We start from the raw sequence: 55,617 nt of genomic DNA on the forward strand, positions 1-55,617 counted from the left end.
GACCGTGAGCGGCCTGCGCGACGGCCACCTGCAGCAAGAGACTTATGCCCGCAAGATCTACAGCCAGGTGCTGGGCGGCCGCTTGCGCAGCGCCATCCAGGTGACGACCGCGAGCAGCCTGTGCGCCATGCTCGACCTGCTGGCCGAAGGCCGGCTGCCGCAGCAGGGTTTCGTGCGGCAGGAGGATCTGCGGCTCGACGACTTCCTCGCCAACCGCCACGGCCGCGTCTACGCCAACGAGACCGTGGCGCGCGCCGCCTGAGCGTTGACAGGCCCGGCCAGCAGCGCTTCGAACGCGGCGCTCGCGACCGGCCGGCTGAAGAGATAGCCCTGGTAGACGCTGCAGCCCTTCTCGTGCAGCACCTGCCGCTGCTCGGCGGTCTCGACGCCCTCGGCGATGAGCGCGATGCCCAGGTTGTGCCCGAGCGAGATCAGCGCCTGCACGATGGCCGCCTCTTTCGGCGACTGCAGCATGTTGGCCACGAACGACTGGTCGATCTTCAGCTGGTCGAGCGGCAGGCGGCGCAGGTAGCTGAGCGAGGAAAAGCCGGTGCCGAAGTCGTCGAGCGAGAAGCCGATGCCACGCGCCTTGAGCGCCGTCATCTTCGCGATGATGTCTTCCACGTCGTGCGCCAGCATGCTCTCGGTCAGCTCGAGCTTGAGGCCGGCGGGGTCGGCGCCCGACTGCGCCACGCAGGCCAGCACCCGCGCCACGAAATCGGTTTGCGCGAACTGCGCCGCACTCACGTTGACGGCCACCACCAGGCCGGCCGTGTCGGGCCGCCGCTGCCAGAGGGCCAGCTGCTGGCAGGCGGTCTTCAACACCCAGTCGCCCATCGGCAGCATCAGGCCGGTGCGTTCGGCCACCGGCACGAACTCACCCGGCGGCACCATGCCGCGCTGCGGGTGCTGCCAGCGCACCAGCGCCTCGGCGCCGACGATGCGGCCGTCGGCCGTGACCTGCGGCTGGTAGTGCAGCAGCAGCTCGCCGCGCACCAGCGCATCGCGCAGCTCGCCCTCCAGGCGGCTGCGCTCGGCCGCGTCGTTCTGGATCACGTGCAGCACGAGCAGCACGGCGAGCATCGCCACGCCGTGGTTGACCCACACGCCGCTCGCCCGCACGCTCTCGGGCAGCGCATACGGCGACGCCCAGCCCACGGGCGTGCTCGCAAACACCACATAGGTGGCCAGGCACAGCAGCGGCACGCCATGCCGCAACCACGCCGGCTCGTCGCGCATCAAGAGGCACGCCACCACGCCGAGCGCGATGAGGAAGGCATGCGCCGAACGTGGGATGGCCTGCGTGGGGATGTCGAGCAGCGCAGCGTTCACGCAGAGCACCACGTACATCGTCGCGATCAGCAGGTACGACGCCAGGCGCGCGTGCCCGCGCCAAGTGATGACCGCAATGGCGATGGCCAGCCCCGCGGTCACGACATCGAAGCCGACGACGAACCAGTCCCCGCGCAAGGCAAAGAAGGTCCCCCAGCCGACACAGGTGGCCAGCGCGACGCCGCTGCCCAGCAGCAGCATGCGCTTCACGCGGCGCCGGTGCAGGGCGACGCTGGCGGAGGACGGTGATCGGGGGGCGGGCGAACTCACGGGAACGAAGCAAAACAAGCGGCACGCCGCCGACTGATTTCGGCAGCAATCGGCCGCGGCTTGAACCCCGTTTCCAAGTGCGTTTCGTTCCACTGTGCAGGCGGTGCGCGAAAGGCCCGCTGACGATAATCCGAGGCAGCACTTTTCCACTTTTTCACCGGGAGTTCCACATGACCCAAGCCTTCATTTGCGACTACGCGCGCACCGCCTTCGGCCGCTACGGCGGCGCACTGTCGTCCGTGCGCACCGACGACCTCGGCGCCATTCCCTTGAAGGCGCTGATGGAGCGCAACGCGAAGGTCGACTGGGCCGCCGTGGCCGACGTGATCTACGGCTGCGCCAACCAGGCGGGCGAAGACAACCGTAACGTGGCGCGCATGTCGTCGCTGCTGGCCGGCCTGCCGCTGGAGCTGCCCGGCGCCACGATCAACCGCCTCTGCGGCTCGGGCATGGATGCGGTGGGCACCGCCGCGCGCGCCATCAAGTCGGGCGAAGCGCAGCTGATGCTGGCCGGCGGCGTGGAAAGCATGAGCCGCGCGCCCTTCGTGATGCCCAAGGCCGAGAGCGCCTTCTCGCGCAGCAACGCGGTCTACGACACCACCATCGGCTGGCGCTTCGTCAACAAGCTGATGAAAGAGAAGTACGGCGTCGACTCCATGCCCGAGACCGCCGAAAACGTGGCCACCGACTACAAGATCGAGCGTGAAGCGCAAGACCGCATGGCGCTCGCCTCGCAGCTGAAGGCCGTGGCCGCGCAGAAGAGCGGCTTCTTCGACGGCGAGATCGTGCCGGTCACGATCCCGCAGAAGAAGGGCGATGCGATCGTGGTGAAGCAGGACGAGCACCCGCGCGAGACCTCGATCGAAGCGCTCGCCAAGCTCAAGGGCGTGGTGCGCCCCGATGGCAGCGTGACCGCCGGCAACGCCTCGGGCGTGAACGACGGCGCGGTCGCCCTGCTGCTCGCCAACGACGCCGCCGCCGGCAAGTACGGCCTCACGCCGCGCGCCCGCATCGTCGGCATGGCCACCGCCGGCGTCGCGCCGCGCATCATGGGCATCGGCCCGGCCCCGGCCACGCGCAAGGTGCTCGCGCTCACCGGCCTGAAGCTCGACCAGATGGACGTGATCGAGCTCAACGAAGCCTTCGCCGCACAAGGCCTCGCCGTGCTGCGCGACCTGGGCCTGAAGGACGACGACCCCCGCGTCAACCCGAATGGCGGCGCGATCGCACTCGGCCACCCGCTGGGCGCCAGCGGCGCGCGCCTGGTCGGCACTGCGGTCAACCAGCTGCACAAGACCGGCGGCCGCTATGCGCTGTGCACCATGTGCATCGGCGTCGGCCAGGGCATCGCCTTGATCGTGGAACGCGTCTGAACGCGTTGCGTCGATCGCATCTGAGGATCGACGCGCGCTACTCGATCTCGACCTGGCGGCGGGAGCCTCCGAGTTCGCGGTAGCGCTTGTACGACTCGTCGATGATCTGGCCGCAGTCCACTTCGTTGGCAACGGCCTGGCGCAGGGTCTGCGGCTGCACGTAGCCCGACCCGGCCGCGATCTTCTCCTCGCGCCGCCGCACCGCCTGCGACTCGGCGATCACCCGCTTGCAGCGTGCGATGGTGAACTCCAGCGCTTCGAGTCGCTGGCGCCGGTCGCGCACCGCGGCCTCGGCCTGCAGGCGGCGCAGGCGCTCCTCGAGCATCGTGCGCGCCCTCGGCACCAGCCGATCGGGGTCGCCCTGCACCGAGTAGCGCACGATGAAGTCTTCCAGCAGCGAGGTCGGCGACTCGACCGACAGCAGCGCAAACGCCGCGAGGTACTGGCGCCGCGCCTGCTCGCGGGCCGCGGCCTCGGCCTGCTTCTCGCGCTCGTCGAGCAAGGCCAGCGCGCGCGGCACCAGGCCGTCGGGGTCGTCGCGGCGGTAGCGGCGGATGAAGGCTTCAACCTCGCCGGTGCCGCGGCTCGCGGCGAGCGCATCGAAGGCGGCGCGGTAGTCCTTCAGAGCCTGCTCGCGAGCCAGCGCGTCACGCACCGCGCGCTTCTCGGCTTCCAGCGCTTCCTGCTCGCGCTGGCGGGCGAACTGCTGCTCCACGTAGGCGAAGGCCTTCGCCTCGGTCAGCGCCTCCTGCAGCATCTCGCGGTCAAGGCGCCGCCAGTCGGGCCGGCCGCGCTGCGGCGGGAAGAACGGCGACGAACAGGGGTGCCGGCCCTGGAAGTTGAGCTTGCCGCTGCACTGGTATTCCGACAGCCCGAGCACACCGGGGAAGGCGATGTAGAGCGTGCGGCTCTCGCGGTCGAAGCGCAGCTCCTCCACGCAATCGGGCCCGGCGTCGTCGACCGGGCTGACGGCCCAGCCGCCGCGGCGGGGCTTCACGAGGCATAGCGCGAGCGCATCGGGGCCGTAGCCTTCGATCTGGTGGGAGATGCGCCAGGGCGCCGGCTCGGCCGCCGTGGCCGCAAACGAAAGACAAGCCGCCACTGCCACCGCGCAGGCCATCACCGTGTTCTTCATGTCGCATCCTCCCGCACCCATCCCGGGTGCGCCGTGATGCTAGGGCCTGTTCACACTAAATCAACTGCCGCTGGATCTCGCCCGCGATGCCCGCGAGCGGCACCACGCGCTCGGCGCCGCCCTTCTTGATCGCTTCCTTGGGCATGCCGAAGACCACGCAGCTCTCTTCGTCCTGCGCCAGCGTGCGCGCGCCCTGGTTTCGCATCTCCAGCAGGCCGGCCGCGCCGTCGTCGCCCATGCCGGTCATGATGACGCCCAGCGCATTCGCGCCCGCGCTCTTGGCGACCGAGCGGAACAGCACGTCGACCGAGGGCCGGTGGCGGTTCACGAGCGGCCCGTCGACCACCTCCACGTGGTACTGCGCGCCGCTGCGCTTGAGCAGCATGTGGCGCCCGCCCGGCGCGATGAGCGCCCGGCCGGGCACCACGCGGTCGTTGTGCTCGGCCTCCTTCACCGTGATCTGGCACAGCGTGTCGAGCCGCGCCGCAAACGCCGCGGTGAACTTCTCGGGCATGTGCTGCACGATCACGATGCCGGGCGAGACACGCGGCAGCGCGGTCAGCACCTCTTCCAGCGCCTGCGTGCCGCCGGTCGAGGTGCCGAGCGCCACCACGCGCTCGGTGGTCGTGGTCATGGCCCGCGTGGCCGCCGGCAGGATGGCATCGGCCGTGTGCTTGGCCGGCGCCACCACCGGCGCCGCTGCGCTGCCCGGTGCGAGGCGTCGCACGTTGGCGCGGGCGGCGGCGCGCACCGTCGCGACGAGCTCGTCCGACGCATCCTGCAAGAACTGCTTGAGCCCGAGCTTGGGCTTGGTGACGATCGCCACCGCGCCGGCCGACATGGCTTCGAGCGTGGTCTTCGCACCCTTCTCGGTGAGCGTGGAGCAGATCACCACCGGCGTGGGCCGCTGCGACATGATCATGCGCAGGAAGGTGATGCCGTCCATGCGCGGCATCTCCACGTCGAGCACGATCACGTCGGGCCAGGTGGTCTTCAGGCGCTCGATGGCAAGCACCGGGTCGGAGACGGCGGCGATGACCTCGATGTCGGGCGCCGCCTGCAAGAGGCCGGTCACGACCTGGCGCACGACCGCCGAGTCGTCGACCACCATCACGCGGATCGGGTTGTCGCCGGCCTTCGTCATCGTGGCTCCAGGGGCATGGGGCCGGTGGGCAACGCTGCCTGGCGCACCCACACGTTGCCGGTGGCCACCTCGAACACGATCGTCCGGTGGCCCACGCCGAAGAGGTTTTCGCTCGCCACCGCGATGCCCTGGCCGCGCAGCATCTCGCGCGCCGCCTCGCCGTTGCGCCGGCCCACGTGCAGCGGGCCGAGGTGGGCCTGGTCGGGGAACATGTTGCCGCCGCCGAAGATCTTGGCTTCGCAGTCGGCCGGCGCCACACCGTAGCGCGCGAGGCCCGCGATCATGAGCGTCAGCGCTTCGTCGCCATAGCGCGCATCGAGCGGGCCGTGCGCGGCGTGGCCGCGCGCCGCCAGCAGGAAGTGCGACATCGCCCCCACCCGGAAGCGCGCATGCCACAGCACGATCGAGACACACGAGCCGAGCAGCGTGCGCATGCGCATGCCGGCATCACCCACGGCGACCTCGCCCGGCCTGAGCACACGCTCGACGACGGCTGACGGGGCTGAGCTGCTCATGGCGTCGCGGGCCGCCGCGCCGGGCCGCCCCAAGCAAGGCCCGACCCTCCCGGAGGGTCGATCGACGTACACGGCGATCGGGGTGTGGTCATCACGGCTTGCGGTAGATCGAAGGCGCCACCGGCTGCACCGCGTTGCTGATGTCGTTCAGGCTCTCGGAGTGGCCGATCAGGAAGTAGCCGCCGGGCTTCAACTGCGCCACGATGCGCGCCACCACCTGCCGCTTGGTCTCGGCATTGAAATAGATCATCACGTTGCGCAGGAAGACCACGTCGAACGGCTGCGTGTGCGGCAGCGGCTCGTTGAGGTTGATCTGGCGGAACTGCACCTTCTGCCGCAGGGAGCGCTCGACGAGCAGCGTGCCGTCCTGCTCGCCCACGCCGCGCAGGCAGAAGCGCTTGAGGTAGCTCGGCGGGATGTGCCGCGTGCGCTCCAGCGGGTAGTGGCCGAGGCGCGAGCGCTCCAACACGCGGGTGCTGATGTCGGAACCGATCAGTTCCCAGCCGCTGTCGCCAATGACATCGGCCAGCACCATCGCGATGCTGTAGGGCTCTTCGCCGCTGGAGCAGGCGGCACTCCACACCCGCATCGGCGCGCCGCGGCCGCCGTGCGCCTGCGCCAGCGCGCGCAGCAGCTCGAAGTGCTTGGGCTCGCGGAAGAAGTAGGTCTCGTTGGTGGTGAGCAGGTCCACCGCCATCTGCACTTCGCCGGCATCGCCGCTCTTGAGCAGCTTGAAGTAGTCGGAGAAGCTCTGCAGCTGGCGGGCCTGCAGGCGCTTGGCCAGGCGCCCGCTCACCAGCGCCTTCTTGCCTGGCGAGAGGCTGATGCCCGCCGCATCGAAGATGAAGCGCTGGAAGTGGCCGAACTCGGTGTCGGTGATGACGTGCATGGCGCAGGGCTGGCGGTCGTGCCGGCGGGTCAGTAGCGGGTGAACTGCGTTTCGTCGGGCGGCGTGAGGCTGAAGCCGTTGGCCTTGCCATTGGCGCTGCCGTTCGTGCTGCCGTTCTTGCGCTCGGCCGTGCGCGCCGGCGCCGGGCGGGCCGCACCCTTCGGCCGCGGCTGCGGCCGGGTCGGCGCCGTGCGCGGCGTGGCGGGCTCGCTGCTGCCCAGGCGGAAGAACGACATGGTCTGCTGCAGCTGCTCGGCCTGGCCGCTCATCTCCTCGGCGGTGGCGGCCAGCTCCTCGGAGCTGCTGGCGTTTTGCTGCGTGGTCTGGTTGAGCTGGCTCACGGCCGAGTTGATCTGGGCCACGCCCGAGCTCTGCTCTTCCGACGCCGCGGTGATCTCCTGCACCAGGTCGCTCGTCTTCTTGATGTTGGGCACCATCTGGTCGAGCAGGCGGCCGGCCTTTTCGGCCAGCTCCACGCTGGAACCCGCGACCGAGCCGATCTCCTGCGCCGCCACCTGGCTGCGCTCGGCGAGCTTGCGCACCTCGGCGGCCACCACCGCGAAGCCCTTGCCGTGCTCGCCGGCCCGGGCCGCTTCGATGGCGGCATTCAGCGCCAAGAGGTTCGTCTGGTAGGCGATGTCGTCGATGATGCTGATCTTCTGCGCGATCTGCTTCATCGCGCTCACGGTGGCCTTCACCGCCTCGCCCCCTTCGGCGGCCTCGGCCGCGGCCTTGGTGGCCATGCCGTCGGTGACCTTGGCGTTGTCGGTGTTCTGCGAGATCGAGGCCGTCATCTGCTCGATCGACGCGCTGGTCTGTTCCACGCCCGCCGCCTGCTCGCTCGACGCCTGCGACAGCGACTGCGCGGTGGCGCTCACCTCTTCGGCAGCCCCGGCCAGCGCTTCGGCGCCGCCGTTCACCTCGCCCACCACCTCGGAGAGTTTGTCGACCATCGCGTTCACGTAGCGCTGCAGGTCGGCAAAGGTGCCCTGGTACTCGCCCTCCACCTGGCGCGTGAGGTCGCCCTCGGCCATCGCACCCATCAGCTCGACCACGTCGCGCACGCTGCGCAGGTTGCTGCGGGCCTGCTCGATGATCTGGTTGATGAAGGCCTTCTTGCCGGGCAGTTGCGGCATCGGGGCTTCGAAGTTGCCGCGACCGAACTCCGACACCACACCCATCGCGAGCTTCTTCACGCCGATGTGCGCGTTGACCATGTCGTTTACGCCCATCGCCATGGTGCGGAAGTCGCCGTCGAAGCGCTGCACGTCGATCACCACGTCGATGTCGCCCTTCTCGTGCTCGCTCGACATGCGGTTCATCTCGGCGATCAGCCCCTTCAGGTTGCCGCGCACCTTCTCGATGGTGTCGTTGATGAACGCCTTCTTGCCCGGAAGCGGTGCCATCGGCGCCTCGAAGTTGCCACGCCCGAACTCCGCGATCACGCCCATCGCGAGCTTCTTCACCGCGATGTGCGCGGCCACCATCTCGTTGACGCCACGTGCCATCACGCGGAAGTCGCCATCGAAGCGCTGGGTGTCGATCACCACGTCGATGTCGCCCTTCTCGTGCTCGCTCGACATGTGGTTCATCTCGGCGATCAGCCCCTTCAGGTTGCCGCGCACCTTCTCGATGGTGTCGTTGATGAAGGCCTTCTTGCCGGGCAGCGGCGCGAGCGGCGCCTCGAAATTGCCTTTGCCGAACTCGGCCACCACGCCCATCGCGAGCTTCTTCACCGCGATGTGCGCGTTGACGAGGTCGTTCACGCCCACGGCCATCTCGCGCAGCTCGCCGGCATGGCGATGCGGTTCGATCACCACGTCGATGTCGCCACGCGCATGCTCGGCCTGCATGCGCAGCAGGTCTTCACGCAAGGCCTGCACGCTGCGCAGCAGCTTGTTGATCGACTCCGCGCCAGAGCGCAGCGGCGCCGGCAGGGCATGTGCATCGAGACGCTTCGACAGGTCACCGTCGGCCGCGGCCGCCAGCACCTGGTTGAAGCGTGCGTCGAGCAACTCGGCGTAGGCCGCTTCCTCCTCGCGGAGGCGGCCCTGGGTCTTGATCTGCAACATGGTTTTCTCTCCCTACCGTACTGCTGTACTGCTGTACTGCTAACTGCTGAACTGCTGAACCACCCTCAGAACTTGGCGAAATGGGCTTCGTCGACTTCGGCCATCGCGAGCGCGCTGGCGCCCTTGGGCTCGCGGCTGCGCACCGGCGCCTTCACGCGGCGCTGCGCGGGAGCCGCCACCGGCGCGGCCAGCGGCCGGGCCGCAACCCGCACCGCACCCGACGACACCTTGAAGAACGACATCGTCTGCTGCAGCTGCTCGGCCTGGCCGCTCATCTCTTCGGCGGTGGCGGCCAGCTCCTCGGAGCTGCTGGCGTTGTGCTGCGTGGTCTGGCTCAGCTGGCCGACCGCCGCGTTGATCTGCGAGACACCCGACGACTGCTCTTCCGAGGCGGCGGTGATCTCCTGCACCAGGTCGCTCGTCTTCTTGATGTTGGGCACCATCTGGTCGAGCAGGCGGCCGGCCTTCTCGGCCAGTTCCACGCTGGAGCTGGCCACGTCGCCGATCTCCTGCGCGGCGACCTGGCTGCGCTCGGCGAGCTTGCGCACTTCGGCCGCCACCACCGCGAAGCCCTTGCCGTGCTCGCCCGCCCGTGCCGCTTCGATCGCGGCGTTGAGCGCCAGGAGGTTCGTCTGGTAGGCGATGTCGTCGATGATCCCGATCTTCTGCGCGATCTGCTTCATCGCGACCACCGTCGACTTCACCGCCTCGCCGCCCTCGGCCGCTTCGGCCGCGGCCTTGGTGGCCATGCCGTCGGTGACCTTGGCGTTGTCGGTGTTCTGCGAGATCGAGGCCGTCATCTGCTCGATCGACGCGCTCGTCTCTTCCACCCCCGCCGCCTGCTCGCTGCTGGCTTGCGACAGCGACTGCGCGGTGGCGCTCACCTCTTCCGACGCCCCGGCCAGCGACTCGGCGCTGCTGTTGACTTCCTGCACCACCTGCGAGAGCTTGCCCACGGTGTTGTTGACGAACTCCTTCATCTGGCCGAAGGCGCCGTCATAGTCCTTGTCGATGGTCTGCGTGAGGTCGCCTTCCGACATCGCGCCCATCACGCGCACCACGTCGTCGATGCTCTGGCCGGTGGTCGTCACCAGCTGGTTCAGGCCTTCGCCCATTTCCTTCTGGAAACCTTCCAGGCCGTTCAGGTCGACGCGCGCATCGAAGTTGCCGCGGTTGGCGGCCTCGACCACCTGGCGCTGGCCGGAGATCACCTGCTGCAGGCGCCCCACCATCTGCTTGACGGCGAAGAGCATGCTGCTGTCGTCGCTGGCACGCGTCTCCACCTGCACCGAGAGGTCGCCGTGGGCGACCTGCGTGAGCAGCCGGGCCGCGTAGTCGGGCTCGCCGCCGAGCTGGCGGGTGATGAGGCGCGTGACGAAGAGGCCGAGGCCGATGGCCAGCAGCACCGAGACCACCACCACCGTGGTGGTGATGAGCTTGGCCTGCGCGAGGGTCGCCGCACCTTGTTCGTTCGAGGCCTTGGCCTGCGCGCCGAGCTCCTCGACCACGCGGTCCATGATCTTTTCCATGTCGTCGGTGGCCTTGCGGGCCGCACCGTTGGACAGCTCCACGCCCTCGTCGATCTTGCCGGCCGCGGCGAGCGCGGCCACCTTGTCCATGTAGCCGAGGTAGACGGGCAGCTGCGCATCCAGCTCCTTCTGCAGCGCAGCTTCCTTGGCGCTGAGCGTGGTGGCGCGGTACTCCTGGATGGACTTGTTGAACTTGTCCAGGTGGCTCTTGGCCCGGTCGGTGGTGGACTTCATGTCTTCCACCTTCTTCATCGACAGCAGGCGCACATAGGCCCGCGCATGCGCCGACAGGCGCATCTGCGCCTCGCCGATCTGCTGCAGGCACACCACGTTGTTGTCGTAGGTGTAGCCCAGCATGTCACCCAGCACGCTCATGCGGGTGAGGCCGTACACGCCCACCGCCGCGGTCAGCACCGAGCAGACGAGGAAGGTGATCGACAGCTTGTGTGCCAGTTTGAGACGAGAGAACCAGTTCATTTGTGCACTCACTTGAAGGTGTTGGAGTTGGAGCGACCGCCCACCGAAACCCGGTTCAGTCGTTGGGGGTGCCGAGGGCACCGGACATGGCGCTGAGGTCGTTCAACGACAGCACGCGGTCCACGTCGAGCAGGATCACGAACTTGCCGCGCACCTTGCCCATGCCTTGGATGAAGTCGGTGCGGATGCCCGCGCCGAAGCTCGGGGCCGGCTCGATGGCCGAGGCCTCGATGTCGAGCACTTCGCTCACCGCGTCGACCACGACGCCGATCACCTGGCGCTCGCCTTGCGCAGCCACTTCCACGATCACGATGCAGGTGCGCTTGGTCACTTCGCCCGTCTTGCGCCCGAAGCGCGCCTGCAGGTCGACCACCGGCACCACCGCGCCGCGCAGGTTGATCACGCCGCGCACGCAGGCCGGCATCATCGGCACCTCGGTCAGCTCGTGGTACTCGATGATTTCCTTGATCGCGAGGATGCCGATGGCATAGGCCTCGCCTCCGAGCACGAAGGTCAGGTACTGGCCCGCCTCGGCGGCCTTGCGGGCCGCGGCGGCCACCGCCTGGGCTTCGACTTCCACCATTGCATTCATGGTCTGGCTCTCCTTAGAACTTCGCGAATTGGGATTCATCGACCGCCACGGCGGCCATGCCGAGGCCGCCGAGCGCGAGGCCGCGGTCCGAGGCGGACCGGGTCTCACGCGAGGGGCGCGTGGGCTTGCGGCGGGCAGGCGGGGTGGGCGCAGACGCGGCCGGCACCCCGTGGCCGGCGAGCTTGAAGAAGGCCATGGTCTGCTGCAGCTGCTCGGCCTGGCTGCTCATCTCTTCGGCGGTGGCCGAGAGTTCTTCGGAGCTGCTGGCGTTTTGCTGCGTGGTCTGGCTCAGCTGGCCGACCGCTGAATTGATCTGGGCGACACCGGAGCTCTGCTCTTCCGAGGCGGCGGTGATCTCCTGCACCAGGTCGCTCGTCTTCTTGATGTTGGGCACCATCTGGTCGAGCAGGCGGCCGGCCTTCTCGGCCAGCTCCACGCTCGACCCGGCCACGTCGCCGATCTCCTGGGCGGCGACCTGGCTGCGCTCGGCCAGCTTGCGCACTTCGGCCGCCACCACCGCAAAGCCCTTGCCGTGCTCGCCGGCACGGGCCGCCTCGATCGCGGCGTTGAGCGCCAGGAGGTTCGTCTGGTAGGCGATGTCGTCGATGATCCCGATCTTCTGGGCGATCTGCTTCATCGCGCTCACCGTCGCCTTCACCGCTTCGCCGCCTTCGCTGGCTTCGGCCGAGGCCTTGGTGGCCATGCCGTCGGTGACCTTGGCGTTGTCGGTGTTCTGCGAGATCGAGGCCGTCATCTGCTCGATGGAGGCGCTCGTCTCTTCCACCCCCGCCGCCTGCTCGCTGCTCGCTTGCGACAGCGATTGCGCGGTGGCGCTCACCTCTTCGGCGGCCCCTGCCAGCGCCTCGGCGCTGCTCTTGACTTCATTCACCACGCCCGAGAGCTTGGCGATCATGTTCTGCATCGCGTTGAGGAGCTGGCCGGTCTCGTCGCGGCTGGTCGACTCGACCGTGACCGACAGGTCGCCTTCGGCCAGGCGGTTGGCCGCATCGACCGCGCGGGCCAGCGGGCGGCTCACGCTGCGGCTGATGGCCCAGCCGAGCACGATGCCCAGCAGCACACCGCCGCCGATCGCGGCCAGCATCAGCTGGCGGCTGCTGCGGTACAGGGCCTCGGTTTCTTCCGACGCCTTCTTGGCGCGCGCCTGCTTCTGCGACACCAGCTCGTCGAGCATCTCGTCGAGCCGGTTGGCCTTCTCGCGCACCACCTCCAGCGACTGGCTCAGCGCTTCGTCGCGGTCGGCCAGCTTGCGCGTGGCGGCCATCGAGAGCGCACGCTGCATCTCGCGCTCGTACTCGGCCGAGAGCGTCGAGAAGGCGGCGAAGATCTCCTTCGCACGGTCGGTGACGAAGAGCGGCTTGGCCTTCTCGATCTGCTCCTTCATCGAGACGGTGTTCTTGTTGATCGACTCGAGGTGCTTGTCACGCTCGGCCTGGCTCGTGGCCAGCAGGTAGTTGGCGCGCGCACGGCCGATGTAGATCAGCTTGACGTTGGCTTCCTGGATGTACGACAGGCCCATCAGCTCGCGGCTGTACATGTCTTCGGCCATGTCGTTCATGCGGCCGGTGTTGTTGATGCCGATGGCACCCACCACGGCGCTGATGCTGGCCACGAGCACGAAGCCCGCAATCAGCCGCACGCCGATCTTGAGGTTGGAAAACATCTTGGAACTCCCTGGGGTTGCGAATGACGCTCAGTCGGCAGACGCTGCCGTGATCTGGGCCGATGCGCTGGCACGTGCAGGGGGCGAAGCGTGCTGGGCCAGCGCCGGCACGTCGAGGATGAGGGCCACGTCACCGCTGCCGAGGATGGAAGAGCCGCTGATGCCGCGCACCTGGCCGAACATCTTGGAGAGCGGCTTGATGACGGTCTGCGCTTCGCCGAGCAGGGTGTCGACCACCAGGCCGAACTTCAGGCCGGCGTGCTTGACGACCACGATGTTGGGCCGGGCACTCCGCGGGCCCCCCACGCCGAAGAACTCGCGCATGCGGATGAAGGGCAGCACCTGGCCGCGCAGGTCCACGTAGTCGTGCTGGCCGCCGTCGTCCTTGAACTCCACGCACTCCTCGACCACGTCGAGCGGCACCACGAACACCGCGCGCCCCACACCGATCTGGAAGCCGTTGATGATGGCCAGCGTGAGCGGCAGCCGCACGGTGACGGTGGTGCCTTGGCCCAGCTCGCTGCCGATGCTCACGCTGCCGCGCAGCGCGGTGATGTTGCGCTTGACCACGTCCATGCCGACGCCGCGGCCGGAGAGGTTGGTCACCTTCTCGGCGGTGGAGAAGCCCGGTTCGAACACGAGGTCGTAGATCTCGGCATCGCTCAAGGTCTTGCCGGCCTCCACCAGGCCGCGCTCCACCGCCTTGGCGAGGATGCGGTCGCGGTTGAGGCCACCGCCGTCGTCGCTGACTTCGATCACGATGCTGCCGGAGTCGTGGTACGCGTTGAGCTTGACGGTGCCGCGCGCCGGCTTGCCGCGCTGGGCGCGCAGCTCGGGCGATTCGATGCCGTGGTCCATCGAGTTGCGCACGAGATGCGTGAGCGGGTCGCCGATCTTCTCGACCACCGTCTTGTCGAGTTCGGTGTCTTCACCGCTCACGAGAAGCTGGATGTCCTTGCCCAGCTCGCGCGAGACGTCGTGCACCACGCGCTGGAAGCGGCTGAAGGTGCCGCCGATCTTCACCATGCGCAGCTGCAGCGCGCTGTCGCGCACTTCTTCCACCAGGTTGCCGAGCACCGAGTGGGCTTCCTGCAGCTCCACATTGCGCGTGGCGCGGGCGATCAGGTTGGCGCCGGCCGAGGCGATGATGAGTTCGCCCACGAGGTTGATCAGGCGGTCGAGCTTGTCGGCATCGATGCGGATCGACTGGCCTTCCTGGGCCTTGCTGTCGCGGGCGCGCTTCTGCTTGTCGAGCGCGGCCTCCACCACGGTGGCGGGGGCGCTGCCCTGCTGCACCAGCATGTCGCCCAGCAGCGGCGTGGCGGCCGTGGGCTCCAGCACGGCGGCAGCGGTGCGCGCGTCGGCCTGGCGTTGCAGCGCCGCTTCGAGTTCGTGTGCGGTCACGGTGCCGGCATTGACCAGCATCTCACCCAGGCGCACGCCCTCGTCGGGCATCTGCTTGAGCACCGCGATGTATTCCTCGATGCGGCTGCGCGGCGGCACGATGAGGAGCTTGCAGTCGTCGAGCACGAAGTCGAAGACGCTCTCGATCGTGGCCTTGTCGGCCTTGCTGCGCAGCGCGATCTCGAAGCCGAGGTAGCAGGACTCGGGGTCCATCTCGTCGGCCGCGGGCAGCGCTTCGGGCAGCGTCACGATGCCGACGATGGTGCCGAGCGTGCCCAGGTAGCGCAGGAAGGACAGCGGGTCCATGCCGTTGCGCAGCACGTCGGGGCCGAAGCGCAGCGAGATGTGCCAGGCGTCGTCGCCTTCGGCCTGCGCGGGCGCGAGGCGCTCGACCGGCACTTCAACCTCGGCCACTTCATGCCGGGGCGCGAGGTAGGTGCGCAGCTGCACGAGCAGCGGCTCGCCGCGGGCGATGAGGGCGGCGTCGGCATTCACGGGGTCGGCCTCGGCTGCATCGACGAGCGAGCGCAGGTGGTCGGCGCACGCCAGCAGCAGCGAGACCAGCGCCTCGCCGATCTCGACGCGCCCGTCGCGCACTTCGTCGAGCACGCTCTCGGCCACGTGGGTGAAGGCCACCAGCGGGTCGAGCCCGAAGAGGCCGGCCGAGCCCTTGATGGTGTGGGCCGCGCGGAAGATCGCGTTGACGGTCTCGGCGGGGTCCTCGCTCTGGTGCAGGCCCAGCAGCGCGGCCTCCATGTCGTCGAGCAGCTCCCGGCTCTCTGCAAAGAAGGTCTGCAGAGCGTCGTTCATGTCCATGTGGTGTTCTCCCTGGGGAATCTCAGGCCGCGACGACCAGCGGGTCGCCGAAGTGGGCGGCCAGGTCGAGCAGCTGCAGCACGTCGACGACGACGGCGCTGTGGCGCACGAGGCGCAGCTCGTGGCCACGCTCGGCGGCCACGCGCTTGGCGAGCAGCAGGAGCTGCACGCCGGCGGTGTCGAACTCGGCGACACCGGACAGGTCGATCTCGAGCACCGGCGAGGCCTCGACGGCCTGCAAGATCACAGGCTTCAACTCGGCGGCGCGGTAGATGCTGAACTCGCCGTCGATGCGCAGCGTCTGCGCGGCGGCGGCGGCTGCCTTTTTTCTCGATGCCATGTGGCCCCCGGGTGGATCAGGGGAGCACGAGCTTCTGCACCACGTCCAGCAGCTGGTCGGGGCGGAAGGGCTTGACGATCCAGGCCTTGGCGCCAGCCGCCTGGCCTTCGCGCTTCTTGGCCTCTTGCGACTCGGTGGTCAGCATCACGATGGGGGTGAACTTGTAGGCCGGCATGGCCTTCACGGCTTTCACCATGCTGATGCCGTCCATGTTGGGCATGTTCACGTCGCTGATGATGAGGTGCACCTTCTGGCCGGTGAGCTTGGCGAGCGCGTCCTTGCCGTCGCTGCCCTCGATCACGTCATAGCCCTTTTGTTTGAGCGCAATGCTCACGACCTGCCGCACCGAGGCGGAGTCGTCGACGATCAGGATGCTCTTGCCCATGTTTGAAATGGCCTCCGCTGGATGTCCGATGGTTCAGAAAAAGGTGATCTCTTCGTTCTTGGGCGCGCCGGCCGAGCCGCCACCGCCGTGGGTGCTGCGCTCTTCGGCCATCGCATAGGTCTTCTCGAGTTCGGCCAGGAGGCCGGGCACGTCGAGCGGCACCAGGCGGCCTTCGCGTTCGTAGGTCTCGCTGCCCTGCGCGAGGTGCTCGGGCAGCATGTCGATGTTCTGGCGCACGTGCGTCATGACCTGGCTCACGCGGTCCTGGAACTGCAGCTGCACCAGGGCCTCGCACACGTCGGCCTGGATGCCCAGGCTCTCGCGCTTGAGCACGTCGGCCGATTCGGCGAGCGCTTCGGTCACGCCGCGAAAGCCGTCGAGCACGCTGTTGATCGAGGACTCGCAGCCGCTGATCGAGGCGGCTTCGCGCGAGGCCGAGGCTTCGGCGCTTTCGCGCGCCTGGGCGATGGCGTCGGCCACGACCGACACCTTCTCGGCCATGCGCCGGCCCGTCTCGCCCGACTCGGCCGAGAGCTTGCGCACCTCTTGCGCCAGCACCGAGAAGCTGCGGCCGGACTCACCCGCATGCGCGGCCTCGATGGCGGCGTTGATGGCGAGCAGGTTGGTCTGTGCGGCGATCTTGGCCACGTCGGTGGCCATCTGGCGCAGCTCTTCGATGAATCGGCTCAGGCCCTGCACGTCGCCGCGCATGGCGTTGTTGCTTTCGGTGGCCTGGCGCAGCGAGGCGAGCACGGCCTGGAGCTCCTGCTGGCTGCTCGCGAACATGGCGGCCATGCCGCCGGAATCGTGGTCGGCACCGGCGGCGCTGTCAGACGCCTTCATCGCGTGGTCGAGCCGGTCGACGATGCCGGCGAACCGCTCGCTCAACGACGAGATCGCGGTTTCCATCTGCAGGCGCGAGGTTTCGATGTGGCCGCTCCAGACCGGCATGAGCTGGCGGCCGAGCTGGCCGCTGCCTGCCAGATAGCGCTCGGTGTCGAGGCGGGCCTGCCGCGCGCGGGCGGCGTGGTGGTGGTCGAGCCAGGCCCCGGCGCCCAGCAGGGCCACCGCGGCCACCCAGGGCCAGGCGCCCGCGCCGAAGGCGAGGCCGGCCGCGGCACCCGCCAGGCCCAGGAGCCGGCCCGACCAAGCGGCGCAGAAGGCCCGCAGGGTGGCGCCGAAAGGCCGCCGGCCAGGCGTGTCGAGCCGTCGGGCCGGTTCGGCCGCGAGTTCGGTGGAGGTCATGGAGACGGTCGTCATGGTGAAGGGCTATCGACATCATCGAGACGCGCCTTGAACCGTGATCGACGGAAGAAACGCCTCTTTGGAGCCCTTTCTGTTGCGACTGTGTAAGGGAGTGTGTGCTCGCCAAGAGGGCGTCGATGCAGCGCAGCAAGTCGGTTGATAAAAGCTATCAAATGCACAAATTGAACGCCCGGCCATTTGTGACCGGAAATGGGGCCGCGGCATGGTCAGACCCGATGGCAGCGCCGGGCCGGATCCCTAGACTGGCCGCCTCCCGACCGCGCAGCCGTCCCCTTTTTTCAACTTCCCCACGCCATGCAGACCTGGCACCTCGCGCCGCCCAGTGGCGCCCGTCACGACGTGCAGACGAGCCTCGCCGGCCTGATCGGCACGGTGGGCAGCGACGCGTTCGCGCAGACGGCGCTCGGGCATGTGAACCGCGCGCTGCACGCCGGCTCGTGGGCGGTCTACCGGGTGTGGAAAGACAAGGCGCCGGTGCTGCACCTGTCGTCGGCGCACGGCCTGCGCGACACCACGCGCGACTGCTTCGCGGCCTACCTCGACGGCCTGTACCGCCGCGACCGCACCTTCGACATCGCCCAGGCCGGCACCACCCTACTGCGCCTCAGCGCGCACGACATCCCCAACCCCGACCACCGCGAGGCGATCTACAAGCGCCACGGCGTGAGCGAGCGCCTGTCGATCGCCGAGCCGCAGCCCGATGGCGGCGTGCTGGCGGTCAACCTCTACCACCACGAGCACCAGGGCGCGTTTGCCGACGGCGAGCTGCAGAACTTCGAGCAGCTGGCGGTGGGCCTGCTCGCCACCGTGCGCCGCCACCTCGAGCTCACCGAAGCGGCCACGCCGCCGCGGCCCGATGCGCTGCAACTGCGGGCCGCCCTGCAGCGCCGCCACCCCGAGATGCCCGCGCGCGAGCTCGACGTGTGCGCGCGGCTGCTGCAGGGCCTGAGCTACGACGGCATCGCCGCCGACCTGGGCCTCTCGGTGGCCACGGTGAAGACCTACCGCCGCCGCGCCTTCGAGCGCATGGGGCTGCACTTCAAGAGTGAGCTGTTTGCGGCGTTCGTGGGCTCGGTCTGACCCTTACAGGCGCTGCAACACCCGCCCCAGCGCCTGCACCGCCGCGTCGACCTGCTCACGCTCGATGACGAGCGGCGGCGCTAAGCGCACGACGGTGTGGTGCGTGTCCTTGGTCAGCACGCCTTCGTGCATGAGCGCCTCGCACACCTGGCGCGCCGAGGCGAAGGCCGGGTCGATCTCCACGCCCACCAGCAGGCCACGCCCCCGCACCTCGGTGATGGCCGGGTGGGCGAGGGCACGCAGCTGCGCCATCAGGTAAGCCCCCTGCTCGGCGGCGCGTTGCGCGAGCTGCTCCTTCTCCAATAACAACAAGGCGGCGTGGCCCACGGCCGCGGCCAGCGGGTTGCCGCCGAAGGTGCTGCCGTGGTCGCCGGGGGTGAACTGCGCCATCACGTCGTCGCGCGCGAGGAAGGCGCTCACCGGCAGCAGGCCGCCGCCCAGCGCCTTGCCGAGCGTGAGCCCGTCGGGCTTCACGCCTTCGTGGTCGCAGGCGAGCAGCGCGCCGGTGCGGCCGAGGCCGGTCTGCACCTCGTCGCAGATCATGAGCACCTTGTGGCGGGTGCAGATCTCGCGCACCGCGGCCAGGTAGCCGGGGGGCGGCACGACGATGCCCGCCTCGCCCTGGATGGGCTCGACGAGGAAGGCCGCGGTGTGCGGCGTGATCGCCGCCTCGAGCGCGTGCGCGTCGCCGAAGGGCACGCTCGCGAAGCCCGGGGCGAAGGGGCCGAAGCCGTCGCGGTACTGCGCTTCGCTGGAGAAGCCGACGATGGTGGTGGTGCGCCCGGCGAAGTTGCCCTCGGCCACCAGGATCTGCGCCTGCCCCTCGGGCACGCGCTTCACCTTGTAGGCCCATTTGCGCGCCGCCTTGATCGCCGTCTCGACCGCTTCGGCGCCGCTGTTCATCGGCAGCGCCCGGGCCATGCCGGTCATGCGGCACAGCTGCTGCAGGAAGGGGCCGAGCTGGTCGGTGTGGAAGGCCCGGCTCGTGACCGCGAGGCGGCCGGCCTGCTCGGTGAGCGCGTGCACCAGCGCCGGGTGGCTGTGGCCGAAGCTCACCGCCGAGTAGGCCGACATCATGTCGAGGTAGCGCCGGCCGGTGTCGTCGAACAGGTAGGCCCCGGCGCCGCGTGTGAGCACGATGGGCAGCGGGTGGTAGTTGTGCGCGCCGTAGGTGGCTTCGAGGTGCAGCGGCGAAGGCGGCGCGGGCTGGGCGTGGCGCAGGGCGGCGGCGCGGGCGGCGGTGGTCATGGCGGGCTCCGGTGGGCGACCGCCCCACTCTAGGCAGCGCGGCGCGAAATGTGCATGCCACTTCTTGCGCCCAGTCGGGATGAAGCGCACGATTCGTTCACCTCATCGGAGATCGGCATGCCGCAAGCCCCCATCGACAAGCTCGACCGCAAGATTCTCACGGCCTTGCAGGCCGATGGCCGCGCCAGCAACGTGGAGCTGGCCGCGCAGGTGCACCTCTCGGCGCCCCAATGCTTTCGCCGCGTCAGAGCGCTCGAGGAGCGCGGCGTGCTGCGCGGCTACCGGGCGATGGTGCAACCCGAGGCGCTGGGCCTGGGCGTGATGGCCTACGTGAGCCTCAACATCGACGGCGGCCAGTTCGGCCGCGTGCGCGAGATCGAGGCCGACATCCGAAGCTTTCCGCAGATCCTCGAATGCCACACGATCTCGGGCGACAGTGACTACTTGCTCAAGGTGGTGGCGCGAGACCTCAAGAGCCTGAGCCAGTTCCTCACCGACCAGCTGATGCAGGTGCCCGGTGTGGACGACGTGCGCTCGATGATCTGCCTGGAAGAGGTGAAGGCGCCCTCGCCGCTGCCGGTCGATTTGTAGCCCAGATCGTCCATTAATCGCACAACTGCGGCGATTGGCAATGGTATTGGTGATGATCAATAACTATATTGGGAGAGCCCTTCCACGACGCCCAACCGCCCATGAATGCGTTTGCCCTCTCCGACCTCGAGCCCGACGACGCCCCCGCTGCCCAGGCCGACACCGCGGCCGGCCCGCACAAGCGTGACCTGATCGCCGGCCTGGAGAAGGGCCTGGCCGTGATCGAGGCCTTCGACCAGGACCGCCCGCGCCTGACCATCAGCGAGGTCGCCACCCGTTGCGGCCTGACCCGCGCCGCCGCCCGCCGCTACCTGATCACGCTCGAACACCTGGGCTACGTGACGAGCGACCGCCGCATGTATTCGTTGAGCCCCAAGGTGCTGCGCCTGGGCCAGAGCTACATGCACTCGGCGCGGCTGCCGCGCATCGTGGCGCCCGAGCTGCACAAGCTCGCCTACACGCTCAAGGAAGCCTCGTCGGCCGGCGTGCTCGACGGCAACGACGTGATCTGCATCGCCGCCACCGAAGCCGGCCGGCTGGTCTCGTCGACCCTGCAGCCGGGCACCCGCGTGCCGGCCTACTGCACCGCCAACGGCCGTGTGCTGCTGAGCGCGATGCCACAGCCCGAGGTGGAAGCCTGGCTCGCCCGCCAGAGCTTCGAGGCCCGCACGCCGCACACGCTGATCGACCGCGACAAGCTCGCCGCCGAGATCGCGCAGATCCGCCTGCGTGGCCACGCCGCCGTCGACCAGGAATTCGAACTCGGCCTGCGCACGATCTCGGTGCCGCTGAAGAACTACCGCGGCGAAGTGCTCGCCGCCATCAACGTGAGCGCCCAGGCCTCGCGCATGAGCATGGAGCAGCTGGTCGGCGAATGCCTGCCGGCCCTGCTGCAAGCGCAAGCCCGCCTGCGCAGCACGCTCTAAACACAAGGAGACAGCGCATGAGAGTCCAGGTCGCCATCATCGGAGCAGGCCCATCAGGCTTGTTGTTAGGTGCCAAGCTGCACCAGGCCGGCATCGATGCCATCGTCATCGAACAACGCAGCGCCGACTACGTGCTCGGCCGCATCCGCGCCGGGGTGCTGGAGCAGGGCTGCGTCGACATGATGGACAGCCTGGGCCTGGGCGAGCGCATGCATGCCGAAGGCCTGGTGCACGGCGGCTTCAACCTCGGCTACCGCAACACCCACCACCGCATCGACCTGCACGCGCTCACCGGCAAGAACGTGATGGTCTACGGCCAGACCGAAGTCACGCGCGACCTGATGGACGCCCGCGCCGCCTGGGGCGCGAAGACGGTGTACGAGGCCGAGAACGTGCGCATCCACGGCTTCGACGGCAACACGCCGTCGGTCACGTACACCAAAGACGGCAAGACACACGAGGTGCAGTGCGACTACATCGCCGGCTGCGACGGCTTCCACGGCGTGAGCCGCGCAAGCGTGCCGGCGCAGAGCATCCAGCACTACGAGCGTGTCTACCCCTTCGGCTGGCTGGGCGTGCTGGCCGACGTGCCGCCGGTCGCGCACGAGCTCATCTATTCCAACCACGAGCGTGGTTTCGCGCTGTGCAGCATGCGCTCGAAGACGCGCAGCCGCTACTACATCCAGTGCTCGCTCGACGACAAGGTCGAGAACTGGAGCGACCAGGCCTTCTGGGACGAGCTGCGCAAGCGCCTCGACCCCGAGGCCGCCGCCAGCATGGTCACCGGCCCGTCGATCGAGAAGAGCATCGCGCCGCTGCGCAGCTTCGTCGCCGAGCCGATGCGTTTCGGCCGGCTCTTCCTCGTGGGCGACGCGGCGCACATCGTGCCGCCCACCGGCGCCAAGGGCCTGAACCTCGCCGCGAGCGACGTGCACTACCTCGCCCACGGCCTCATCGAGCACTACCACGAGAAAAGCGTGGCGGGCCTCGACGCCTACTCCGGCCGCGCGCTGCGCCGCGTGTGGAAGGCGGTGCGCTTCTCGTGGTGGTTCACCGCGCTGATGCACAAGTTCCCGGCTGCCGCGGGCGACACCGGCGCCATCAGCCAGAAGATCCAGGAAGCCGAGATCGACTACCTGCTGGGCTCGCAGGCGGCGATGACCTCGCTCGCCGAAAACTACGTGGGCCTGCCCTACGAGGTGTGACCGGGCGTTGACAGAGAAGGCCCCCCGAAGGGGGTGGGCCCGAGTGCGACTTCCTGCCGCGCGTTAACGCGGCGCTCCCATCGTTTGCAGTTGGTAACGCCTTCTGTACGCGGGGCTCAGGCAGCATGCCGGCTCACAAGGGAGAAACAACATGACGCACGCACACCCGGGCCGTTCGGCCCTGCGAAGCCTGAGCCTGTCGATCGCGGCCACGGCCCTGCTCGCCGCCTGCGGGGCCGGCACCGACTCGGTCCACAACGAAGCCGCACCCCCGGCCGCCCCCTCGCCCGCCCCCGCCCCCGCGCCGGCACCCGCCCCGGCGCCCAGCCCGGCCCCCGCGCCCGCCCCGGGCACCGCGGTGACCTACTACTTCTCGGACTGCCAGACGGGCGCGGCCAGCACCTGCGTGCCCGGCAACAACGCCAACCCCGGCACCAGCCCGAGCGCCCCCAAACGCACGCTCGCCGGCCTCAACCTCGACACCCTGCCCGCCGGAAGCCAGCTCCTCTTCGCCCGCGGCGGTGCTTGGACCGGCTTCAACGTGCAGGTGCACAACCTCAACGTCACCGCCGCCGCACCGCTGGTGTTCGACAGCTACACGCCCGCCTGGGGCGGCACGGCGCGGCCGTGGCTCGTGGCCGGCGGCGCGTCCTACGCCTTTCAGACCAGCCACTACAACCGCACCGAAGACAGCGGCGGCTACGTGTTCCGCAACCTCAAGCTCGACGGCAACGGCCAGCCAGGTTGGGGCATCCACCTGCGCAACCTGTCGCACGACATCCTGATCGAGAACCTCGAGATCACCGGCTTCGAGATCGGCCTGCACTTCCAGAACGAAAGCCCCATCGGCAACGTGATGGTGCGCAACAACCACATCCACCACAACGGGTCGATGGGCATGCTCGGCTCCTCGGTCAACCTCACCTTCGAGGGCAACACCTTCGAGGCCAACAACTTCTCGGGCAGCGCCTTCAACCACGCCATCTACTTGGGCGGCCACGGCACCAACGGTGTGATCCGCAACAACACCTTCGTGCGCAACTCGGTGTGCACCCGCGCGCCGTGTGCCGACAGCAGCCCGGTCGACGCCACGCTCTGCCGCGGCGGCAACGTGACGGTCCACGGCCAGTGGGACGGCCTCCTGATCGAAGGCAACACCATCGAGCAGACCGCCGGCACCGGCAGTTGCTACGGTTTCTCGATCACTCCCGGCTACACCTCGGCCGAGTTTTTCCGGCGCGTGGTGGTGCGCGGCAACACGGTGGTGAACGTCGGCTGCGGCATCTGCGTCGGCGCGGCCAACGCCCCGCTCATCGAGAACAACCGGCTCTTCAACACGCAGAACCGGCCCGTGACCCCAACCGTGCTCGGGGCACATGTGGACAGCGCCGGCAGCGGTGGCGACGACGTCGACAACGGCGGCATCGTGCGCAACAACATCCTGTGCAACACCTATTCCGGCCAGAGCACCCAGTTCCTCCTGGCCATCAACGCGGGCAGCTACACCAGCACCGGCAACTCCATCCGCTCCGGCGCCGACGCCAGCACCGGGCCCTGCGCGCGCTGAAGCCGCGCGCTCAGGCCTTCGCGACAGCCAGCCAGCGATCCAGCTGCTCGGGCGCGGCGAGCAGTGCTTCGCTGCGGTCGCGGTGCACCACCTGGCCGCGGTCGAGCACGACGGCGCTGTGCGTGATCGGCAGGATCATGCGCGGGTTCTGCTCCACGATGATGGCCGACATGCCTTCGTCTCGCACCACGCGGGCGATGCTGCGCAGCAGCTCTTCCACGATGATGGGGGCGAGGCCTTCCAGCGGCTCGTCGAGCAGCAGCAGCTTGGGGTTGAGCACCAGCGCGCGGGCCACGGCAAGCATCTGCTGCTCGCCACCCGAGAGCTGGTTGCCCATGTTCGACTTGCGCTCTGCGAGGCGCGGGAACATCTCGTAGGCGCGCGCCACCGTCCACGGGCCGGGCCGCGCGACGGCGGTCAGGTTCTCGTGCACGGTGAGCGACTTGAAGATGTTGCGCTCCTGCGGCACCCAGCCGATGCCGGCACCGGCGCGCAGGTGGGCCGGCAGGCTCGTGATGTCTTGCGCGGCGAGCGAGATGCGGCCGGCGTGGCGGCGTGTCACGCCCACGAGCGTGTTCATGAGGGTCGTCTTGCCGGTGCCGTTGCGGCCGAGCAGTGCCAACGACTGGCCGGCCTCCAGCGTGAGGTCGACGCCCTGCACCACCACCGCTTCGCCGTAGCCCGACTTCAGGCCTTCGACCTTGAGCAGCTCAGCCATGACCTTCTCCGAGGTAGACGGCCTTCACGCGCGGGTCGGTGGAGATGCTGGCCACGTCGCCTTCGGCGAAGAGCGTGCCGTTGACGAGCACGGTCACGGTGCGGGCGAAGTTGAAGACGAGGTCCATGTCGTGTTCGATCAGGAGGATGGTCACCTCCGGCGGCAGCGCGTTGATGGTGTCGAAGATCTCCTGGCGCTCGCCCTCGGGCACGCCGGCCACCGGCTCGTCGAGCAGCAGCACGCGCGGCTCGCTCGCAATCGCGGTGGCGATCTCCAGCAGGCGGCGCTTGCCGTAGGCCAGCACGCTGACCTTCTGGTCCATCACGTCATCAAGGCGGAACTGCTTCAGCAGCACCGCGCAGCGCTCGGCCACACGCGGGTCGCGGCCGAGCGGCTTCCACCAGTGGTGGCTGATGCCGAGCTGCGCGCTCACGGTGAGCGCGAGCGACTGCAGCGGCGTCAGCTCATTCCACAGCTGGTTGATCTGGAAGGTGCGCACGATGCCGCGGCGCACGCGCTGGTGCGGGGCGAGCTGGGTGATGTCCTGCCCGTCGAGCGAGATGCGGCCGGAGGTGGGCTCGGTCACGCCGGTGAGCAGGTTCACGAGCGTGGTCTTGCCGGCGCCGTTGGGGCCGATCAAGGCGTGGCGTGCGCCTTTCTCGACCTTGATCGAGACGTCGTTGGTCGGCGTGATGCCGCCGTAGCGCTTCAGCAGGTTGTGGGTCTCCAGCACGATGTGGCTCATGCCTGGCCTCCGCGTTTGAACCACGTCCACGGGCGGATCAGGCGCTCGCGGCCGACCAGCATCAGCACCACGAGGAAGAGCCCCAGCCAGAAGGTCCAGTACTGCGGCGTCCACGCGGAGACGAGGTCGTGCAGCAGCTTGAAGATGATGGCGCCGAAGATGCCGCCGTAGAGGTACGCGGTGCCGCCGATCACGAGCACCAGCACGAGGTCGGCGCTGCGGTGGAACTCGAAGCCGTCGAGCGAGGCGAAGCCGGAGGTCTGCGCCATCAGCGCACCCGCCGCGCCGGCCACGGCCGCGCCCAGCGTGTAGACCGCCACCAGCCGCAGGTGCACCGACAGGCCGATGCTCTGCGTGCGCAGTCGGTTGTCGCGCAGCGCCTTGAGCGAATAGCCGAAGGGCGAATGCACGATGCGGCGCGTGATCAGCACGCACACCGCGAGCACCGCCAGGCTGTAGGCATACGCCGTCTTGCCGAAGAGGTCGAACTCGAAGGTGCCGAGCAGCTTGCCCATCACCACGCCTTGCAGGCCGTCGGCACCGCCGGTCAGCCAGTCGAGCTTGTTGGCGAGTTCATAGAGCACGGCCGCCACGCCGAGCGTGATCATGAGCCGCGTGAGGTCGGAGCCGCGCATGATGAGCACGCTGCACAGCGCCCCCAGCACCGCCGTGCCGGCCACGGCCACCGCCAGGCCCACCAGCGGGTCGGGCATCACGTGCTTGGCGAAGAGCGCAGCCGTGTAGGCGCCGAAGCCGAAGAAGGCCGCATGGCCGAGCGACACGATGCCGGCGTAACCGAGGATGAGGTCGAGCGAGAGCGCAAAGAGCGCGAGGATCGCGATCTCGTTGAGCAGCAACGCGTGGCGGCCCGAGAGGAAGACCGAGGCGATGGCCACCACCGCGAGCGCGATCTCCCACCAGCGCCAGCCCAAAGCGGCGCGCAGCGAGGCCTGCACTTTCTCCAAGGAGGTGCCTGCGCTCATTTCGAACCCCTCTGGCCGAAGAGGCCCTGCGGACGCCAGGTGAGGATGGCGATCATCAGCGCGTAGACGATGAAGGCGCCGAGCTTGGGCGCGTAGTACTTGCCAAACACGTCGGCGATGCCGAGCAGCAGCGCGGCGAGCAGCGGGCCGGTGATGGTGGTGGTGCCACCGACCGACACCACGATCAGGAAATACACCATGAACTTGAGCGGGAAGATCGGCTCCAGGCCCAGCACTTCCGCGCCGAGCGCGCCGCCGAGCCCGGCCAGGCCCGAGCCCACCGCGAAGGTGAGCAGGAAGACCTGGTTGACATTGATGCCGAGGCCGCGCGCGACACGCGGGTCATCGACCGCCGCGCGCAGGCGGCTGCCGAAACGCGTGCGGCTCAGGATCATCTGCAGCGCCACGGTCAACAGCCCGCACACGATGATGATGAAGAGGCGGTACTTGCCGATGCCGACATCGGCGAGGTCGAAGCGGCCCTGCAGCCACTCAGGCACCGAGATCATCTGCTGCTGCGAGCCGATGATGTAGTCGACCCCCGCCACCGCCATGAAGACGAGGCCGATGGAAAACAGCACCTGGTCGAGGTGCGGCCGGTTGTACATCGGCCGGTACAGCGTGCGCTCGAAGGCGGCGCCGAGCAGGGCGGTGAAGAGGAAGGCCAGGGGCAGCGTGGCCAGGAAGGGCACGCCCAGCTTGTTCATCAGCAGCACGGTGGTGTAGCCACCGGCCATCGCGAACGCACCGTGCGCAAGGTTGATGAAGTTCATCAGGCCCATCGTGACCGCGAGGCCGACGGACAGGACGAACAGCAGCATGCCGTAGGCGATGCCGTCGAAGAGGAGGGTCAGCATAGAAGAGGAGCGGTGAACGAAGCGGTGCGCGACGGAGCGCCGGGCCGCCCCAAGCCCGGCGCGCTCCCCCTCGGGGGGATGGCGCCGAAGGCGTCAGGGGGCCGTCATTTCGCGCCCAGCTTGCCCGGGTCCTTCACGGCCTTCTGCACGTCGAACTCCTGGTTCCACAGTTGGCCGCCCACACGCTCGACCTTGCGGATGTAGATGTCGTGCACCACGTCGCGCGTCTGCGCGTCGATCATCACCGGCCCACGCGGGCTCTCGAAGACCTGGCCCTTCATCGCGGCCAGCAGGTCGTCACCGCCGCCCTTGCCCTTGGTGGCTTCGAGCGCCTTGTAGATCACGCGCATGCCGTCGTAGCCGGCCACCGCCATGAAGTTGGGGCGGAACTTGTTGGCGGCCTCGAAGGCCTGCACGAACTTCTTGTTCATCGGCGAGTTGTGCGACGCGGAGTAGTGCTGCGCGGTCACCACGCCGAGGGCCACGTCGCCCATGTCGTTGAGCTGGTCGTCGTCGGTGATGTCGCCGGTGCCGATGAGCTTGATGCCCGACTTGTCGAGGCCACGCTCGGCAAACTGCTTCATGAAGGCCGCGCCCTGGCCCGAGGGCAGGAAGACGAACACCGCATCGGGCTTGGCATCGCGCACCTTCTGCAGGAAGGGTGCGAAGTCGGGGCTCTTCAGCGGCGAGCGGATCTCGGCCACGATCTCGCCGCCATTGAGCTGGAACTGGCTCTTGAAGAACTTCTCGGCGTCGATGCCGGGGGCGTAGTCGGTCACGAGCGTGACGACCTTCTTGATCTTGTTCTTGCCCGCCCACTCGCCCATCGCCACGGCCGCCTGCGGCAGCGTGAAGCTCGTGCGCACGATGTAGGGCGACGCGGTGGTGATGACGGAGGTGGCGGCGGCCGTCACGACCATCGGCACCTTGGCCTGCGTGGCGATGGGCGCGGTGGCCATCGCGAGCGGCGTGAGGCCGAAGCCGGCCAGCACGTCGACCTTGTCGTTGACCACCAGCTCCTGCGCGAGGCGGCGGGTGGAGTCGGCCACGCCGGCGTCGTCCTTGATGATGAGTTCGATCTTGCGGCCGGCGACGGTGGCGCCGTTCTGCGCCATGTAGAGCTTGGCCGCGGCTTCGATCTGCCGGCCGGTGGAGGCCGACTGGCCGGTCATGGGCAGGATGAAGCCGATCTTGAACGGCGCCGCCTGGGCGAACGCCTGCGGAACGGTGAGAGCGAGCGCGAGAGGCAGGACGCCTTTCAGGACGTGGCGTTTTTGCATGGTGTGTCTCCGGGTGGCGGGGGGAATCGAAGAGTGTGCGGACTGTGCGCCATGCGTGCGCTATTCGGCAATCAGGGAGTTCGACTACCAGCTATGCCGCGCCGGCATGACGGCCAGGGAAGACCCTGGCCCTTCGCCGGGAACTTCAGTCGGCGCGGTACGCGGTGTCGAGTACCACCCCACCGCCACTCACGCGCGACACGCAAGCGCACAGGCGCTGGTTGGCCTGGTGTTCGTGCGGGCTGAAGAACACGTCGCGGTGGTCGATCTGGCCCTGCACCGAGATCACGTCCATCGCACACAGGCCGCACTCGCCGCGGCAGCAGTCCGACAAAGTCTCCACGCCGTGCTCTTCCAGCACGTCGAGCAGCGTGCGGTCGGGCGGCACCTCGATGCGCAGCTGGTGGCGCGGCAGCTCCACCCAGAAGGGCTCGGCCGCGTGGTGGCCACTGTTGCCGAAGGTCTCGAAGCGCAGGTCGGCGGGCGGCCGGCCGGCGGCGGCCCAGGCGTCGCGCGCCGCGTCGAGCAGGCCCAGCGGGCCGCACACCAGCATCTGCGCGCCGGGGGCAAGCGAGGCGATCTCACGGTCGAGGCTCAGGCGCTCGTCGGCATCGCTGCAATAGGTCTGCAGACGCTCGCCGAGCGTGAGCTGCAGCGTGTCGGCGTAGACCAGCTCGGCGGCGCAGCGGGCGGCGTAGCACATGCGCACGTCGGCGCCTTTCGCGGCCAGCATCTGCGCCATGCCCACCAGCGGCGTGATGCCGATGCCGCCGGCCACGAGCAGGAACTGCGGCGCGTTGAAGGCGAGTTCGAAGTGGTTGTCGGGCTCGCCGATGGTCAGCTCTTCGCCGTCTTCGAGCGACCACATGTGGCGCGAGCCGCCGTGGCCTTCAGCCGCCAGCTTGACGGCGATGCGATAGACGGCCGGGTCGTGCAGACCAACGAGTGAATAGGAGCGTGTCTCTTCGCGGCCGTCGACCTTCACCTTGACCTTCAGGTGGCTGCCCACCGTCCACGGCTTCACGCCGCCCTCGGGGCGGATCTCGAACTCGCGCACGGTGGGGCTCAGGTTGCGGTGGGCGCGGATGTGGGCGGGGTGCCAGGTGTTGCTGCTTTTCATGAGGTCAATCCAAGGTCAAGTCCGAATACACCTCCGTTCGGGCTGAGCTTGTCGAAGCCTGGTGCCAAGCGCGCAGGCCCTTCGACAGGCTCAGGGCGAACGGAAAGAGATCCATCACCGGGTGGCGCGGCGGCGGATCAGGCTCGCGCCGGGCAGGCGCTGCAGGCTCTGGTGGCTTTGCAGCGCCTCGCGCAGGTTCTGGTGGGCGATGCGGGCGTGTTCGCGCATCAGCGATTCGGCGCGTGCACCTTCGCGCTGCACGATGGCGTCGAGCACCGCACGGTGCTGGGCCTGCGCGACGACGAGCGTGTCGCGCGCATCGGGGCCGGTGGAGCGGGCGAGCACGAAGCCGTTGGGCGAGGCGAAGGGCAAGGTCTTGGCCCGCTCCAGCTGGCGGGCGACGAGGTCGCTGCCGGCCATCTCGCTCAAGAGGTCATGGAAACGGCCGTTCTGCTCGACGTAGCCGTTGAACGAGTCTTCGCTCAGCTCGGGTTGGGCCAGCAGGTCGTCGATGCGGGCGATGCAATCTCGTGCTTCGGCGAGCAGGATGGACGTGACGCCGCGCTCGGCCGCGAGGCGTGCGGCCAGGCCCTCGAGCGTGCCGCGCACTTCGATGGCATCGTGGATGTCGGCTTCGGAAAAATCTTTCACCGCGAAGCCGCCGTTGGGCAGCGCTTCGAGCAAGCCTTCTTCCTGCAGGCGCACGAGCGCCATGCGGATCGGCGTGCGCGAGGCACCGAGCAGGTCGACCAGCGTGAGCTCGGCGATGCGGCTGCCGGCCTTCAGCTCTCCGTTGACGATGAGTTCACGCAGCTTGAGCTGGGCCCGCACCGTCTGCGAGGTGCCGGCGTCGTCCTCGAGCCTGGCGCTCATGCCGCGGTCCGCAGCGGGATCACACGCGGCGCATCGGGCGGCGTTTCCTTCGCCACCATCTTGTCGATCAACTTGCGCGCCCACATCGAGCCGGCATCGATGTTGAGGTTGTAGAACTTGTAGCCCGGGTGTTCGTCGATGGCCTGCTGCTGCGCTTCGAGAATGGTCTCGTCTTCCCGGAAGATGCTGGCCACACCCTCGCGCAGCTCGTGCGTCAGGCGCTGCTCACCCAGGCAGTAGTTGCGGGCGAAGGCCCAGAAGTAGTGGCAGGTGGTCTCGGTCTCAGGCGTGATGGTGTTGAGCACGAAGCCATTCACGCCTTGCGAACGATCGCCCTGCGGGGCGCCGGTGCCGGCCTGGGCCACACCGACGTCGATGGTGATGGTGCACGGCGCCTCGAAGCGGATGATCTGCCAGCGGTCGACCTTGCCCTCATAGCCTCGCGCGTGCTTGATCTGCCCGGCCCAGAAGGGCGGCGCGTCGATGTTTTCCATCCAGCGGGTGACGGTGGCGAAGCGGTCGCTGTGCGTGGCGACGAAGGGCGCCTCGGCCACCGCACGCTGGCCGATGGACGAGCCGTGCACGAAGGTCTCGTGCGTCAGGTCCATCAGGTTGTCGAGCACCAGGCGGTAGTCGCACTTCACCTGGATCAGCTTGCCGTCGCCGGCCCAGGCGGGGTCGTCGTTCCAGTGCAGGTCGGGCACCTTCGACTCGTCGGCCAGCGCCGGGTCGCCGGGCCAGACCCAGATGAAGCGGTGCTTCTGCACCACCGGGAAGGCGCGCACGCAGGCCGAGGGGTTGATCGTCTCCTGCGAGGGCATGTGGGTGCAGCGTCCATCGCCGTTGAACACCAGGCCGTGGTAGCCGCAGGTGATCTCGTCGTCGTGCAGCGTGCCTTTGCTCAAGGGCAGCAGGCGGTGCCAGCAGGCGTCTTCGAGCGCAGCCACGGTGCCGTCCTTGCGGCGGAACATGACCATCTTCTGGCCGCAGATGGTGCGGCTCAGCAAGGCCGGTTTCACCTCCACGTCGTAGGCGGCGGCGTACCAGGCGTTGAGGGGAAAGGTCTTGGCAGCGGACTTCATGAGGCGACTTTCTGAATACGCGTTGTATACAGCAATAGTCTAAATGGCCCGTCAGACAGAACAAACTGCGGGTTAACCCGTATCTTGAGGGCGATCCTGTATTCATCCACAGGCCGCCGCCGCTACCATCGCCCTCTTTCCCGTCTCCCGGAGGACCACCATGACCGCACGCACCACCCCCCCCTTCCGCGCCGACCACGTGGGCAGCTTCCTGCGCCCCAAGCGCCTGCTCGAAGCGCGCGAGAAGAAGGCCAAGGGCGAGATCTCGGCCGGCGAACTGCGCAAGGTCGAAGACGAGTGCATCACCGAGATCGTGAAGTTCCAGGAAGACGTGGGCCTGAAGTCGATCACCGACGGCGAGTTCCGCCGCACCTATTTCCACGTCGACTTCCTCGAGCAGATCGGTGGCGTGAAGACCGACATCCCGGTCACCGTGATCCGCCCCGATGGCACCGAGGAGCTGGCCCCGCCCGTCATGCGCGTGATCGACAAGGTGAAGCACGTGAAGGACATCCAGCTCGCCGACTTCCAGTACCTGAAGAGCCAGATCGCCCCGGGCAGCACCGCCAAGGTGACCATCCCCTCGCCCACGATGCTGCACTTCCGCGGTGGCCGCGCCGGCATCAGCCGCGAGGCCTACCCCGAGCTGGAGCCGAGCTTCTACCAAGACGTGGCCAACGCGTATGGCGACGAGCTGCGCTCGCTGGCCGCCGCCGGCTGCACCTACGTGCAGATGGACGACACCAACCTCGCGTACCTCTGCGACGAGAAGATGCGCGAAGCCGCCCGCCAGCGGGGCGACGACCCCAACGAGCTGCCGCACCGTTACGCCAAGTTCATCAACCTCGTGGTCGCGCAGAAGCCCGCCGGCATGACGCTCGCCATGCACCTGTGCCGCGGCAACTTCAAGAGCACGCACGCCGCCGCCGGCAACTACGAGCCGGTGGCCGAGGCGCTGCTCTCGGAGATGAACCTCGACGCCTACTTCCTCGAATACGACGACGACCGCTCGGGCGACTTCCGCCCGCTGCGCTACCTGGCCAAGGGCAAGATCGTGGTGCTCGGCCTCGTGACCACCAAGTTCGGCGAGATGGAAAGCAAGGACACGCTGAAGCGCCGCATCGACGAAGCCTCGAAGTACGCGCCGCTGGAGCAGCTGTGCCTGAGCCCGCAGTGCGGCTTCAGCTCCACCGTGCACGGCAACAACATCGCCGTCGAGGCTCAGCGCAACAAGCTCAAGCTCGTCGTAGAAACGGCGCGCGAAGTCTGGGGCGACTGAGGACCGGGCGCAGGCCCTTCGACAAGCTCAGGGCGAACGGAGACCAGGCGCCACACCCGTTCGCCCTGAGCCTGTCGAAGGGCCGTGCCCGCCTCGACCTCACCCCGCATCGAACTCCAGCTCGACCCGCGTGCCCCCGCGCGGCTCGCTTGCGATCTCGATCGAGCCGCCCATGCGGGCCATCAGGCCGCGCGTGACCACGAGGCCGAGGCCCGTGCCGGCGATGCCCGAGTCCTCCCGGCCCAGCCGGTCGTAGGGCCGGTACAGGCGGGCAAGCTGCTCGGGCGTCATGCCCACGCCTTCGTCGAGCACCGAGAACTTCACCCGCCCGGCCGCCGCCGGCTCGAGCGCCCAGCGCACGAAGCCCTGCGGCCGGTTGTACTTGATGGCGTTGGAGCCCACGTTGAGCAGCACCTGGCGCAGCCGCAGCGGGTCGGCCAGCAGCGTCACCTGCGGCGGCACCCGGTTGTCGAGCCAGATGTGGTGCGCGAGCGCGCTCGGCTTGAGCAGGCCGATGGCCTCGTCGATCGCCTCGCGCAGGGCCACCGGCTGCAGCGGCAACGGCAGGCCCTGGGTGCGCCCGGCAGGCGCTTCCAGCACCTCCTTCACCAGCGACAGCATGTGCCGGCCGGCGTTGACCACCTGCTCGGCGTAGCCGTGCAGTTGCGCGCTCTGGCCCATCGACATCATCTTGAGCAGCTCGCCGTAGCCCAGCACGGCGTTGAGCGGCGTGCGCATCTCGTGCGTCACGCGGGCCAGCACGTCGCGCGTGGCGCGGTTCTCGGCGTCGCTCGCCTGGCGGCGCATGCGCTCCACCGCCAGCTCGGCCGCCTTGCCGGCGATCTCGCGCTGCGCCTGCCGGTCGTGCACCTGGTAGAGAAAGCACACCAGCTCGTCGTCTTCGCGCACCACCGTCACCACCACCAGCACCGGCGAGCCGTCCATCGGGCCGCCGTCGGCATGCAGGTAGCGCTTCTCGAACTGCACCATCGGCTCGTGCCCGAGCATCAGCTCCTGCAGGCGCTCGTGCTCGTGGGCCCGGTCTTCGGCGAGCGTGAGGCTGTCGCCCGGCACCCCCACCAGCGCCGCCGCGTCGTGGCCCACCATCTGCGCAAACGCCGCGTTGGCCAGCAGCACGCGCCGGTCGAGCGAGACGAGCGCCATGCCGATGGGCGCGAAGTCGAAGGCCGAGCGGAAGCGGTCTTGCGCCTCCAGCAGGCGCTGCTCCTGCGCGAGCCGCGTCGAGGCGTTGCGCAGGAGCACGATGCCGCCGGTGCGGCGGCCCGCGTCGTCGCGCAGCGGGCCCGTCCATTCGTCGATGTGCACCGAGCCGCCATCGCGCCGGTGCAGGCGCATTGCGTTGGCCAGCGCCACCCGCTGCTGGGTCGACACCCCCTGCGCCGGCTCGGCGAGGCCGAGCGTCTGCGCATCGTGCTCGTCGATGCTGATGCTCACCACCTCGTCGACGCCCTTGCCCACCGCGTCGCGCAGGTCCCAGCCGGTGAGCTGCTCGGCCGCGGGGTTCATGAAGCGCACCCGCTGCCGCTCGTCGGTGAGCACCACGCCGTCGGTCACGCACTGCAGCGCGTAGGCGAGCGTGCGCTCGGTGCCGCGGTCGGCGCGCTCCATCTGTGCCTTGGCGAGCGCCACTTCCACGCCGGCCGCCACCTCCTTGATCTGGAAGGGCTTGGTGAGGTAACCATAGGGCGCGGTCTCGGCGGCGCGGCGCACCGTCTGCGCATCGCTGAACGAGGTGAGGAAGATCACCGGCAGCCCCATGCGCCGGCGCAGCTCGCCGGCCACCGCCACGCCGTCGACCGGCCCGCGCAGCTGGATGTCCATCAGCGCGAGCGCGGGCTGGTGCTGCGCGGCCAGCCGCAGTGCCTGCTCGGCATCGTCGGCGATGCCGACCACGCGATAGCCCAGGTCTTCGAGCTGCATCTTGAGGTCGAGCGCGACCACCGCTTCGTCCTCCACGATCAAGATCGACGATGGCGCCACGGGTCACCTCACAGCATCGGGCTTCACAGGCGTTTCAATATCGCACTGAACCGTGTGCCGTGGTCGGAATGCACCTGCAACTCGCCCCCCAATTGGCGCGCCAGCGAGGCCGCGAGCTGCAGCCCCATCGTGGCGCGGCCGTCGAGCGAGAAGCCGGCCGGCAGGCCCACGCCGTCGTCGGCCACCGACAGCTCCGCACCCCCGGCGCCCGGCTTGAGTTCGACGTGGATCTCGCCCTCGGCACGCCCGCGGAAGGCGTGCTTGAAGGCGTTGCCCACCAGCTCGGCCACCAGCAGGCCGAAGGGGATGGCGCCGTCGAGCCCCGCATGGGCCACCTCGATGTCGGTGCGCAGCACGATGTGCCGCTGGCCGGCCACCTCGCCGATCTGGAACAGCAGGTCGCGCGTGTAGTCGGGCAGCGAGACCGAGGCGAGGCTGCCCGACTGGTAGAGCTTCTCGTGCACCAGTGCGATGGCCCGCACGCGCTGCACGCTGTCGTCGAGCGCGGTGCGCGCCACCCCTTCGGGCACGCTGCGCCGCTGCAGCGCGAGCAGGCTCTGCACCACCTGCAGGTTGTTCTTCACGCGGTGGTAGACCTCCTTGAGCAAGGTCTCCTTCTCGTCGAGCGCCTGCGTGAGCCGCTCCTGCTGGCGCTGCACCAGCGCCTCGGTGGCCTTGCGCGCGCTGATGTCCTGCACGAGCAGGGCAAACTGGCCCGGCACGGGCTGGTAGGCCACCACCTCCAGCCAGCGCTCGCTGCCGCCGAGCCGGTGTTCGCCGCGGTAGGCGATGCCCTTGAGCGCCACCTCGCCGAAGCGCTCGATCCAGTCGTCGCGCGTGCCGTCGAAATCGGGCGCGAGTTCGGTCGAGCCCAGGCCCACCGCCTGGCGGCGGTCGAGGCCCAGCAGCTCGGCGTACACCACGTTCATCGCGAGCACCTTGTAGCCGCGCGGCCGGCCATCGGGGCCGACCACGATCTCGTGCAGCGCGAAGCCGCTGTTGAGGTGGTCGAAGAGCGCGCGGTAGCGCATCTCGCTGTCCGACAGGCGCAGCTCCAGCGCCTTGCGGCCGGTGATGTCGTAGCCCAGGCCGTAGAAGCCCGACACCTGCCCGGCCTGCGGCTGGTCGGGCACGAGGGTCATGCGCAGCTGGCGCAGGCCGGCGGTGGTGAGCATGGCCAGCTCGAACTCCTGGCGCCGGCCTTCGAGCACGCGCGCGATGTGCGGGGCCATCGCGGCATGGGCCTGCGGGTCGACCGCGTCGAGGATGTCCTGCAGGCGCTGCCCGACGATGCGGTCCACCGGCAGGCCCACCGAGGCCTGGAACTCGCGGTTGACCAGGCGGGTGATGCCGTCGCGGTCCCAGTAGCCGAGCGAGGCGGGCAGGTTGTCGATGATGGCGTTCAGGTCGCCGAGCGTGCGCTGCAGCTCGGCCGCGAGGCGCTGCCGCTCGTCCAGCGCGGCCTGGGGCTGCGGCTCGTCGGGCAGGGCGTGTTCGCCGGGGCCGCTCATTGCACCAGGCTCACGGCGCGCGGAGACGCCTGGCGCAGCAGCGCCGGCTCGATGGTGTGCAGCAGGCTCGCGGGGCGCTGCCGCGCGTCGACGAGCTGCTCGCGGATGGCCCAGCGCGCCTGCTCCTCCATCGTGCTGATGAGCGACTGGTCGAGCCGGATGCGGTAGTCGTGCTCCTTGAACTGCGCCGCCGCCGTGCGCGCGTCGGTCTGCAAACGCGCCTGCAGGAGCGCGGTGGCCTCGGCCGGGCGCTCGGCGATGAAACGCTCGGCCTTCACCAGCGCCTGCAGCAGGTGGCCCATCTCGCCGCCACGGCCCTGCAGCTGCAGCCGGTCGGTCACGACGACGAAGTGCTGGGTGTAGACGCGCGGGTTGGGCAGCAGCACCGCGTCGCCCGCGAGCGCCGCCACGGCCCGCGCGGCATGCGGCTCCCACACCGCGAGCGCATCGACCTCGCGCTGCGCGATGGCCTCGGCCATGCGCTCGGGCTCGAGCGGCACCTTGTGCATGTCTTTCGGGTCGATGCCGTGGAAGGTGACCCAGGTGTCGAGGAAGTACTGCGACGAACTCGACGGCACGAAGCCCACCCGCCGGCCCTTCACGTCGGCCGCGCTGCGCACCCCGCTGCTGCCGCGCGCGATGAGCTTGATCTGGTGCGACGAGGTGCTGGTGGTGCCGAGGATGGCGAGGTCGTGGCGACGGAAGCTCGCGAGCGTCACGGCGAGTTCGGCGGCCGTGGCCACCTGGGCCTGCCGCTGCAGCATGAGCTCGAGGCAGTTGCGCCCGCTGCTGCATTCACGCACGCGCACGGCCAGGCCCTCGGCGGTGAAATAGCCCTTGGCCTCGGCCACGTAGACCGGCAGCGACACCGGCCCGCGCGACACCGCCAGCACCAGCTCGGCGGCCTGCGCCGCGCAGGCCGCCGCCAGGAGCAGGGTGCCCGCCAGCCAGCGCTGCGCACGCCCGCTCATGCCGGCTCCTGCGCGAAGCGGTAGGTGTTGCGGCCGGCGCGCTTGGCCCCGTAGAGGGCTTCGTCGGCGCGCGCCATCAGCTCCTCGGTGCCGAGCCGCGTCTTGCCCGGCGCGCAGTAGGCCACGCCCACGCTGGTGCTGACCCGCAGCTGCCCGCCGCCCGCCAGCATCACCGGCATCGCCATCGCCGCCATGATCTTCTGCGCCACGAACTCGGGCTCCGCCGCGGCGCGCAGGCCTTCGAGCACGATCACGAACTCGTCGCCAGCCAGGCGCGCCAGGGTGTCGGTGGCACGCACGCAGTGGCGCAGGCGCTCGGCGAACTGCTGGAGCACCTGGTCGCCGGCCACGTGGCCCTGGGTGTCGTTGATCTCCTTGAAGCGGTCGACGTCGAGCACCATCAGCGCCACGCCGGTGTGGCCGCGGTCGCCGCGCAGCAGCGCCATCGGCAGCACCTCGTTGAAGAGGAAGCGGTTGCCCAGGCCGGTGAGCGTGTCGACCCGCACCAACTGGCTCAGCTGCCGCTCCACCGCCTTGAGCGCCGAGACGTCGGTGCTCAGCATGTAGACGCCGGTCACGCGGCCGTCGGGCTGGATGTCGGGGATGTAGGTGCTCTGCAGGTAGCGCGTGATGCCCAGCAGCTCGGTCTCCAGCTCGAAGGTCACGCGCTCGCCGCCCAGGGCCCGCTCGAGGTAGGGCAGGCGCTGCTCGTAGGGCTTGCGGGGCATGAACTCCGACTTGTGGCGCCCGAGCGCGGCGGCCGGCTCGATGCCCACCCACTCGCGGAAGGTGCGGTTCATGAACTGGTAGCGCTGCTCGTGGTCGACGTAGGAGATGAGCACCGGCAGGTTGTCGGCGATCGCCCGCAGCCGCCCTTCGACCCGCGCCTGCTCGAACTGCGCCTCCTTCAGCGCCGTCACGTCGAAGGTCATCAGGTAGAAGCCGCGCTGGGCACCGCCGTCGAGCCGGTCGGGGATGAGGTGCGCCTGGAAGTGCGCGCTGCGCCCCTGGAACGGTACCTTGCCCTCGAAGCGCGCGCGCCGGCCCTGCAGCACTTCCTTCACGTAGGGCTCGTGCTGCGCATAGGTGGCGTCGCCCAGCGCCGCGCGCAGGGTGAGGCCCGGGATCTGCGAGCGTTCGAGGCCCTGCGACTTGATGCCGGTGTCGTTGGCGTACTGGCAGCGCTCGTCCATGTCGAAGTAGCCCACCATCGCCGGGATGCTGTTGAGCAGGTCGAGCAGGCGCTGCTCGCTCGCGGCCAGGCGCTGCTCGGCCTCGTGGCGCTCGGTGATGTCGACCATCATCGCGTAGCAGCCGCGCACGCGGCCGTCGGGGGCGAGGTCGGGGATGTAGTCGATGTGGTAGTGGCGCTCGCTGCCGCTGCGGCGCGAGCTGGCGGTCCACTGCACGCGGTGGCCGGCCAGCGCCTCCTCGATGCGGGCGCGCACCTTGTTCTCGTACACATCGTGCGGGAGCATCTCGCGCATGTGCTTGCCCTGCATGGTGGCCGGGTCGGTGTGCCACCAGTCGAGGTAACGCTGGTTGGCGAACTCGTAGCGCTGCTCGCGGTTCACGTAGGCGATGAGCGCCGGCATGTTGTCGGTGACGGCGCGCAGCTGCTGCTCCGAGCGCTGCAGCCGCTCGCTGCTTTCGCTCAGGCGCTCGGACATCGCATCGAACTGGCGCGCCAGGTCGCCCAACTCGTTGCGCTCGGTGCTGCCGATGCGGTGGCCCAGCTCGCCCGACGCGATGGCGCGCGTGGCCACCTCCAGCCGCGTGAGCGGCACCAGCACCCGCAGGTGCACCAGCAGCGCCACGCCGCAGATGAACACCATCAGCACGCCCGGCACGAAGAAGGCGACCACGCGGAACTGCTCGTCGGCCCGCGCCTTCACCTGCGAGGCATCGAGGAACCACTGGTAGGCGAAGTCGCTCATCGCCTGCGTGCTGGTGAGCAGCTGGTCGACGAGCATCTCCTTGCGTCGCAGGGCGAACGCATCGGCCTGCACCGGCAGCGATTCGAGCTTGAAGAAGAGCGGCGGCAGCGCGCCCACCACGAGGCCAAGCTCGGTGAACGCCACGCTGTCGATGCCGCGGGGGCGGCCGTCGTTGAGCGCCGCAAGGATGTTGGCGTGGCGCTGGTGCCACTGCTGCGCGGAGCGCGGCTCGGCGTAACGCGCGTACTCCTGCGTGAGCGTGAGCAGGCCGGCGACCTCGTGCGCGGTGACCTGCGCGCGTTGCTGGGCCTCGCCGGCCGCGTCGCTCTCGCGCGCCGCGGCAATCACGACGGCCAGCGACGCGAGGCCGGCCACCAGCGAGGCGGCGACGGCGGCGACGATCTGGATGCGGATGCGCATGGTGCGTCTGCCTGCTCAGCGCCCGACGGCCGCCGCCGTGGGCTTGGCCTTTCGCAGTGGCGCGGTGTGCACGAACGAGAGGTAGTTCGGGGCCGCCCGGCCCTGGATCTGGCCTTCGCGCAAGGCCCAGCGCGCCTGGCTCTCCAGGGTGGCGATGAGCGACTGGTCGAGCCCGAGCCGGTACGAGAAGATGGGCCAGGCGAAGTCGAGGAACTCCTGGTCGAGCTGCAGGCGCCGCCGCAGGATGGCCTGGGCGCCTTCGGGCTCCTGCTGGATGTACTGCTCGGCGCGGCGCATGGCGCGCAGCAGGCGTTCGAAGGCCGCGTCGTGCGTGCCGACGAGCCGGCGCTGCACGGCGAGGTTGAAGGTCTGGATGTAGCCGTTCGAGGCGGCCAGCGCGTGGCCCTGCGGCCCGAGGGCCTTGAGCGCCTGGAAGCCGAAAGGCTCCCAGCAGGCGATGGCGTCGACCTGGCCCTTCACCAGCGCGTCGACCAGCTGCTCGGGCCGCAGGTCGACGATGCGCACGGTGCGCGGGTCGATGCCCGAGACGATGAGGTGCAGGTCGAGGAAGTACTGCGCCGTCGAACCGAAAGGCACGCCGATGCGCTTGGCGGCGACGCTCGCACCACTGCTGCGCGGGCCGCGCATCACGATCTTGAGGTCGTCGCCGGCGCTCACGAAGGTGGCGATGATGGAGAAGTCGGCCCGCTGGAAGGCCGCCATCGCAAGCGGCAGGTCACCCACCGTCGCCACGTCGGCCCGGCCCTCGAAGAGCTGGCCCAGGCAGCGCTGCCCGCCCACGCATTCCTGCACCTGCACCTCGAGCGATTCGGCGGCGAAGTAACCCTTCTCCTCGGCCACGTAGAGCGGCAAGGACAGGGGCGTCCTGGAGACGGCCAGGCGCAGCGGCGGCTCGGCCAGCGCCGGGCCGGGCACGAGCGCGCCCAGCCACAGGGCCCACCAGAACGCCACTCGCCGAAGACACAGTGCCATGCGCATGAATCACCCTCGACGAACGGCGCCAGAGCCCCTCTAGGATGCTACGGACGGCGCGTTTTCAAGGGAGGGAAAGCGAGCTGTATCGGGCCCGATTTCCAGCCCTCGGGCCGCGGCGGGCGGGCCTATGCGTCGTCGCGGAGCAATTCGAGCGTGCGCGGGTCGCGCTCGCCGCCGTACCAGCGCTGCAGCGCCAGCGACCACACCGGCTCGCCCGGAGCCACCACCTCGAAGAGCGTGAGGCAGGAGCGGAACTTGGCGTCGTCGGGCGATCCGAAGATCTCGCTGGCACTCTTGTGGGGCACGGCGAGCACCCGCTGCACCGAGCGCTTGAGCCGCGGGCCCAGCACCGGGTGCGCCCAGTAGGCCGCGGCCTCCTGCTGCGAGGCGATGCCGTAGCGCTGCGCCATGTCACTGCGGCCCAGCGCCTTGAGTTGCGGGAAGACGAACCACATCCAGTGCGTCTTCTTCGCACCGGCGGAGAGTTCGGCGTCGACCTGCGCCATCACCGGCGCTTGGGCGTCGACAAAACGTTGCAGATCGTGCGGGTCACTCATCGGGGCTCCTCGTCACAAAGGGCCCTTCAGAATATTCGGCTTCGGCGCCCGTGGCGCAAGTAGCTCAGGCCGGTTGAGGGAAATGTGCCAGCCTGCGCAAAACCGTCACGCTTGTGACGGCATAACAGCCGGCCACGTTGCCCAGGCAGACCAGCGTGTAGTTCGGGTCTCCACTGACGAAGCGGGCATAGAGCAGCGACACGGTGGACGACGCGCACCACAGGCCCCAGGTGGGCAAGGACACGTCGGCCGCGCCATTGCGGCTGCGCCACACGGCCAGCACCTGCGGCACGTAGCCGACCACGAACAGCACCCCGAACAGCGCATACAACGCGCTCACCACACCCACCACGACAGCACTCCGACGACCTGGCGGCCAGATGGCGCCTGGAGGCCAGTGTGGCCCGGGCCAGCGGCGTGCGATGCGCCGAAAACGCCGCGGAAGCCGGCCTTACTTCGCGCGCCGCACCCAGCGCTCGGCCAGCTCGAAGACGAGCTGCGCGGCGAGCGCCAGCAGCGCCGCCGGAATGGCCCCGGCCAAAAGCGCGGTGTGGTCGTTGAGCGCGAGGCCGGTCACGATGCGCTCGCCATAGCCCCCGGCGCCGATGAAGGCGGCGATGGTGGCCGTGCCCACGCTGATGACGGTGGCGGTCTTGATGCCGGCCAGCAGCACCGGCGCGGCGAGCGGCAGGTCGATGGTGCGCCAGCGCTGCGGCGCGGTGAGGCCGAGCGCGGTGCCCGCCTCGCGCAGGCCGGCGGGCACCTGCTGCAGCCCGGTGGCCGTGTTGCGCACGATGGGCAAGAGCGCGTAGAGCGCGAGCGCCACCAGCGCCGGCACGGTGCCGATGCGCCCGAGCAGCGGGACCAGCATCGCCAGCAGCGCGAGCGAGGGCACGGTCTGCAAGAGGCCCACCAGCGCCATCACCGGCTGCTCCACCCGCGGCAGCGCGGCGGCGGCGGCGCCGAGCGGAATGCCGACGAGGCAGGCCACGAGCACGGCCACGGCGACCAGCAGCAGGTGCTGCGCGGTGAGCCGGCCCAGGTCGTCGGCGAAGAGACGCTGCACCAGACCGGACTGTCCCGCTGCGGGGGTGCTAGGCGCGAGGAAGCCACGCGCCACGTCGGCAAAGGGCCGGCCCTGCAGCTCGGCTTGGCCGTTCATCTCGATCATCTGCTCCACGCCGATGCGGCCTTCTAGCGCAGCGAGGGCCTTCCACGCGGCCGGAAAACGCTGCGGCACATCGAGCCGGTACAGCAGCACCGCGTCGTAGCGCGGGAAGAACGCGAGGTCGTCTTCGAGCACGCGCAGGCCCAGCGTCGCGATCTTGGCGTCGGTGGTGTAGATGTCGGTGGCGGCGATGCGGCCGCTGGCGAGCGCTTCGTAGGCGATGCCGTGGTCGATGCCGATGGGTTGGTGCGGCAGGCCGTAGCGCCCCGCGAGGCCGGGCCAGCCATCTTGGCGGCCGAGGAACTCGTGGGACAAGCCCAGCGCGAGCCCCGCATGCGCCTTGAGGTCGCTCAGGCGCCGGATGTTCAGCCGCTGCGCCTCGGCCTCCTTCATCGCCAGCGCATAGCCGTTGGAAAAGCCCAGCGTGCCGCTCATGCCCATCCCGTGCTGCGCGAGCCCGGCCCGCAGCGCCTCGACGCTGTCAAGTTGCGGCTGCTTGAGGATCTCGGCCGCGAGGGTGCCGAGGTACTCGGGGTAGACGTCGATCGCCCCGGCTTTCAGCGCTTCGAACACCACGGCGGTGTTGCCCAGGCCTTGGCGGTGCTGAGCGCTCGCGCCCGCACGCTGCGCCGTCTGCGCAATCACCTCGCCGAGGAGGTACGACTCGGTGAAGCGCTTGGAGCCGACCTGCAAGGTCGCGTCATCGGCCAGGGCGGGGCCCACCCCTGCGAGGCACACGAGGGCGAGCAGCAGCAAGCGGAAGACGGGCATCGCCGCATCTTGCCAACAACCACCCACCCATGGTTCACGAATGGACGCACGCGCCGGGCCGCGAACTTCGCACGTTCCCGCCCCGCTTGGCGCATGCCCCTGCGCCCTAGCCGCCACGGCGCCATAGACTTCGACGCTGCTGCGCCGCACCTCGGTCGCCGCAGCGTTTGAGCAAGGGAGCTTGACGATGGCTGTGCTGATTCCCGCCCTGAGCAGTTGCGTCTCGCGCATGACGTCGGGCGAGCGGCGCCTGGCGCAGCGCCTCGAGGACAAGCTGGAGGACGACTACCTGCTCTGGTACGACGTGCCCGTCGGGCCCAAACAATCACACCCAGACTTCGTGGTGCTGCACCCCAGGCGCGGGCTTTTGATCCTGGAGACCAAGGACTGGCGCCTGGAGACCGTGCGAACAGCCACACGGCAATACTGGGAGATCGCCCCCGACGGCCACCCAAAAGTCGTCATCAACCCCCTCGCACAGGCACGACATTGCGCTATACAAGTCGTCAACGCGCTCGAACGCGACCGGCAGCTCGTGCATACAGCCGGCCAGCACGCCGGCAAACTGGCGTTCCCGTGGGGCTACGGCGTGGTACTCACACGCATCACGCGCAAGCAGTTCGAAAGTGCCGAGCTCGGCCAGGCCATCGAGCCGCACCTCGTGATCTGCTCGGACGAAATGCCCGAGTCGGTCGAGGCGGAAGAATTCCAGCAGCGCCTATGGCACATGTTGCCGCATGCATTCGGCGCAATGATGTCCGCACCGCAGCTCGACCGTGTTCGCTGGATCATGTTTCCCGAGGTGCGGGTACCGGCACAGACCGCGCTGTTCGACGAACACGACGATTCCGCCCAGTTGCCCGACGTCATGCAGGTGATGGACCTGCAGCAAGAGCAACTAGCCCGCAGCCTGGGTGACGGGCACCGCGTGATCCACGGCGTGGCGGGCTCGGGCAAGACAATGATCCTCGGCTACCGGGCCGAGTACCTCGCAAAAGCGCAGACAAGCGCCTCCAAGCCCATCCTCGTGCTGTGTTTCAACGAGCCGTTGGCCGTCAAGCTCGACAGCGTGTTCGAGGCGAAAGGCCTCGCCGACAGGGTGCACGCACGGAACTTCCACAAGTGGTGTTGGCACCAGCTGAAGACCTATGGCCAGACTTTGCCGCAGCAAGGCCCGAGGATGTTCGACGAGATGGTCGAGCGCGTAATCGCGGCAGTCGATCGGCGGCAGATTCCTTCGGGCCAGTACCAGGCCATCCTGATCGACGAAGGGCACGACTTTCGCCCTGAATGGCTCAAGCTCATCACCCAGATGGTCGACCCCACCACAAACAGCCTGCTGCTGCTCTATGACGACGCGCAGAGCATCTACGAACGCCAGCGCAAACGCCAGTTCAGCTTCAAGAGCGTGGGCATCCAGGCGCAGGGCCGCACGACCATTCTCAAGATCAACTACCGCAACACACGGCAGATCCTCCAGACCGCCAGTCTGATCGCGAAAGATCTGCTGACGGCGGAAGACCGCGACGATGACGGCATTCCGCTTGTGCGCCCCATCAGCGCCGGGCGCGAAGGGCCGGCACCGCTGGTACTGCGCCTGCCGAGCCTGCGCGACGAGGCGAAGCGGATTGCCGAACTGCAGCATGACGAACACGACGGTGGCGGTCGTGCGTGGAGCGACATGGCGGTGCTGTGCAAGAACTTCGAGGTCATGAACGCCTGCGCCGACGCCCTCAAGGCTCGGCGCCTGCCGCACCAGGTCCGCAAGCGCTCGGGCGACTTCCAGCCGAAACAAGACGCCATCAAGGTCATGACGATGAAGGTCAGCAAGGGGCTGGAGTTCCCGTTCGTCGCGATCCCCGGGCTAGGACACATGGCCGGCCCCGACGACGACGAAGTGGAAGAAGCGCGCATCTTCTATGTGGCGGCGACGCGCGCAACCGACAAGTTGCTGATCACGGCCAGCGGCGAGGGCAAGTTCGCCAGCAAGTTGGGTCTTTGACAGGAGTCGCTTCCGCATCGCTTCGCGTCAGACCGCAAACGACCACTCCATGACTGAAGCGCGCTCCAGCCGGTGCTCACGCGAATGCTGCTGGTGCTGCCGGCGCACCCATTGCGCGGCCAGCGGCAGCGGGCCGAAGCCCGACTCGGCGTTGATGTGGCCGGCGTCGCCGAGGTTCAGGTAGTGCGCGCCCCAGCGGCGCGCCCAGCGCAGGGCTTCGGCGGCGCGCATCCACGGGTCGGTGTCGCTGGCGACGAGCGTGGTGCGCGGCGCGAGCGGCGCCGCATGCAGGCGCTGCTGCAGGCCGAAGCGCTCAGGGTCGGCGGGCGCGACCAGCAGGGCTGCGCTGATGCGCGCCTCACCCCGGCCGAGTAGCTGCGCGAGCGCGAGGCAGCCGAAGCTGTGGGCCACGGCCACCACCGGGCCGGGTGCGTCGCCCAGCGTCTCGCCGATGCGCTCGGCCCAGCGTGCGAGATCGGGGGTCGACCAGTCGTCCTGCCGCACGCGCAGCGCCTCGGGGTGCAGCGTGTGCAACCAGGTCTGCCAATGCGCCGGGCCGCTGTCGTGCAGGCCCGGAACGATCAGCAAGCGAGGCTCGGCGTGCAGCATCAGAGGGCCGCGATGGACACCTCGGTCGACTTCACGAGCGCGATGACCTCGCGCCCGACTTCGAGCCGCAGTTCCTTCACCGAGCGGGTGGTGATGACCGAGGTGACGACGAGGCCCGAGGGCGTTTCGACGTCGATCTCGGAGACGACCGGGCCTTCGATGATTTCGCGGACCTTGCCGCGGAACTGGTTGCGCACGTTGATGGCGGTGATGCTCATGGAAGTTTCCTTGGGATGAAAGTGTCAGGTGGAGAAGCGCCAGCCACCGAAGCCCGAAGGCACCGGCAGTTCGGCTTCCCGGGAGGTGTCGATCGCCGGCTGCTGCAGCACGCGCTGCAGCACCCGCTCTTCCAGCGCTGCGAAGCTCGCGTGGCCGCGCGAGCGCGGGCGAGCCAGCGGCACGGCCTCGTCGAGTGCGATGTGGTGGTCTTCGATCAGCACCACGCGGTCGGCCAGGGCCACCGCTTCCGACACGTCGTGCGTGATCAGGATGGCGGTGAAGCCGTGTTCCTTCCACAGCCGCTCGATGAGGCCGTGCATCTCGATGCGGGTGAGGGCATCGAGCGCGCCCAGCGGCTCGTCGAGCAGCAGCAGGCGCGGCCGGTGCACCAGCGCGCGGGCCAGCGCCACGCGCTGCCGCTGGCCGCCCGAGAGCACCGCTGGCCAGTCGTGGGCGCGGTCGGCCAGGCCCACCTGCGCCAGCGCTTCGAGCGCACGCGCCTTCGCGTCGGGGCCTTCGAGGCCGAGGGCGATGTTGTCGACCACGCGCTTCCAGGGCAAGAGGCGGGCGTCTTGAAACATGATGCGCACGTCGTCGCGGTGCTGCGCGAGCGGGTCGCCGTCGAGCGCGATCGTGCCGGCCTGCGCCGATTCGAGCGCGGCCACCAGGCGCAAGAGCGTGCTCTTGCCGCAGCCGCTGCGGCCGACGATGGCGATGAATTCGCCGGGGGCGACGTCGAGGTCGACACCGTCGAGCACGACACGCTCGCCGTAGACCTTGCGCACCCCGCGCACCGCGAGCGCAAGGCCCTGCGGCTTCTTGGGTGCGTGATGCTGCAGCGTGGGAGCAGACAGTTCGGTGCGTGCCATCTCAGGCCTCCTTCACTTGATAGCCCGGGTGCCAGCGCAACCACCAGCGCTCCAGCGCCTTGGCCAGCACGTCAGCCAGCTTGCCGAGCAGCGCGTAGAGCAGGATGCCCACCAGCACCACGTCGGTCTGCAGGAACTCGCGCGCGTTCATCGTGAGGTAGCCGATGCCCGCCTGCGCCGAGATCGTCTCGGCCACGATGAGCAGCACCCACATCAACCCGAGCGAGAAGCGCAGGCCCACCAGCACCGAGGGCAGCGCGCCGGGGAGGATCACCTGGCGATACAGCTGCCAGCCCGACAGGCCGTAGCTGCGCGCCATCTCGATCAGGCCCTTGTCGACCGAGCGGATGCCGTGGAAGGTGTTGAGGTAGATCGGGAAGAACACGCCCACCGCGACGAGGAAGAGCTTGGCGCTCTCGTCGATGCCGAACCAGAGGATCACGAGCGGGATGAGCGCGAGCGCCGGGATGTTGCGCACCATCTGCAGCGTGGTGTCGAGCAGGGTCTCGCCGATGCGGAAGGTGCCGGTGAAGAGGCCCAGCAAGAGGCCGAGGCCGCCGCCGATCGCCAGGCCGGCAAGCGCGCGGCCGGTGCTCACCGCCACGTGCTGGATCAGCTCGCCCGAGGCGAGCAGGTTCCAGAACGCGGTGATCACCGACCAGGGCTCGGGCAGCACGCGGGTGGAGAGCCAGCCGCCGCGCGACGACAGCTCCCACGCCGCGAGGATGAGCACCGGCACCAGCCAGGGCAGCGCACGGTGCGCCAACGATGTGTGGGATCGTGTGCTCATGGTCGTCAGCTTTGCGAGACCTTGGGCACATACGTGTTGGCGACGATCTCGCCAAACGGCCCGGTGAGCGCGCGGCCCGGCAGCTTGTGTTGCAGCTCGAGCGGCAGCAGCGGGAACACCAGCTCGGCAAAGCGATGCGCTTCTTCGAGATGCGGGTAGCCGCTGAGCACGAAGTAGTCGAGCCCGAGCGCCGCGTACTCCTTGAGGCGCTCGGCCACCTGCTCGGGGTTGCCCACGAGCGCCGTGCCGGCACCGCCGCGCACGAGGCCCACGCCGGCCCACAGGTTGGGCGAGATCTCCAGGCCTTCACGGATGTTGGCCTTGTTGAACTTGCCCTTGTGCAGCTCGGCCATGCGGCGCTGGCCCACCGAGTCCATCTGCGCGAACTTGGCCTGCGCGGCCTCGACCACCTTCTCGTCGAGCTGCGACACCAGCTCGGCCGCGGCGCGCCAGGCCTCGTCTTCCGTCTCGCGCACGATCACGTGCAGGCGGATGCCGAAGCTCAGTTGGCGGCCGTGCTTCGCCGCACGCGCGCTCACGTCGGCCACCTTGGCGGCCACGGCGGCGGGCGGCTCGCCCCAGGTGAGGTAGGTGTCGACCTGCTCGGCGGCGAGGTCATGCGCCGCCTCCGACGAGCCGCCGAAGAAAACCTGCGGGTACGGCTGGCTGATCGGCGGGTAGAGCAGCTTCGCGCCCCGCACCTTGAGGTGCCGGCCTTCGTAGTCGAACGCCTCGCCGTCGTGGCTGCGCGCGAGGATCTCGCGCCAGATCTTCAGGAACTCGGCACTCTCTTCGTAGCGTGCTTCGTGGCTGAGGAACTGGCCGTCGCCGGCCAGCTCGTGCGCATCACCGCCCGTCACGAGGTTGACGATGAGGCGGCCACCCGAGAGGCGGTCGAGCGTGGCGGCCATGCGGGCCGACTGCGAGGGCGCCACGAGACCGGGGCGCAGCGCCACGAGGAATTTGAGGCGCCGGGTCGCGTCGATCAGGCTCGCGGCGGTGATCCACGAGTCTTCGCAGGAGCGGCCGGTGGGCAGCAGCACGCCTTCGTAGCCCAGCGTGTCGGCGGCCACGGCCACCTGCTTGAAGTAGTCGAAGGTGGCGGCGCGGGCGCCCTTGCTCGTGCCGAGGTAGCGGCTGTCGCCGTGGGTGGGGATGAACCAGAGGATCTTCATGGGGTGCTTGTGGAAATGTGGATGGGTCGGAACCGTGCGAATGTGGGCGGGGCACGCCGTTCGCCCTGAGCTTGTCGAAGGGCAGCGCGGGGCAGGAGGCTTCGACAGGCTCAGCCCGAACGGAGCTGAGCGGGCTGCCAGACGATGTCGGCCACGCGGATGGCCTTGGGGATGAGCCCGAGCTCGTGGAAGGCGTCGGCCACCTTCTGCTGCTCGGCGACGAGCGCCACGCTCAGCGGGCCCACCGGCGAGCTCGGGCGGCGGTCGAGGAAGCGCAGCACGGTGGCGAGGCCGAGGCCGGAGAACTCGGCGTACTGCTTCGCGGTCTCGGCGCGGTGGCGTGCCACGTGCGCGTCGGCCTCGGTGAGTGCGGCGAAGAGCTGGCGCAGCACCGGCTCCTGCTGCACCAGTCCGCGCGAGGCGAGGTAGAAGGAGTTGTTGCTGGTGAGCCCGCGGCTGGTGACGAGCGGGCGCGCACGACCGTCGATCTCGGCGGCAGCGTAGTACGGGTCCCAGATCGACCAGGCGTCGACGGCTCCGCGCTCGAAGGCCGCGCGAGCATCGGCGGGTGCGAGGTACACCGGCTGGATGTCGGCCCAATTCAGGCCGGCCTTGCGCACCGCCTGCACCAGCAGGAAATGCGCGCTCGAGCCCTTCTGCACCGCGATGCGCTTGCCCTTCAACTCGGCGAGGGTCTTGAGCGGCGAGCCCTCACGCACCAGCAGCGCCGAGGTGTCGGGCTTGGGCGGTTCGGCGGCCACGTAGACGATGTCCTTGCCCGCGGCCTGCGCGAAGACGGGCGGCGAGTCGCCCACCGCGCCGAAGTCCACGCTGCCCACGGCCAGCGCTTCGAGCAGCTGCGGGCCGGCGGGGAACTCGACCCACTGCACCGGCGTGCCGGGCAGGCGCTGCTCCACGAGCTTGAGCGAGCGGGCGATCGTGAGGTTGATCGAGCCTTTCTGGAACCCGATGCGCAGCGGCGCAGCGTTGGCCCTTGCCGGCCACCAGGTGGCCGCCGTGACCGACAGGACCCCGAGCGCCGCGCGGCGGCTGATGTTCGTCATCGCAGCCTCCCGCTCAGTTCTGCGCCACCGACACGCCGCGCGGCAACGCATCGCGGATGCGGATGGCCTTGGGGATGAGCTTCAGCTCGAAGAAGGTGTCGGCGATCTTCTGCTGCTCGGCCGCCACCTGCGCGCTGATGGGCACGATGCCGTAGGCGAAACGGCCGGCCGCCACTTCGGTGATGGCCGGGTCGAGGCCGATCTGCGGCGCGAGCAGCTCGGCCACCGCCTTCGCGTTGGTGGCGGCCCAGCGGTCGAGCTTCGCGAGCTCGTCGATCACGGCCTGGATCACCTGCGGGTGCTTGTCGGCGTAGCCACGCGCAGCGAGATAGAACTGGTGGTTGGCGACGATGCCGCGGCCGTCGGCGATCGAGCGCGCGCCGAGCTGCTTCTCGGCGGCGGCGAGGAACGGGTCCCAGATCACCCACGCGTCGACCGCACCGCGCTCGAAAGCGGCACGCGCATCGGCCGGTGGCAGGAAGACGACCTGCACGTCGCTGTACTTGAGGCCGGCTTTCTCGAGCGCCTTCACCAGCAGGAAGTGCACGTTGGAGCCTTTGTTGAGCGCGACCTTCTTGCCCTTCAGGTCGGCCACGTTCTTTACCGCCGAGGTCTTGGGCACGACGATGGCTTCACCGGCCGGTGCGGGCGGCTGGTTGGCCACGTAGACGAGGTCGGCGCCGGCGGCCTGCGCAAAGATGGGTGGCGCTTCGCCCACGGTGCCGAAGTCGAGCGAGCCGACGTTCAGGCCTTCGAGCAGCACCGGGCCCGAGGGGAACTCGGTCCACTTCACCGTGATGCCTTGCGCCGCGAGGCGGCGGTCGAGGTCGCCGCGCGCTTTCAGGATCGTGAGCGTGCCGTACTTCTGGTAGCCGATGCGCAGCTCTTTCGGTGCGGTCTGCGCCTGGGCGGCGAAGGAGAGAGAGGCCAGCGCGGCGGTGGCGAGTTGCAGCCAGCGGCGGCGCGAAGGGCGAAGGTTCGAGAGGGTCATGGGAGCTGTGTGCTTTCGTCAGGAAAAGGGGCGCCCGACCCGACGGGGCGTCGGGCACCGAATCGCCCACGCGGGGCGAGGAGACAAGGGGTGAAACGAGGGCCGAGCCGCTCAGCCGATCAACATCGCGCCGGCTCGGCGACGCGCATTCGCTCGTGCGTTGCGAGCAAGGGCTGCAGCGCGCGGTCGAGCCGCTCGAGCAGGGCGTCGTCGGGGGCGTAGCCGCCGGCCGGCAGCGACGGCAGCTGCGCATCGGTGGCGTACACGCCGTCGAGGATGTTGCGCGCGCCGAGTGCCGAGAGCACCGGCTTCAGCGCATAGTCGACCGCGAGCAGGTGCGCGATGCTGCCGCCGGTGGCGAGCGGCAGCACCGTCTTGCCGCGCAGCGCGTCCTGCGGCAGCAGGTCGAGCCAGAGTTTGAGCAGGCCGCTGTAGGCCGCCTTGTAGATGGGCGTGGAGACGATCAGCACGTCGGCCTCGGCCACGCGCTGAACGCTCGCCGCGACCGCGGGGTGCCGCGCATCGGCGGCCACCAGCGCGTGCGCCGGCAACTCGCGCACGTGCACACGGTGGCGCTCGAAGGCCGCGGTTTCGAGCCGGGCCTGGGCCAGTTCGAGCAACCAGCCCGAGCGCGAGCGTTGCGAGGGGCTGCCGGAGATGCTGACGATGTTCATGGCTGCACGATAGCCAGCAGCCTGCGGTGCGCCAACGAACGAAATCGCGCATCGATATCGATTTCGCAAACGCGCATGGCCCGCGTGGAGAATCGGGCGATGCAAGACCCCGACCCCGCCACGCTCAAGCACACGCCGCTCGAAGACCTGCAGGCGATCCTGATCGGCACGCTGCTCGTGTCGCTCGCGGTCACGCTCTTCCAGCATGCGGGGCTGCTGTCGGGCGGCACTGCGGGCATCGCCTTCCTCGCGCACTACCTCGGCGGCTGGTCGTTCGGCCTCGCGTACTTCGTCATCAACCTGCCCTTCTACTGGCTGGCCTGGCGCCACATGGGCCGCCGCTTCACGCTGCGCACGCTGGCCGCGGTGGTGCTGGTGGCGGTGATGAGCGACTGGCTGCCGCGCCACCTGGTGCTCGCCTCGCTCGACGCGTGGCTCGCCGCCCTGCTCGGCGGCGTGCTGATGGGCAATGGCTTCCTGGTGCTCTTTCGCCACCACGCGAGCCTGGGCGGCCTGGGCATCCTCGCGTTGCTGGCGCAGAAGAAGAAAGGCTGGCGCGCCGGCCACGTGCAGATGGCGATGGACGCGGCCATCGTGTGCGCCGCCCTCGCCACCGTGCCACTCGACCGTGTGGCCCTCTCGGTGGCCGCGGCCGTGGTGCTCAACCTCGTGATCGCCACCAACCACCGACCCGGGCGCTACGTGGCGCAGTGACACCGCCGCCCCGCGTGCCGCGGCGGCGTCGACATCACCGGAGCCTGGCCCTACGATCCCCCGCATGGCCGCGAACTCTTCCTCCGTGCGCAGCGAACTGCGCTTCGCCACCCTGGCGTCGGGCGCGCGCATCGCCTGGGCCGCAAGCGGCCGCGGCACGGCGGGCACACCGCCGCTCGTGCGCGCCGCGCACTGGATGACGCATGTGGAGCACGATGCGCAGTCGCCCCTCTGGCAACCCTGGCTCACGCGCCTGGGCCGCTCGTTGCGGGTGGTGCGCTACGACGAGCGCGGCTGCGGCTCGTCGTCGAGCGACGACACGCCGCCCGGGCTGGACGCCGCCGTCGAGGAGCTGGCCGCGGTGATCGACGCCAGCGGCAGCGCACGTGTGGCGCTGCTCGGCATGTCGGGCTCGTGCGCCGCCGCTGTCGCCTATGCGGCGCGCCACCCCGGGCGGGTGAGCCACCTCGTGCTGCACGGCGGCTACACACACGGGCTGCTGCAGCGCGAGCCGAGTGCCGAAGCCCTGGCTTACCACCGCGCGCAACTGCAACTGATGGCCCTGGGCTGGGGCCGCCGCAACCCGGCGGTGCAGCAGTTCTTCACCACCACCCTGCTGCCCGAGGCCACGCCCGAGCAGGCCGCGGCGCTCAACGAGCAGCAGCGGCTGTCGTGCGACGGCGCGCGGGCCGCGGCCATCCTCGATGCCCGCGCCTCGCTCGACGTGCGGCCCTTCCTGCCGCAGGTGCGCTGCCCCACGCTCGTGCTGCACAGCGAAGGCGACGTCATGGTGCCGCTAGAGCGTGGCCGCGAGCTCGCGGCCGGCATCGCCGGTGCACGCTTCGAGGCGCTGCGCAGCCGCAACCACATCCCGCTGGCGGGCGAAGCGGCCTTCGAGCGCTTCTGCGACGCCATCACCGAGTTCGTCAACGAGTCGGCGGCGCCCAGTGCCGGCTTCACCCGCCGCGAGCGCGAGCTGCTCGACGCGGTGGCACGCGGCCTCGACAACCTGCAGATCGCCGCCCACCTGGGCCTGGCCGACAAGACCGTGCGCAACGCCCTCTCGCCGCTCTACGCCAAGCTCGGCGTGGAAGGCCGCCCACAGGCCATCGTGCGGGCCCGCGAGCTGGGCTTCGGGCAGGGCTGAGCGGGACAGGCGTCCCGCCCGGCGCACGCCTGCACACCCGCCCGGCCGGCCGCCGGGCCCGTTGCCCCGTGGTGCACGTGAGCCGGTGGCGCTGCAATCGGGTTCCCGTCATCGCGACACCCACCAGGAGCCCACCATGTCACCTGCCGCCCGTTCCCTGCAGGCCTTCGGTCTTTATCTCTGCGTGCTGGGCCCGGGGCTGCTCGTGGCGCCCGGGCCTCTGCTGGCCCCCTTCGGCATCGCCGCGCCGCAGGAGGTGTGGGTGCGCGTGGTCGGGCTGCTGGCCCTGGTGCTCGGCGCGTACTACCTCGTGATCGCGCGTCACGAGGTCGTGCCGCTGATGCGCGCCAGCGTGGTGGCGCGCTTCGGTGTGCTGGGGGTCTTCAGCGGCCTCGTGCTGCTGGCCGGTGCACCGGCCGCGCTGGTGCTCTTCGGCCTGGTCGACGCGGCCGCCGCCTCCTGGACGGCCGTGTCGCTGCGGCGCGGCCCCGCTCTCGCCCGCGCCTGACGCGGCGCAGCAGCGTCGCGAAAGTTACTTGTCGGCCGACAAGTCAAATCGCCAACCGTGATACAACCCTCCGTTCGATTCGCGCGCAAGACGCGGGGCACGGTGCCCTGGGCGCAGCGGAGGGAGTGGTGTCGTGGTGGATCGTTTGAAGAACAAGGTGGCCGTCATCACCGGCGGATGCTCGGGCATTGGCCTCGGCACGGTGGAGAAGTTCGTCGCCGAAGGCGCGCAGGTGGTGGTGGGCGACATCAACGACGCCGACGGCGCCGCGCTGGAAGCACGTTTTGCCGGCAAGGTCGCCTACCAGCATTGCGACGTGACCGATGCGCCGCAGATCGAGGCGCTGATGGCCGCGGCGGCGGCGCGCTTCGGCGGGCTCGACATCGTCTTCAACAACGCCGGGGCCGGCGGCACGCCCGCATCCATTGCCGAGATGACGCCCGAAGGCTGGGACCGCACCCAGAGCCTCTTGCTGCGCTCGGTGGCGCTCGGCATCGCCTACGCCGTGCCGCACCTGAAGAAGCGCGGCGGCGGGGCCATCGTCAACACCGCCTCCATCGCGGGCGTGCAGTCGGGCGCCGCACCCATCGCCTACTCGGTGGCCAAGGCCGGCGTGATCCACCTGACCCGCATCGCCGGAGCCGAGCTCGCGCGCAGCGGCATCCGCGTCAACGCGGTGTGCCCGGGGCTCATCCTCACCAACATCTTCACCGCCAACCCGGAGCGTGTGCCGCCCGCAGCGGCGCCAATGGTGAAGGCCGCGATGGCCAAGGGCGCGCCCAACGCCCAGCCGATCCACAAGGCCGGCGTGCCGGAAGACATTGCCAACGCGGTGCTCTTCTTTGCCAGCGACGACTCGGCCTTCGTGACGGGCGAGCACCTGCTCGTGGACGGCGGCGCGTTCATCGGCCCTCGCCATGTGTGGGACCCCGCAGCACAAGCTGAACGCGAAGCGCGCATGCGGGGATGACAGCCCCTCGGTCGACGGGTACGTCGACCGATCCCCCGAGGGAATGCGGGCCGGCTTGGGGCAGCCCGGCGCTCGGCCCGCTCGCGCCCGCCCGCCTGGGTTGAACGGCACACGGATTGCCGCAGGGAGGAGGATGCGCCACAGCTCCTTCCACGACAGCCCGCTCCACGTCCTGCTCAACGCGGCCTCGGGCCGCGATGACGCCCAGGCCACCTATGCACTGATCGGCCAGAAGCTGGCCGAATCGGGTCGGCGCTACCGCATCGAGATGGTGGAGCGTGGCGAGGACATTCCGCGCACCGCGCAGCGCCTGGCCGCGCAGGCCACCGCGCAAGGCGGCGTGGTGGTCGCCGCCGGGGGCGACGGCACCATCAACGCCGTGGCCCAGGCCGCACACGACGCCGGCTGCCCGATGGGCGTGCTGCCGCAGGGCACCTTCAACTACTTCAGCCGCACGCACGGCATCCCGCAAGACACCGCCGCCGCCATCGAGGCGATGCTCGGGGCGCAGGCGCATCCGGTGCAGGTGGGGCTCATCAACAACCGGGTGTTTCTCGTCAACGCGAGCCTCGGCCTCTACCCCGACCTGCTGGAAGACCGCGAGGCCTACAAGCAGCGCTTCGGCCGCAGCCGCGTGGTGGCGCTCTTCGCCGCCGGCGCCACACTGCTGCGCGAGCACCGCCAGCTGCGCCTGCGCATCGAGCGCGGCGGCGCGGTGCGCGACGTGCGCAGCGCCACGCTCTTCGTCGGCAACAACCGGCTGCAGCTGGAGCAGGTGG

The 55,617-nt window shown here is 69.3% G+C and carries 52 protein-coding genes (2 of these 52 cut by a window edge); 14 read left to right on the forward strand and 38 right to left on the reverse strand.

Annotation, left to right across the window (positions count from 1 at the left end):
- Nucleotides 1-262, forward strand: the 3' end of a protein-coding gene (locus KF892_13495) for a saccharopine dehydrogenase family protein (GenBank protein ID MBX3626022.1). 860 nt of this gene lie to the left of the window's left edge; 262 of the gene's 1,122 nt are visible here — the last part of the coding sequence; its start codon lies off the left edge, out of view; the stop codon is at nt 260-262.
- On the opposite strand, the gene KF892_13500 is transcribed toward KF892_13495, so the two are convergent.
- On the reverse strand, nt 229-1,533 hold the full coding sequence (locus KF892_13500; GenBank protein MBX3626023.1) for an EAL domain-containing protein: 1,305 nt from the start codon (nt 1,531-1,533) through the stop codon (nt 229-231). The two genes, KF892_13495 and KF892_13500, sit on opposite strands and share 34 nt — an antisense overlap.
- A gap of 239 nt (nt 1,534-1,772) precedes the next feature.
- Between KF892_13500 and pcaF the strand changes: the two genes are divergently transcribed.
- Nucleotides 1,773-2,975: a 3-oxoadipyl-CoA thiolase gene (gene pcaF / locus KF892_13505; GenBank protein ID MBX3626024.1), complete on the forward strand. Its 1,203-nt coding sequence runs from the start codon at nt 1,773-1,775 to the stop codon at nt 2,973-2,975.
- Between the two features lie 37 nt (nt 2,976-3,012).
- On the opposite strand, the gene KF892_13510 is transcribed toward pcaF, so the two are convergent.
- The 12 genes from KF892_13510 to KF892_13565 all read right to left on the reverse strand — a co-directional run bounded on the left by KF892_13510 (nt 3,013) and on the right by KF892_13565 (nt 17,214).
- The gene (locus KF892_13510; GenBank protein ID MBX3626025.1) at nt 3,013-4,110 is read right to left on the reverse strand and encodes a hypothetical protein; all 1,098 of its coding nucleotides are present in this window, start codon (nt 4,108-4,110) and stop codon (nt 3,013-3,015) included.
- 55 nt (nt 4,111-4,165) lie between these two features.
- Nucleotides 4,166-5,254 (reverse strand): chemotaxis response regulator protein-glutamate methylesterase, encoded by a 1,089-nt coding sequence (locus tag KF892_13515; GenBank protein MBX3626026.1) that lies wholly within the window; start codon nt 5,252-5,254, stop codon nt 4,166-4,168.
- Entirely contained in the window at nt 5,251-5,769 is a 519-nt protein-coding gene (locus KF892_13520) for a chemotaxis protein CheD (protein MBX3626027.1), read from the reverse strand. Before KF892_13520 ends, KF892_13515 begins: the two co-directional genes overlap by 4 nt.
- Before the next feature lie 91 nt (nt 5,770-5,860).
- Nucleotides 5,861-6,658 (reverse strand): protein-glutamate O-methyltransferase CheR, encoded by a 798-nt coding sequence (locus KF892_13525; GenBank protein ID MBX3626028.1) that lies wholly within the window; start codon nt 6,656-6,658, stop codon nt 5,861-5,863.
- A gap of 29 nt (nt 6,659-6,687) precedes the next feature.
- On the reverse strand, nt 6,688-8,730 hold the full coding sequence (locus tag KF892_13530; protein MBX3626029.1) for a HAMP domain-containing protein: 2,043 nt from the start codon (nt 8,728-8,730) through the stop codon (nt 6,688-6,690).
- Nucleotides 8,731-8,795: 65 nt separating this feature from the next.
- Nucleotides 8,796-10,736, reverse strand: a complete 1,941-nt coding sequence (locus tag KF892_13535; GenBank protein MBX3626030.1) for an MCP four helix bundle domain-containing protein — start codon at nt 10,734-10,736, stop codon at nt 8,796-8,798.
- Between the two features lie 55 nt (nt 10,737-10,791).
- Nucleotides 10,792-11,328 (reverse strand): purine-binding chemotaxis protein CheW, encoded by a 537-nt coding sequence (locus KF892_13540; protein MBX3626031.1) that lies wholly within the window; start codon nt 11,326-11,328, stop codon nt 10,792-10,794.
- Between the two features lie 13 nt (nt 11,329-11,341).
- Nucleotides 11,342-13,009: an MCP four helix bundle domain-containing protein gene (locus tag KF892_13545; GenBank protein MBX3626032.1), complete on the reverse strand. Its 1,668-nt coding sequence runs from the start codon at nt 13,007-13,009 to the stop codon at nt 11,342-11,344.
- Between the two features lie 30 nt (nt 13,010-13,039).
- Nucleotides 13,040-15,229, reverse strand: coding sequence for a chemotaxis protein CheA (locus KF892_13550; GenBank protein ID MBX3626033.1), 2,190 nt, complete (start codon nt 15,227-15,229; stop codon nt 13,040-13,042).
- A 22-nt stretch (nt 15,230-15,251) separates the two neighbouring features.
- On the reverse strand, nt 15,252-15,569 hold the full coding sequence (locus tag KF892_13555) for an STAS domain-containing protein (protein ID MBX3626034.1): 318 nt from the start codon (nt 15,567-15,569) through the stop codon (nt 15,252-15,254).
- 16 nt (nt 15,570-15,585) lie between these two features.
- Nucleotides 15,586-15,954 (reverse strand): response regulator, encoded by a 369-nt coding sequence (locus tag KF892_13560; protein MBX3626035.1) that lies wholly within the window; start codon nt 15,952-15,954, stop codon nt 15,586-15,588.
- 33 nt (nt 15,955-15,987) lie between these two features.
- A complete protein-coding gene (locus KF892_13565) occupies nt 15,988-17,214 on the reverse strand; it encodes a methyl-accepting chemotaxis protein (protein MBX3626036.1) in 1,227 nt (408 codons plus the stop codon).
- 300 nt (nt 17,215-17,514) lie between these two features.
- Here KF892_13565 and KF892_13570 point away from each other — a divergent pair, with 300 nt between their 5' ends.
- A complete protein-coding gene (locus KF892_13570; GenBank protein MBX3626037.1) occupies nt 17,515-18,300 on the forward strand; it encodes a LuxR family transcriptional regulator in 786 nt (261 codons plus the stop codon).
- Between the two features lie 3 nt (nt 18,301-18,303).
- On the opposite strand, the gene rocD is transcribed toward KF892_13570, so the two are convergent.
- The gene (rocD, locus tag KF892_13575) at nt 18,304-19,548 is read right to left on the reverse strand and encodes an ornithine--oxo-acid transaminase (protein MBX3626038.1); all 1,245 of its coding nucleotides are present in this window, start codon (nt 19,546-19,548) and stop codon (nt 18,304-18,306) included.
- A 117-nt stretch (nt 19,549-19,665) separates the two neighbouring features.
- Here rocD and KF892_13580 point away from each other — a divergent pair, with 117 nt between their 5' ends.
- The 4 genes from KF892_13580 to KF892_13595 all read left to right on the forward strand — a co-directional run bounded on the left by KF892_13580 (nt 19,666) and on the right by KF892_13595 (nt 23,837).
- The gene (locus KF892_13580) at nt 19,666-20,139 is read left to right on the forward strand and encodes an Lrp/AsnC family transcriptional regulator (protein ID MBX3626039.1); all 474 of its coding nucleotides are present in this window, start codon (nt 19,666-19,668) and stop codon (nt 20,137-20,139) included.
- Between the two features lie 101 nt (nt 20,140-20,240).
- A complete protein-coding gene (locus KF892_13585; GenBank protein MBX3626040.1) occupies nt 20,241-21,065 on the forward strand; it encodes a helix-turn-helix domain-containing protein in 825 nt (274 codons plus the stop codon).
- Between the two features lie 17 nt (nt 21,066-21,082).
- Complete coding sequence (gene pobA / locus KF892_13590) at nt 21,083-22,270, forward strand: 4-hydroxybenzoate 3-monooxygenase (protein MBX3626041.1); 1,188 nt, start codon at nt 21,083-21,085, stop codon at nt 22,268-22,270.
- Nucleotides 22,271-22,421: 151 nt separating this feature from the next.
- Nucleotides 22,422-23,837 carry a right-handed parallel beta-helix repeat-containing protein gene (locus KF892_13595; protein ID MBX3626042.1) on the forward strand — a complete coding sequence of 472 codons (1,416 nt, stop codon included), beginning with the start codon at nt 22,422-22,424 and terminating at the stop codon, nt 23,835-23,837.
- A gap of 10 nt (nt 23,838-23,847) precedes the next feature.
- On the opposite strand, the gene KF892_13600 is transcribed toward KF892_13595, so the two are convergent.
- From KF892_13600 to KF892_13635, 8 genes are all read right to left on the reverse strand, one after another.
- Nucleotides 23,848-24,555, reverse strand: a complete 708-nt coding sequence (locus KF892_13600) for an ABC transporter ATP-binding protein (protein MBX3626043.1) — start codon at nt 24,553-24,555, stop codon at nt 23,848-23,850.
- On the reverse strand, nt 24,548-25,300 hold the full coding sequence (locus KF892_13605; protein ID MBX3626044.1) for an ABC transporter ATP-binding protein: 753 nt from the start codon (nt 25,298-25,300) through the stop codon (nt 24,548-24,550). Before KF892_13605 ends, KF892_13600 begins: the two co-directional genes overlap by 8 nt.
- Entirely contained in the window at nt 25,297-26,283 is a 987-nt protein-coding gene (locus KF892_13610; protein MBX3626045.1) for a branched-chain amino acid ABC transporter permease, read from the reverse strand. Before KF892_13610 ends, KF892_13605 begins: the two co-directional genes overlap by 4 nt.
- Complete coding sequence (locus KF892_13615) at nt 26,280-27,140, reverse strand: branched-chain amino acid ABC transporter permease (GenBank protein MBX3626046.1); 861 nt, start codon at nt 27,138-27,140, stop codon at nt 26,280-26,282. The genes KF892_13610 and KF892_13615 overlap by 4 nt, the downstream gene beginning before the upstream one ends.
- A gap of 104 nt (nt 27,141-27,244) precedes the next feature.
- Nucleotides 27,245-28,420, reverse strand: a complete 1,176-nt coding sequence (locus tag KF892_13620) for an ABC transporter substrate-binding protein (GenBank protein MBX3626047.1) — start codon at nt 28,418-28,420, stop codon at nt 27,245-27,247.
- Nucleotides 28,421-28,565: 145 nt separating this feature from the next.
- Entirely contained in the window at nt 28,566-29,540 is a 975-nt protein-coding gene (locus KF892_13625; GenBank protein MBX3626048.1) for an oxidoreductase, read from the reverse strand.
- A 114-nt stretch (nt 29,541-29,654) separates the two neighbouring features.
- Nucleotides 29,655-30,413: a GntR family transcriptional regulator gene (locus tag KF892_13630; protein ID MBX3626049.1), complete on the reverse strand. Its 759-nt coding sequence runs from the start codon at nt 30,411-30,413 to the stop codon at nt 29,655-29,657.
- Complete coding sequence (locus tag KF892_13635; protein MBX3626050.1) at nt 30,410-31,495, reverse strand: aromatic ring-hydroxylating dioxygenase subunit alpha; 1,086 nt, start codon at nt 31,493-31,495, stop codon at nt 30,410-30,412. The genes KF892_13630 and KF892_13635 overlap by 4 nt, the downstream gene beginning before the upstream one ends.
- A gap of 160 nt (nt 31,496-31,655) precedes the next feature.
- Here KF892_13635 and KF892_13640 point away from each other — a divergent pair, with 160 nt between their 5' ends.
- Entirely contained in the window at nt 31,656-32,774 is a 1,119-nt protein-coding gene (locus KF892_13640; protein MBX3626051.1) for a 5-methyltetrahydropteroyltriglutamate--homocysteine S-methyltransferase, read from the forward strand.
- 99 nt (nt 32,775-32,873) lie between these two features.
- Here the strand turns inward: KF892_13640 and KF892_13645 are convergent, their stop codons facing one another.
- The 8 genes from KF892_13645 to KF892_13680 form a co-directional block, all read right to left on the reverse strand.
- The gene (locus KF892_13645; GenBank protein ID MBX3626052.1) at nt 32,874-34,775 is read right to left on the reverse strand and encodes a PAS domain S-box protein; all 1,902 of its coding nucleotides are present in this window, start codon (nt 34,773-34,775) and stop codon (nt 32,874-32,876) included.
- A gap of 23 nt (nt 34,776-34,798) precedes the next feature.
- Nucleotides 34,799-36,286, reverse strand: coding sequence for a PAS domain-containing protein (locus KF892_13650; GenBank protein MBX3626053.1), 1,488 nt, complete (start codon nt 36,284-36,286; stop codon nt 34,799-34,801).
- Nucleotides 36,283-37,257: an ABC transporter substrate-binding protein gene (locus tag KF892_13655; protein ID MBX3626054.1), complete on the reverse strand. Its 975-nt coding sequence runs from the start codon at nt 37,255-37,257 to the stop codon at nt 36,283-36,285. The genes KF892_13650 and KF892_13655 overlap by 4 nt, the downstream gene beginning before the upstream one ends.
- Nucleotides 37,254-39,614 carry a PAS domain-containing protein gene (locus KF892_13660; protein ID MBX3626055.1) on the reverse strand — a complete coding sequence of 787 codons (2,361 nt, stop codon included), beginning with the start codon at nt 39,612-39,614 and terminating at the stop codon, nt 37,254-37,256. The genes KF892_13655 and KF892_13660 overlap by 4 nt, the downstream gene beginning before the upstream one ends.
- 15 nt (nt 39,615-39,629) lie before the next feature.
- On the reverse strand, nt 39,630-40,613 hold the full coding sequence (locus KF892_13665; protein ID MBX3626056.1) for an ABC transporter substrate-binding protein: 984 nt from the start codon (nt 40,611-40,613) through the stop codon (nt 39,630-39,632).
- 122 nt (nt 40,614-40,735) lie between these two features.
- Nucleotides 40,736-41,167: a DUF1810 domain-containing protein gene (locus KF892_13670; GenBank protein MBX3626057.1), complete on the reverse strand. Its 432-nt coding sequence runs from the start codon at nt 41,165-41,167 to the stop codon at nt 40,736-40,738.
- Nucleotides 41,168-41,231: 64 nt separating this feature from the next.
- Nucleotides 41,232-41,507, reverse strand: coding sequence for a hypothetical protein (locus KF892_13675; protein MBX3626058.1), 276 nt, complete (start codon nt 41,505-41,507; stop codon nt 41,232-41,234).
- A 111-nt stretch (nt 41,508-41,618) separates the two neighbouring features.
- A complete protein-coding gene (locus tag KF892_13680) occupies nt 41,619-43,106 on the reverse strand; it encodes an ABC transporter permease subunit (protein MBX3626059.1) in 1,488 nt (495 codons plus the stop codon).
- 187 nt (nt 43,107-43,293) lie between these two features.
- Here KF892_13680 and KF892_13685 point away from each other — a divergent pair, with 187 nt between their 5' ends.
- Nucleotides 43,294-45,108: an NERD domain-containing protein gene (locus tag KF892_13685; GenBank protein MBX3626060.1), complete on the forward strand. Its 1,815-nt coding sequence runs from the start codon at nt 43,294-43,296 to the stop codon at nt 45,106-45,108.
- A 27-nt stretch (nt 45,109-45,135) separates the two neighbouring features.
- Here the strand turns inward: KF892_13685 and KF892_13690 are convergent, their stop codons facing one another.
- From KF892_13690 to ssuE, 8 genes are all read right to left on the reverse strand, one after another.
- A complete protein-coding gene (locus KF892_13690) occupies nt 45,136-45,717 on the reverse strand; it encodes a serine hydrolase family protein (protein ID MBX3626061.1) in 582 nt (193 codons plus the stop codon).
- Nucleotides 45,717-45,935 carry a molybdopterin-binding protein gene (locus tag KF892_13695; protein ID MBX3626062.1) on the reverse strand — a complete coding sequence of 73 codons (219 nt, stop codon included), beginning with the start codon at nt 45,933-45,935 and terminating at the stop codon, nt 45,717-45,719. The genes KF892_13690 and KF892_13695 overlap by 1 nt, the downstream gene beginning before the upstream one ends.
- 24 nt (nt 45,936-45,959) lie before the next feature.
- The gene (locus KF892_13700) at nt 45,960-46,805 is read right to left on the reverse strand and encodes an ATP-binding cassette domain-containing protein (protein ID MBX3626063.1); all 846 of its coding nucleotides are present in this window, start codon (nt 46,803-46,805) and stop codon (nt 45,960-45,962) included.
- Nucleotide 46,806: 1 nt separating this feature from the next.
- Complete coding sequence (gene ssuC / locus KF892_13705) at nt 46,807-47,595, reverse strand: aliphatic sulfonate ABC transporter permease SsuC (GenBank protein MBX3626064.1); 789 nt, start codon at nt 47,593-47,595, stop codon at nt 46,807-46,809.
- Between the two features lie 5 nt (nt 47,596-47,600).
- On the reverse strand, nt 47,601-48,770 hold the full coding sequence (ssuD, locus tag KF892_13710; protein MBX3626065.1) for an FMNH2-dependent alkanesulfonate monooxygenase: 1,170 nt from the start codon (nt 48,768-48,770) through the stop codon (nt 47,601-47,603).
- 110 nt (nt 48,771-48,880) lie between these two features.
- On the reverse strand, nt 48,881-49,834 hold the full coding sequence (locus KF892_13715) for an aliphatic sulfonate ABC transporter substrate-binding protein (GenBank protein MBX3626066.1): 954 nt from the start codon (nt 49,832-49,834) through the stop codon (nt 48,881-48,883).
- A gap of 13 nt (nt 49,835-49,847) precedes the next feature.
- On the reverse strand, nt 49,848-50,825 hold the full coding sequence (locus KF892_13720; GenBank protein ID MBX3626067.1) for a sulfonate ABC transporter substrate-binding protein: 978 nt from the start codon (nt 50,823-50,825) through the stop codon (nt 49,848-49,850).
- 119 nt (nt 50,826-50,944) lie between these two features.
- A complete protein-coding gene (gene ssuE / locus KF892_13725) occupies nt 50,945-51,499 on the reverse strand; it encodes an NADPH-dependent FMN reductase (GenBank protein MBX3626068.1) in 555 nt (184 codons plus the stop codon).
- Nucleotides 51,500-51,598: 99 nt separating this feature from the next.
- On the opposite strand from ssuE, the gene KF892_13730 reads away from it, so the two are divergent.
- The 5 genes from KF892_13730 to KF892_13750 all read left to right on the forward strand — a co-directional run.
- On the forward strand, nt 51,599-52,213 hold the full coding sequence (locus tag KF892_13730; GenBank protein ID MBX3626069.1) for a YitT family protein: 615 nt from the start codon (nt 51,599-51,601) through the stop codon (nt 52,211-52,213).
- Between the two features lie 64 nt (nt 52,214-52,277).
- Entirely contained in the window at nt 52,278-53,360 is a 1,083-nt protein-coding gene (locus tag KF892_13735; GenBank protein MBX3626070.1) for an alpha/beta fold hydrolase, read from the forward strand.
- A gap of 136 nt (nt 53,361-53,496) precedes the next feature.
- Nucleotides 53,497-53,868, forward strand: a complete 372-nt coding sequence (locus tag KF892_13740; protein MBX3626071.1) for a hypothetical protein — start codon at nt 53,497-53,499, stop codon at nt 53,866-53,868.
- A 133-nt stretch (nt 53,869-54,001) separates the two neighbouring features.
- The gene (locus KF892_13745; GenBank protein ID MBX3626072.1) at nt 54,002-54,838 is read left to right on the forward strand and encodes an SDR family oxidoreductase; all 837 of its coding nucleotides are present in this window, start codon (nt 54,002-54,004) and stop codon (nt 54,836-54,838) included.
- A 133-nt stretch (nt 54,839-54,971) separates the two neighbouring features.
- On the forward strand, nt 54,972-55,617 hold the 5' portion of the coding sequence (locus KF892_13750; protein ID MBX3626073.1) for an NAD(+)/NADH kinase. It continues 335 nt past the right edge of the window; the window shows 646 of its 981 coding nt (coding positions 1-646); it begins with the start codon at nt 54,972-54,974; its stop codon lies off the right edge, out of view.

Source organism: Rhizobacter sp. (assembly GCA_019635355.1).
Classification (GTDB): domain Bacteria; phylum Pseudomonadota; class Gammaproteobacteria; order Burkholderiales; family Burkholderiaceae_C; genus Rhizobacter.

What these genes read in the sequence shown, in the direction of transcription:
- KF892_13500 (MBX3626023.1), bottom strand. Translation starts at nt 1,533, where the DNA reads ATGCTGCTGCTGGGCAGCGGCGTCGCGCTGGCCACCTGTGTCGGCTGG.
- pcaF (MBX3626024.1), top strand. Translation starts at nt 1,773, where the DNA reads ATGACCCAAGCCTTCATTTGCGACTACGCGCGCACCGCCTTCGGCCGC.
- KF892_13510 (MBX3626025.1), bottom strand. Translation starts at nt 4,110, where the DNA reads ATGAAGAACACGGTGATGGCCTGCGCGGTGGCAGTGGCGGCTTGTCTT.
- KF892_13515 (MBX3626026.1), bottom strand. Translation starts at nt 5,254, where the DNA reads ATGACGAAGGCCGGCGACAACCCGATCCGCGTGATGGTGGTCGACGAC.
- KF892_13520 (MBX3626027.1), bottom strand. Translation starts at nt 5,769, where the DNA reads ATGAGCAGCTCAGCCCCGTCAGCCGTCGTCGAGCGTGTGCTCAGGCCG.
- KF892_13525 (MBX3626028.1), bottom strand. Translation starts at nt 6,658, where the DNA reads ATGCACGTCATCACCGACACCGAGTTCGGCCACTTCCAGCGCTTCATC.
- KF892_13530 (MBX3626029.1), bottom strand. Translation starts at nt 8,730, where the DNA reads ATGTTGCAGATCAAGACCCAGGGCCGCCTCCGCGAGGAGGAAGCGGCC.
- KF892_13535 (MBX3626030.1), bottom strand. Translation starts at nt 10,736, where the DNA reads ATGAACTGGTTCTCTCGTCTCAAACTGGCACACAAGCTGTCGATCACC.
- KF892_13540 (MBX3626031.1), bottom strand. Translation starts at nt 11,328, where the DNA reads ATGAATGCAATGGTGGAAGTCGAAGCCCAGGCGGTGGCCGCCGCGGCC.
- KF892_13545 (MBX3626032.1), bottom strand. Translation starts at nt 13,009, where the DNA reads ATGTTTTCCAACCTCAAGATCGGCGTGCGGCTGATTGCGGGCTTCGTG.
- KF892_13550 (MBX3626033.1), bottom strand. Translation starts at nt 15,229, where the DNA reads ATGGACATGAACGACGCTCTGCAGACCTTCTTTGCAGAGAGCCGGGAG.
- KF892_13555 (MBX3626034.1), bottom strand. Translation starts at nt 15,569, where the DNA reads ATGGCATCGAGAAAAAAGGCAGCCGCCGCCGCCGCGCAGACGCTGCGC.
- KF892_13560 (MBX3626035.1), bottom strand. Translation starts at nt 15,954, where the DNA reads ATGGGCAAGAGCATCCTGATCGTCGACGACTCCGCCTCGGTGCGGCAG.
- KF892_13565 (MBX3626036.1), bottom strand. Translation starts at nt 17,214, where the DNA reads ATGACGACCGTCTCCATGACCTCCACCGAACTCGCGGCCGAACCGGCC.
- KF892_13570 (MBX3626037.1), top strand. Translation starts at nt 17,515, where the DNA reads ATGCAGACCTGGCACCTCGCGCCGCCCAGTGGCGCCCGTCACGACGTG.
- rocD (MBX3626038.1), bottom strand. Translation starts at nt 19,548, where the DNA reads ATGACCACCGCCGCCCGCGCCGCCGCCCTGCGCCACGCCCAGCCCGCG.
- KF892_13580 (MBX3626039.1), top strand. Translation starts at nt 19,666, where the DNA reads ATGCCGCAAGCCCCCATCGACAAGCTCGACCGCAAGATTCTCACGGCC.
- KF892_13585 (MBX3626040.1), top strand. Translation starts at nt 20,241, where the DNA reads ATGAATGCGTTTGCCCTCTCCGACCTCGAGCCCGACGACGCCCCCGCT.
- pobA (MBX3626041.1), top strand. Translation starts at nt 21,083, where the DNA reads ATGAGAGTCCAGGTCGCCATCATCGGAGCAGGCCCATCAGGCTTGTTG.
- KF892_13595 (MBX3626042.1), top strand. Translation starts at nt 22,422, where the DNA reads ATGACGCACGCACACCCGGGCCGTTCGGCCCTGCGAAGCCTGAGCCTG.
- KF892_13600 (MBX3626043.1), bottom strand. Translation starts at nt 24,555, where the DNA reads ATGGCTGAGCTGCTCAAGGTCGAAGGCCTGAAGTCGGGCTACGGCGAA.
- KF892_13605 (MBX3626044.1), bottom strand. Translation starts at nt 25,300, where the DNA reads ATGAGCCACATCGTGCTGGAGACCCACAACCTGCTGAAGCGCTACGGC.
- KF892_13610 (MBX3626045.1), bottom strand. Translation starts at nt 26,283, where the DNA reads ATGAGCGCAGGCACCTCCTTGGAGAAAGTGCAGGCCTCGCTGCGCGCC.
- KF892_13615 (MBX3626046.1), bottom strand. Translation starts at nt 27,140, where the DNA reads ATGCTGACCCTCCTCTTCGACGGCATCGCCTACGGCATGCTGCTGTTC.
- KF892_13620 (MBX3626047.1), bottom strand. Translation starts at nt 28,420, where the DNA reads ATGCAAAAACGCCACGTCCTGAAAGGCGTCCTGCCTCTCGCGCTCGCT.
- KF892_13625 (MBX3626048.1), bottom strand. Translation starts at nt 29,540, where the DNA reads ATGAAAAGCAGCAACACCTGGCACCCCGCCCACATCCGCGCCCACCGC.
- KF892_13630 (MBX3626049.1), bottom strand. Translation starts at nt 30,413, where the DNA reads ATGAGCGCCAGGCTCGAGGACGACGCCGGCACCTCGCAGACGGTGCGG.
- KF892_13635 (MBX3626050.1), bottom strand. Translation starts at nt 31,495, where the DNA reads ATGAAGTCCGCTGCCAAGACCTTTCCCCTCAACGCCTGGTACGCCGCC.
- KF892_13640 (MBX3626051.1), top strand. Translation starts at nt 31,656, where the DNA reads ATGACCGCACGCACCACCCCCCCCTTCCGCGCCGACCACGTGGGCAGC.
- KF892_13650 (MBX3626053.1), bottom strand. Translation starts at nt 36,286, where the DNA reads ATGAGCGGCCCCGGCGAACACGCCCTGCCCGACGAGCCGCAGCCCCAG.
- KF892_13655 (MBX3626054.1), bottom strand. Translation starts at nt 37,257, where the DNA reads ATGAGCGGGCGTGCGCAGCGCTGGCTGGCGGGCACCCTGCTCCTGGCG.
- KF892_13660 (MBX3626055.1), bottom strand. Translation starts at nt 39,614, where the DNA reads ATGCGCATCCGCATCCAGATCGTCGCCGCCGTCGCCGCCTCGCTGGTG.
- KF892_13665 (MBX3626056.1), bottom strand. Translation starts at nt 40,613, where the DNA reads ATGCGCATGGCACTGTGTCTTCGGCGAGTGGCGTTCTGGTGGGCCCTG.
- KF892_13670 (MBX3626057.1), bottom strand. Translation starts at nt 41,167, where the DNA reads ATGAGTGACCCGCACGATCTGCAACGTTTTGTCGACGCCCAAGCGCCG.
- KF892_13680 (MBX3626059.1), bottom strand. Translation starts at nt 43,106, where the DNA reads ATGCCCGTCTTCCGCTTGCTGCTGCTCGCCCTCGTGTGCCTCGCAGGG.
- KF892_13685 (MBX3626060.1), top strand. Translation starts at nt 43,294, where the DNA reads ATGGCTGTGCTGATTCCCGCCCTGAGCAGTTGCGTCTCGCGCATGACG.
- KF892_13690 (MBX3626061.1), bottom strand. Translation starts at nt 45,717, where the DNA reads ATGCTGCACGCCGAGCCTCGCTTGCTGATCGTTCCGGGCCTGCACGAC.
- KF892_13695 (MBX3626062.1), bottom strand. Translation starts at nt 45,935, where the DNA reads ATGAGCATCACCGCCATCAACGTGCGCAACCAGTTCCGCGGCAAGGTC.
- KF892_13700 (MBX3626063.1), bottom strand. Translation starts at nt 46,805, where the DNA reads ATGGCACGCACCGAACTGTCTGCTCCCACGCTGCAGCATCACGCACCC.
- ssuC (MBX3626064.1), bottom strand. Translation starts at nt 47,595, where the DNA reads ATGAGCACACGATCCCACACATCGTTGGCGCACCGTGCGCTGCCCTGG.
- ssuD (MBX3626065.1), bottom strand. Translation starts at nt 48,770, where the DNA reads ATGAAGATCCTCTGGTTCATCCCCACCCACGGCGACAGCCGCTACCTC.
- KF892_13715 (MBX3626066.1), bottom strand. Translation starts at nt 49,834, where the DNA reads ATGACGAACATCAGCCGCCGCGCGGCGCTCGGGGTCCTGTCGGTCACG.
- KF892_13720 (MBX3626067.1), bottom strand. Translation starts at nt 50,825, where the DNA reads ATGACCCTCTCGAACCTTCGCCCTTCGCGCCGCCGCTGGCTGCAACTC.
- ssuE (MBX3626068.1), bottom strand. Translation starts at nt 51,499, where the DNA reads ATGAACATCGTCAGCATCTCCGGCAGCCCCTCGCAACGCTCGCGCTCG.
- KF892_13730 (MBX3626069.1), top strand. Translation starts at nt 51,599, where the DNA reads ATGCAAGACCCCGACCCCGCCACGCTCAAGCACACGCCGCTCGAAGAC.
- KF892_13735 (MBX3626070.1), top strand. Translation starts at nt 52,278, where the DNA reads ATGGCCGCGAACTCTTCCTCCGTGCGCAGCGAACTGCGCTTCGCCACC.
- KF892_13740 (MBX3626071.1), top strand. Translation starts at nt 53,497, where the DNA reads ATGTCACCTGCCGCCCGTTCCCTGCAGGCCTTCGGTCTTTATCTCTGC.